50 protein-coding genes, 1 pseudogene and 1 riboswitch (1 of these 52 running past the window's edge) are annotated in these 56,528 nt (G+C 72.8%); of the genes and pseudogenes, 27 read left to right on the top strand and 24 right to left on the bottom strand.

Annotation, left to right across the window (positions count from 1 at the left end; translation table 11 throughout):
- The 10 genes from ACFWNV_RS18710 to ACFWNV_RS18665 all read left to right on the top strand — a co-directional run.
- Positions 1-1,001, top strand: the 3' portion of a protein-coding gene (locus ACFWNV_RS18710) for an MFS transporter (RefSeq protein WP_383947845.1). The gene continues 256 nt to the left of window position 1, outside the view; 1,001 of the gene's 1,257 nt are visible here — the last part of the coding sequence; its start codon lies off the left edge, out of view; it ends in the stop codon at positions 999-1,001.
- A complete protein-coding gene (locus ACFWNV_RS18705; RefSeq protein WP_383947842.1) occupies positions 998-2,518 on the top strand; it encodes an ATP-binding protein in 1,521 nt (506 codons plus the stop codon). The genes ACFWNV_RS18710 and ACFWNV_RS18705 overlap by 4 nt, the downstream gene beginning before the upstream one ends.
- 54 nt (positions 2,519-2,572) lie before the next feature.
- A complete protein-coding gene (locus ACFWNV_RS18700) occupies positions 2,573-2,914 on the top strand; it encodes a nuclear transport factor 2 family protein (RefSeq protein ID WP_243334431.1) in 342 nt (113 codons plus the stop codon).
- A gap of 101 nt (positions 2,915-3,015) precedes the next feature.
- The gene (locus tag ACFWNV_RS18695) at positions 3,016-3,663 is read left to right on the top strand and encodes a TMEM175 family protein (protein ID WP_383947839.1); all 648 of its coding nucleotides are present in this window, start codon (positions 3,016-3,018) and stop codon (positions 3,661-3,663) included.
- A gap of 72 nt (positions 3,664-3,735) precedes the next feature.
- Complete coding sequence (locus ACFWNV_RS18690) at positions 3,736-5,049, top strand: IS701 family transposase (RefSeq protein ID WP_383947836.1); 1,314 nt, start codon at positions 3,736-3,738, stop codon at positions 5,047-5,049.
- Positions 5,049-6,215 carry an XdhC family protein gene (locus ACFWNV_RS18685; RefSeq protein WP_383947834.1) on the top strand — a complete coding sequence of 389 codons (1,167 nt, stop codon included), beginning with the start codon at positions 5,049-5,051 and terminating at the stop codon, positions 6,213-6,215. The genes ACFWNV_RS18690 and ACFWNV_RS18685 overlap by 1 nt, the downstream gene beginning before the upstream one ends.
- A gap of 160 nt (positions 6,216-6,375) precedes the next feature.
- Complete coding sequence (locus ACFWNV_RS18680; RefSeq protein WP_383947831.1) at positions 6,376-7,818, top strand: GuaB1 family IMP dehydrogenase-related protein; 1,443 nt, start codon at positions 6,376-6,378, stop codon at positions 7,816-7,818.
- A 195-nt stretch (positions 7,819-8,013) separates the two neighbouring features.
- Positions 8,014-9,270: an FAD-binding protein gene (locus ACFWNV_RS18675; RefSeq protein ID WP_383947828.1), complete on the top strand. Its 1,257-nt coding sequence runs from the start codon at positions 8,014-8,016 to the stop codon at positions 9,268-9,270.
- Between the two features lie 116 nt (positions 9,271-9,386).
- On the top strand, positions 9,387-10,184 hold the full coding sequence (locus ACFWNV_RS18670; RefSeq protein ID WP_383947826.1) for a VOC family protein: 798 nt from the start codon (positions 9,387-9,389) through the stop codon (positions 10,182-10,184).
- 274 nt (positions 10,185-10,458) lie between these two features.
- Complete coding sequence (locus tag ACFWNV_RS18665) at positions 10,459-11,028, top strand: sigma-70 family RNA polymerase sigma factor (RefSeq protein WP_383947823.1); 570 nt, start codon at positions 10,459-10,461, stop codon at positions 11,026-11,028.
- Between the two features lie 36 nt (positions 11,029-11,064).
- Here ACFWNV_RS18665 and ACFWNV_RS18660 read toward each other — a convergent pair.
- The 9 genes and pseudogenes from ACFWNV_RS18660 to ACFWNV_RS18620 form a co-directional block, all read right to left on the bottom strand.
- A pseudogene (locus tag ACFWNV_RS18660) lies at positions 11,065-13,917 on the bottom strand (ATP-binding protein); the annotation flags it as partial.
- Positions 13,918-13,973: 56 nt separating this feature from the next.
- Positions 13,974-15,209: a histidine kinase gene (locus ACFWNV_RS18655; protein WP_383947820.1), complete on the bottom strand. Its 1,236-nt coding sequence runs from the start codon at positions 15,207-15,209 to the stop codon at positions 13,974-13,976.
- Positions 15,210-15,390: 181 nt separating this feature from the next.
- Entirely contained in the window at positions 15,391-17,250 is a 1,860-nt protein-coding gene (locus ACFWNV_RS18650) for a cation acetate symporter (RefSeq protein WP_383947817.1), read from the bottom strand.
- Between the two features lie 133 nt (positions 17,251-17,383).
- Entirely contained in the window at positions 17,384-17,659 is a 276-nt protein-coding gene (locus ACFWNV_RS18645; RefSeq protein WP_250741408.1) for a hypothetical protein, read from the bottom strand.
- Between the two features lie 263 nt (positions 17,660-17,922).
- Positions 17,923-18,777, bottom strand: coding sequence for a LytR/AlgR family response regulator transcription factor (locus tag ACFWNV_RS18640; RefSeq protein WP_383947813.1), 855 nt, complete (start codon positions 18,775-18,777; stop codon positions 17,923-17,925).
- A gap of 147 nt (positions 18,778-18,924) precedes the next feature.
- Positions 18,925-19,887, bottom strand: coding sequence for an SCO0930 family lipoprotein (locus ACFWNV_RS18635; protein ID WP_383947863.1), 963 nt, complete (start codon positions 19,885-19,887; stop codon positions 18,925-18,927).
- Positions 19,888-20,026: 139 nt separating this feature from the next.
- Entirely contained in the window at positions 20,027-21,064 is a 1,038-nt protein-coding gene (locus ACFWNV_RS18630) for a GDSL-type esterase/lipase family protein (RefSeq protein WP_383947861.1), read from the bottom strand.
- Positions 21,065-21,135: 71 nt separating this feature from the next.
- The gene (locus tag ACFWNV_RS18625) at positions 21,136-22,011 is read right to left on the bottom strand and encodes an SDR family NAD(P)-dependent oxidoreductase (protein WP_383947810.1); all 876 of its coding nucleotides are present in this window, start codon (positions 22,009-22,011) and stop codon (positions 21,136-21,138) included.
- Complete coding sequence (locus ACFWNV_RS18620; protein WP_383947807.1) at positions 22,008-23,132, bottom strand: LLM class flavin-dependent oxidoreductase; 1,125 nt, start codon at positions 23,130-23,132, stop codon at positions 22,008-22,010. Before ACFWNV_RS18620 ends, ACFWNV_RS18625 begins: the two co-directional genes overlap by 4 nt.
- A gap of 310 nt (positions 23,133-23,442) precedes the next feature.
- On the opposite strand from ACFWNV_RS18620, the gene ACFWNV_RS18615 reads away from it, so the two are divergent.
- Together ACFWNV_RS18615 and ACFWNV_RS18610 are read left to right on the top strand one after the other, a co-directional pair.
- Positions 23,443-24,927, top strand: a complete 1,485-nt coding sequence (locus tag ACFWNV_RS18615) for an amino acid transporter (RefSeq protein WP_383947805.1) — start codon at positions 23,443-23,445, stop codon at positions 24,925-24,927.
- Positions 24,928-24,937: 10 nt separating this feature from the next.
- The gene (locus ACFWNV_RS18610; protein ID WP_243334460.1) at positions 24,938-25,393 is read left to right on the top strand and encodes an Lrp/AsnC family transcriptional regulator; all 456 of its coding nucleotides are present in this window, start codon (positions 24,938-24,940) and stop codon (positions 25,391-25,393) included.
- Here ACFWNV_RS18610 and ACFWNV_RS18605 read toward each other — a convergent pair.
- From ACFWNV_RS18605 to ACFWNV_RS18580, 6 genes are all read right to left on the bottom strand, one after another.
- Positions 25,371-25,823: a WhiB family transcriptional regulator gene (locus ACFWNV_RS18605; protein WP_383947801.1), complete on the bottom strand. Its 453-nt coding sequence runs from the start codon at positions 25,821-25,823 to the stop codon at positions 25,371-25,373. The two genes, ACFWNV_RS18610 and ACFWNV_RS18605, sit on opposite strands and share 23 nt — an antisense overlap.
- A gap of 102 nt (positions 25,824-25,925) precedes the next feature.
- Positions 25,926-27,071 (bottom strand): LLM class flavin-dependent oxidoreductase, encoded by a 1,146-nt coding sequence (locus ACFWNV_RS18600; protein ID WP_383947798.1) that lies wholly within the window; start codon positions 27,069-27,071, stop codon positions 25,926-25,928.
- Between the two features lie 69 nt (positions 27,072-27,140).
- Complete coding sequence (locus ACFWNV_RS18595; RefSeq protein WP_383947796.1) at positions 27,141-28,508, bottom strand: NtaA/DmoA family FMN-dependent monooxygenase; 1,368 nt, start codon at positions 28,506-28,508, stop codon at positions 27,141-27,143.
- Between the two features lie 25 nt (positions 28,509-28,533).
- Positions 28,534-29,736: an LLM class flavin-dependent oxidoreductase gene (locus ACFWNV_RS18590; protein ID WP_383947794.1), complete on the bottom strand. Its 1,203-nt coding sequence runs from the start codon at positions 29,734-29,736 to the stop codon at positions 28,534-28,536.
- A 72-nt stretch (positions 29,737-29,808) separates the two neighbouring features.
- Positions 29,809-29,919, bottom strand: a complete 111-nt coding sequence (locus ACFWNV_RS18585; RefSeq protein ID WP_383947792.1) for a putative leader peptide — start codon at positions 29,917-29,919, stop codon at positions 29,809-29,811.
- Between the two features lie 133 nt (positions 29,920-30,052).
- Complete coding sequence (locus ACFWNV_RS18580) at positions 30,053-30,760, bottom strand: GNAT family N-acetyltransferase (protein WP_383947789.1); 708 nt, start codon at positions 30,758-30,760, stop codon at positions 30,053-30,055.
- 132 nt (positions 30,761-30,892) lie between these two features.
- Between ACFWNV_RS18580 and ACFWNV_RS18575 the strand changes: the two genes are divergently transcribed.
- The 4 genes from ACFWNV_RS18575 (at position 30,893) to ACFWNV_RS18560 (ending at position 34,396) form a co-directional block, all read left to right on the top strand.
- A complete protein-coding gene (locus ACFWNV_RS18575; RefSeq protein ID WP_383947786.1) occupies positions 30,893-31,015 on the top strand; it encodes a hypothetical protein in 123 nt (40 codons plus the stop codon).
- A 52-nt stretch (positions 31,016-31,067) separates the two neighbouring features.
- A complete protein-coding gene (locus ACFWNV_RS18570; protein ID WP_383947784.1) occupies positions 31,068-31,598 on the top strand; it encodes a hypothetical protein in 531 nt (176 codons plus the stop codon).
- A gap of 205 nt (positions 31,599-31,803) precedes the next feature.
- Positions 31,804-32,604, top strand: a complete 801-nt coding sequence (locus ACFWNV_RS18565; protein WP_383947781.1) for a carbon-nitrogen hydrolase family protein — start codon at positions 31,804-31,806, stop codon at positions 32,602-32,604.
- A gap of 79 nt (positions 32,605-32,683) precedes the next feature.
- Positions 32,684-34,396, top strand: coding sequence for a flavin monoamine oxidase family protein (locus tag ACFWNV_RS18560; RefSeq protein WP_383947778.1), 1,713 nt, complete (start codon positions 32,684-32,686; stop codon positions 34,394-34,396).
- A 68-nt stretch (positions 34,397-34,464) separates the two neighbouring features.
- Here ACFWNV_RS18560 and ACFWNV_RS18555 read toward each other — a convergent pair whose 3' ends face one another.
- The 5 genes from ACFWNV_RS18555 to ACFWNV_RS18535 all read right to left on the bottom strand — a co-directional run bounded on the left by ACFWNV_RS18555 (position 34,465) and on the right by ACFWNV_RS18535 (position 39,064).
- Positions 34,465-35,076 carry a hypothetical protein gene (locus ACFWNV_RS18555; protein ID WP_383947776.1) on the bottom strand — a complete coding sequence of 204 codons (612 nt, stop codon included), beginning with the start codon at positions 35,074-35,076 and terminating at the stop codon, positions 34,465-34,467.
- Between the two features lie 63 nt (positions 35,077-35,139).
- Positions 35,140-35,520: a hypothetical protein gene (locus ACFWNV_RS18550; RefSeq protein WP_383947773.1), complete on the bottom strand. Its 381-nt coding sequence runs from the start codon at positions 35,518-35,520 to the stop codon at positions 35,140-35,142.
- 70 nt (positions 35,521-35,590) lie between these two features.
- Positions 35,591-36,241, bottom strand: a complete 651-nt coding sequence (locus ACFWNV_RS18545; RefSeq protein ID WP_383947770.1) for a DUF5995 family protein — start codon at positions 36,239-36,241, stop codon at positions 35,591-35,593.
- A 76-nt stretch (positions 36,242-36,317) separates the two neighbouring features.
- Complete coding sequence (locus ACFWNV_RS18540) at positions 36,318-37,742, bottom strand: uracil-xanthine permease family protein (RefSeq protein ID WP_383947767.1); 1,425 nt, start codon at positions 37,740-37,742, stop codon at positions 36,318-36,320.
- Between the two features lie 104 nt (positions 37,743-37,846).
- Entirely contained in the window at positions 37,847-39,064 is a 1,218-nt protein-coding gene (locus ACFWNV_RS18535) for an MFS transporter (RefSeq protein ID WP_383947764.1), read from the bottom strand.
- 54 nt (positions 39,065-39,118) lie between these two features.
- On the opposite strand from ACFWNV_RS18535, the gene ACFWNV_RS18530 reads away from it, so the two are divergent.
- A complete protein-coding gene (locus tag ACFWNV_RS18530) occupies positions 39,119-40,309 on the top strand; it encodes an ROK family transcriptional regulator (protein WP_383947762.1) in 1,191 nt (396 codons plus the stop codon).
- A gap of 71 nt (positions 40,310-40,380) precedes the next feature.
- On the opposite strand, the gene ACFWNV_RS18525 is transcribed toward ACFWNV_RS18530, so the two are convergent.
- Positions 40,381-41,127 carry an SDR family oxidoreductase gene (locus ACFWNV_RS18525; protein WP_383947759.1) on the bottom strand — a complete coding sequence of 249 codons (747 nt, stop codon included), beginning with the start codon at positions 41,125-41,127 and terminating at the stop codon, positions 40,381-40,383.
- Positions 41,128-41,344: 217 nt separating this feature from the next.
- The gene (locus tag ACFWNV_RS18520; protein ID WP_383947756.1) at positions 41,345-43,714 is read right to left on the bottom strand and encodes a chitinase C-terminal domain-containing protein; all 2,370 of its coding nucleotides are present in this window, start codon (positions 43,712-43,714) and stop codon (positions 41,345-41,347) included.
- A 342-nt stretch (positions 43,715-44,056) separates the two neighbouring features.
- Positions 44,057-44,187, top strand: a riboswitch (FMN riboswitch).
- Between the two features lie 217 nt (positions 44,188-44,404).
- Between ACFWNV_RS18520 and ribD the strand changes: the two genes are divergently transcribed.
- From ribD to ACFWNV_RS18470, 10 genes are all read left to right on the top strand, one after another.
- Entirely contained in the window at positions 44,405-45,496 is a 1,092-nt protein-coding gene (gene ribD, locus ACFWNV_RS18515; RefSeq protein ID WP_383947858.1) for a bifunctional diaminohydroxyphosphoribosylaminopyrimidine deaminase/5-amino-6-(5-phosphoribosylamino)uracil reductase RibD, read from the top strand.
- Positions 45,497-46,111 carry a riboflavin synthase gene (locus ACFWNV_RS18510; protein ID WP_383947753.1) on the top strand — a complete coding sequence of 205 codons (615 nt, stop codon included), beginning with the start codon at positions 45,497-45,499 and terminating at the stop codon, positions 46,109-46,111. It abuts the gene before it with no gap.
- A complete protein-coding gene (locus ACFWNV_RS18505; protein WP_383947750.1) occupies positions 46,108-46,761 on the top strand; it encodes a nicotinamide riboside transporter PnuC in 654 nt (217 codons plus the stop codon). The genes ACFWNV_RS18510 and ACFWNV_RS18505 overlap by 4 nt, the downstream gene beginning before the upstream one ends.
- Complete coding sequence (locus ACFWNV_RS18500) at positions 46,758-48,059, top strand: bifunctional 3,4-dihydroxy-2-butanone-4-phosphate synthase/GTP cyclohydrolase II (RefSeq protein ID WP_383947748.1); 1,302 nt, start codon at positions 46,758-46,760, stop codon at positions 48,057-48,059. Before ACFWNV_RS18505 ends, ACFWNV_RS18500 begins: the two co-directional genes overlap by 4 nt.
- A gap of 79 nt (positions 48,060-48,138) precedes the next feature.
- On the top strand, positions 48,139-48,630 hold the full coding sequence (gene ribH / locus ACFWNV_RS18495) for a 6,7-dimethyl-8-ribityllumazine synthase (protein ID WP_383947745.1): 492 nt from the start codon (positions 48,139-48,141) through the stop codon (positions 48,628-48,630).
- 28 nt (positions 48,631-48,658) lie between these two features.
- The gene (locus ACFWNV_RS18490; RefSeq protein WP_327251701.1) at positions 48,659-48,937 is read left to right on the top strand and encodes a phosphoribosyl-ATP diphosphatase; all 279 of its coding nucleotides are present in this window, start codon (positions 48,659-48,661) and stop codon (positions 48,935-48,937) included.
- 122 nt (positions 48,938-49,059) lie between these two features.
- Positions 49,060-49,908 carry an ATP phosphoribosyltransferase gene (gene hisG / locus ACFWNV_RS18485; protein WP_266876436.1) on the top strand — a complete coding sequence of 283 codons (849 nt, stop codon included), beginning with the start codon at positions 49,060-49,062 and terminating at the stop codon, positions 49,906-49,908.
- Between the two features lie 67 nt (positions 49,909-49,975).
- The gene (locus ACFWNV_RS18480; RefSeq protein ID WP_266910576.1) at positions 49,976-50,440 is read left to right on the top strand and encodes a PH domain-containing protein; all 465 of its coding nucleotides are present in this window, start codon (positions 49,976-49,978) and stop codon (positions 50,438-50,440) included.
- 203 nt (positions 50,441-50,643) lie between these two features.
- Positions 50,644-52,053, top strand: coding sequence for a hemolysin family protein (locus ACFWNV_RS18475; protein WP_383947740.1), 1,410 nt, complete (start codon positions 50,644-50,646; stop codon positions 52,051-52,053).
- Positions 52,050-53,093: a hemolysin family protein gene (locus ACFWNV_RS18470; RefSeq protein WP_383947737.1), complete on the top strand. Its 1,044-nt coding sequence runs from the start codon at positions 52,050-52,052 to the stop codon at positions 53,091-53,093. The genes ACFWNV_RS18475 and ACFWNV_RS18470 overlap by 4 nt, the downstream gene beginning before the upstream one ends.
- Positions 53,094-53,220: 127 nt before the next feature.
- Here the strand turns inward: ACFWNV_RS18470 and ACFWNV_RS18465 are convergent, their stop codons facing one another.
- Positions 53,221-55,170: an AAA family ATPase gene (locus ACFWNV_RS18465; protein ID WP_383947734.1), complete on the bottom strand. Its 1,950-nt coding sequence runs from the start codon at positions 55,168-55,170 to the stop codon at positions 53,221-53,223.
- A gap of 414 nt (positions 55,171-55,584) precedes the next feature.
- A complete protein-coding gene (locus tag ACFWNV_RS18460) occupies positions 55,585-56,223 on the bottom strand; it encodes a uridine kinase (protein WP_383947731.1) in 639 nt (212 codons plus the stop codon).
- Between the last annotated feature and the right edge of the window lie 305 nt (positions 56,224-56,528).

The following is a 56,528-nucleotide window of genomic DNA, read 5'->3' as shown; positions in this document are numbered from 1 at the left end:
TGGTCCTCGCGATCGTCTCCATGGGGCTGTTCGCCTCGGCCCAGGGGCTCGGCCTGCTCCTCGCCGCCCGCGCCGTGCAGGGGCTCGCGGTGGGCCTGGCCACCGGGGCCATGGGCGCCGCCCTGCTGGAACTCAGCCCAGGCTCCCGGCCCGCGCTCGGCGCCCAGGTCAACAGCGCCGGGCCGACCGTGGGCATCGGCCTCGGCGGCCTCGGGGCGGGGCTGCTGGTGCAGTACGCGCCCGCCCCGACCGTCCTGACCTACCTCCTGCTGGTCGCGGCCTTCGCCGGCTGCCTGGTCGGCGTGGCCCGGATGGCGGAGAGCGCCCCGGGGCGGGCGGCCGGCGGCGGGCCGGGGGCGGGGGCAGCCGGTGGCAGCCGGTTCAAGATCACCCCGCACCGGATCCACATCCCCGCCGCCGCGCGCGGCCGCTTCGCCGTGCTGATCCTGACCATCGTCGCCGTCTGGTCGGTCGGCGGCTTCTACCTCTCGCTCGGCCCGCACCTGGCCCTCTCCCTCATCCAGAGCACCAACTACCTCGTCGGCGGAGCCACCGTGGCCCTCCTCGCCGGAGCCGCCACCGCCGCGCAGCTCCTGCTCGGCCGCACCGAGGCGCTGCGCACCGCCGTCCTCGGACTGCTCGGACTGCTCGGCGGGCTGGCCCTGGTGCTCCTCGCGCTCGGACTCGGCTCGGCCCCCGTGTTCCTGGTGGCCACCGCCGTGCTCGGAGCCGGCTGGGGCGCCGCCTTCCTCGGCTCCTTCCGCGCCCTGAGCGCCCTGGCCGAGCCCGCACACCGGGGCGAACTGACCGCCGCCGTCTACGTGTTCGCGTACCTCGCGATGAGCGTGCCGGCGGTGCTGGCCGGACTGCTCACCAACATCCACGGACTGCACCGCACCTCGGTCGGCTTCATGGCCAGCGTCGCCGCGGTGTGCGTGCTGGCCCTGCTCGCCACCCTGCGGCTGGCCGCCCGCAACCGCACGGAACGGAGCACCGGATGAGCGGGGCCCCGGACACCGCCGCGCTGCGCACCGCCCTGCGCGGGCTGGAGATCTTCGAGGGCCTCACCGGGGAACAGCTGGACTGGCTGGTCTCGGTCTCCGAGCCCCGGGTGCTCGCCGACGGCGAGGTCCTCTTCCGGGACGGGGAGGAGGCCACCGGCTTCCACGTCCTGCTCTCCGGGGGTCTGGTGGTGACCAAGGTCGTCGACGGCCGCGAGGAGGTCCTGACCCGGCACTCCACCGAGGAGGAGAGCGCGGCAGCCGAGGAGCACGACGGCAAACCCTCCGCCGCACACCGGTTCACCGGCGAACTGCCGCTGCTGACGGACGGGGCGTACGTGGCCACGGCCGCGGCGAGCGGCCCGGCCACCACCGTGGTGGCGTACGCGAAGCCGGTCTTCTTCGAGATGCTGACCCGCTGCCACGGGGTGGCCGCCGTACTGATCCCCGTACTGGCCTGGCGCATCAAGTCCTCCGAGGTCCAGGCCCGCAAACGGGCCACCGTCGAAGCGCTGGGCACCCTGGCGGCCGGCCTCGCGCACGAGCTGAACAATCCCGCCGCCGCCGTGGCCCGGGCCGCGCAGGAACTGGCCCCCGCCCTGGACCAGCTCACGCGCACCGCCCAGGCCTGGGGCGCGGCCGCCACGGACGCCGAGCGCTCGGTGTTCGACCAGCTCGCCGAGGAGCTGGACAAGGCGGCGCCGCCGGTGGTCACCGATCCGCTGGCCCAGGCGGACGCGGAGGAGGAGATCGCCGACTGGGCCGAGGAAGCGGGTGCGGAGCGGGCGGGGCTGCTCGGCTCGGGGGTCTCCGACCTCGGACTGGACCTGGGCGGGCTGCTGGAGCGCCTGGAGGGGATCGGCGAGCCGGCCCTGCCCGCGGCCCTGGACCATCTGGCGGCCCTCCTGGAGATCCGCTCGCTCGCCGCGGAGCTGCGGGCGGCCGGTCCGCGGATCTCCCAACTCGTTTCGGCGACCCGGGATTACGCCAATCTCGACCGGGCTCCCGAGCAGCGCTTCGCGGTGACCGACGGACTGGAGAACACCCTGGTCGTGCTGCGTTCCAAGCTCGGGGGGATCGGGATCGTGCGCGCGTACGACCCGGACCTGCCCGAACTGACGGGCTATCCGAGCGAGCTGAACCAGGTGTGGACCAACCTGGTCGACAATGCCGCGGCCGCCATGGAAGGGGCCGGCACCCTCACCCTGCGCGCCCGGGTCGAAGGCGTCTGCATGGTGGTGGAGATCGCCGACACCGGCTCGGGCATCCCGGAGGAATCCCTGCCGAGGATCTTCGAACCCTTCTACACGACCAAGGACGTGGGGAAGGGCACGGGCCTCGGCCTGCACCTCAGCTACCGCATCGTGACCCAGCGCCACCACGGCTCGATCACGGCCCGCTCGCGTCCGGGGGAGACCCGGATGACCGTCCGGCTGCCGCTGTCCGGGACCGATCCGTCCTGCGCCGTGCCGGCCGTACCCATGGTTCCCACCGCTCCGACCCCATCGAAGAGCTGAAACCGAAGAGCCGAAACCGAAGAGCTGAAACCGAAGAGTTGAAAGGGAGTCGACATGCCCAAGTACGACATCTCCACGCTGCACCCGGTGTTCGTCCGGCAGATGGACGCGCTCGCCGCCCTGGACATCGAGGCGGTCATGAAGAACTACACCGACGACGCGGTGCTGTTGCGCTTCGAGGGCGTCTCCGTCGGCATCGACGCGGTGCGCGAGACCTTCACCGGGTACCTGACGGTGAAGCCCACCCTGGTGGAGCTTCAGGAGTACGTCGAGACCGACGACACGATCTTCTACCGGGCGATCATGAACCTGAACGGGGAACCGGAGCACGCGTTCGGGACGCTCGTGGTCCGCGATGGCCGGATCTGGCGCCAGACCGCGGGATTCGGCGGCTGATTGCGGAAATCTGGGTAGCGTGTGCGGGGAGGGTGGGGATCTGCACCCTCCCCGTATGTGCGACAGCCGTAGATATATGCAAGAAGCGTGAAGGGGAGGTCATGGAATCGGAAACCGGCCGGGTCGAGGCATTCAGTGACGGCGTATTCGCGGTCATCATCACCATCCTTGTCCTGGAATTGAAAGTTCCGGAAGAAACCGGATCCGACTTCTGGCACGGAGTCCGCGAGCAGTGGCCGCACTACGCCGCCTATGTGGTGAGTTTCCTCATCATCGGCGTGATGTGGGTGAACCACCACACCATCTTCAGTCACATCAAACGGGTCGACCGCCCCTTGCTGTTCCTGAACCTCCTGGTGCTGATGGTCGTGTCGGTGGTCCCCTACACGACCAATGTGCTCGCCGAACACCTCATGGAGGAAGGCGGATCGGCCAACGCGGCGGCCGTCCTCTACAGCCTGCTCACCGTGGCCTACGCCCTGGCCTTCCTGGCCTTCTGGTGGTACGTCACCCGGGTCGGACACCTCTTCCACGACCAGGTGGACAAGGAGGGCGCCCGAGCCACCAGGGTCCGCTTCGGTCTGGGTGCCATCGCCTACCCATTGACCGTCGTCCTGGCCTTCGTCTCCGCTCCGCTCACTCTCGTCGCCCACTTCCTGATCGCGCTCTACTATGCGGCGAACCAGATCCCCATCCCCCTCGTGGTAGAGGAAGAGCGGCTCGAAACTGCCAGCGACCTCAGGAAGTAGCCGCAGGGACCTACGGCCGTTCTCCGCGGTCAAGTAGGGTAATGGATCTAGCTGGTCGCGGGGGAGGCCCAGATGGCTCGCGTAAGCCTGCCGGAGGAATCCACGAAGGAAATCTCCGAATTGATCGACGTACTGATCTCGCTCTTCTTCGAGTCCTTACCCCGGCGGGACCAGCGAAACTGGGCCCGCGTTTACCTGAACGGCCTGGTGCGGACCAACGGCAAGAAAACAATTCGTAACATTGCCGGAACCGGGGCCAGTTCCGTCGAGCAGAGCCTCCAGCAGTTCATCAGCAAGTCCCCCTGGGACTGGACCCCCGTCCGCCGCTCCCTCGCCCAGCACCTCGAACGCACCGCGCAGCGCCCGCTGGCCTGGGTGGTGCAGCCCATGGTCATCGAGAAGGCCGGCGACCGATCGGTGGGCGTGGGGCGGCAGTTCGTCCCGCAGCTGGGCCGCACCGCCAACTGTCAGCAGGCCAGCGGAATCTGGCTCACCTCCAGCGATGCCGGCTTCCCCGTCGAATGGACCCTCACCCTCCCCGGGCCCTGGACGGCGGAACTCCTGCGGCGCCGACGGGCCGGGATCCCCGACACGGCCCGCTCGCTCACCCCCGCCCAGGACGCGGTACACGCGGTCCAGCGGATGGCCGCCACCTGGCAACTCCAGCGCAGGCCCGTGGTGATGGAAGTCTCCAACAGCGAACTGCCCCAGTGCATCGAATCGTTCGCCATGCAGGACATCCCCTTCGTATTCAAAGTGGACGGCACCCTGCCCGTCTCCTTCGGCGGGGCCGGCCGGCACAAACCCGGCCCGCACACCGCGCCGGCCCGCGAGCTCATCGACTCCCTGCGCTCCCAGCGGCGCGTCGTCGAATGGACCCGGCACGGCCGCGCCGAAGGAGCGGTCACCCTGCTCACCTCGGCCGCCATCTTCGCCACCCCCGGCGAGGACCGCCTCGTACCGGCCCCGCCCACCCCGCTGCTGCTCGTCGGGGCCTGGACCGAGGCGGCCATGCTGCCCTCGGAGTTCTGGATCACCAACATAGGAGACCGGCCGCTCGCGCAGCTGTTCCTCCTCGCCAAACTCACCGACCGGGTCGCGCTCGACTTCACCGAGGTCTGCGAACCCGCCGGGATCCGCGATTTCGAGGGCCGCTCCTTCCGCGGCTGGCACCACCACGCCACCCTCGCCAGCGTCGCCCACGCCGCGATGCTGCTCGGCGCCCGCGGACGGGGCCCGAACGCGTCGCTGCCCGAGCCGTACCCCGGCCAGGCCCGCACCGCCCCCGCCCGTGCGGTCGCCGCCGCACACGCCGCCGGACCCACCGTCCTGCCTCCCAGACCGGTCATCCCCGGGCAGAGCCCGCGCCGCGAGTACATCCGCTGATGCTCGACATCGCCGAAGAGCTACGCGCGTGGTGCGCCGCCGGCCAGGACTTCGCGGTGGCCACGGTGGTCGCCGTCAGCGGCAGCGCCCCGCGCGGTCCGGGGGCCTCGCTGGCCGTCGACACCGGGGGCACCGCGCTCGGCTCCCTCTCCGGGGGCTGCGTGGAATCCGCGGTGCACGAGCTGTGCCTGGAGGCGATCACGTCCGGGCAGAGCAGCGTGCACCGCTTCGGATACAGCGACGACGACGCCTTCGCGGTAGGGCTGACCTGCGGGGGAGTCCTCGACGTCCTGATCACCCCGGTGCGCTCGCAGGACCCCGTGCGGCCCGTCATCGCAGCCGTGCTCGACGCGGCCTGCGGCGGCGCCCGCTCCGCGCTGGGCCGGGTCGTCCGCGGGGCGCCGGAGCAGCTGGGCCGGGCCATCGCCGTGCACGCCGACGGCTCCTACGAGGGCCGCCTCGGCGGGGGCGCCGAACTGGACCGGGCCGCCGCCGAGCGGGTCCGGGGCTGGCTCGCGGCCGGCCGCACCGGCACCGCCGAGCTGGGCACGGCGGGCGGGCTCTGCGGGCAGCCGCTGACCCTGCTCGTCGAATCGGCCGCCGAACCGCCCCGGCTGCTGGTCTACGGGGCCATCGACTTCGCCGCCGCCCTCACCCGGATCGGCGCCTTCCTGGGCTACCGGGTCACGGTGTGCGACGCCCGGCCCGTCTTCGTCACGGCCGCCCGGTTCCCCGACGCCGACGAGGTGGTCGTGGACTGGCCGCACCGGCACCTGGCCGCGGAATGGGAGGGGGGCCGCCTGGATTCCCGTACGGCGGTCTGCGTCCTGACCCACGACGCCAAGTTCGACGTCCCGCTCCTGAGCCTCGCCCTGCGGCTGCCCCTCGCGTACGTGGGAGCCATGGGCTCGCGCCGCACCCACGAGGAGCGGTCCCGGCGGCTGCGGGCCCAGGGAGTGCCGCCGGCCGCGCTGGCCCGGCTGCGCTCACCGATCGGCCTGGACCTCGGCGGGGCGACCCCCGAGGAGACCGCGCTCGCCATCGCCGCCGAGTTCACGGCCGTACGGTACGAGGGAACGATTCTCCCGCTGGCCTGGAGCCAGGGCGCCGTCCACGGCCGGGCGACGGACCCGCCGGCGCCCGCCCCGCGGGCCAAGGTCCCGTAGAAGATCCCGCAGAAGGTCCCGTAGGAACCGACCATCCGGCCCCAAATGTCCTGGACGATCGGCCGGGGCGGTGTGAACTCCAGGTCGTGTGAGAATGAAGTACGTGCGTTCCTCGACTGCCCTGTCGGGGTCACCTCCGAACGACTGGGATGTTCAGCACGTGCGTTTTCTCAATGACCTGAAGCCGCCGTACGACCTGACGTACGACGATGTGTTCATGGTGCCGAGCCGCTCCGCGGTGGGTTCCCGCCAGGGCGTCGACCTTTCCGCGCCCGACGGCACCGGCACCACCATTCCGCTGGTCGTGGCCAACATGACCGCCATCGCCGGCCGCCGGATGGCCGAGACGGTCGCCCGCCGCGGCGGCATCGTCGTCATCCCGCAGGACATCCCGATCGACGTCGTCACCGACGTGATCTCCTGGGTGAAGACCCGCCACCTCGTGCTCGACACCCCGATCACGCTGGCCCCCACCCAGACCGTCGCCGACGCGCTGTCCCTGCTGCCCAAGCGCGCACACGGCGCCGGCGTCGTCGTCGACGCGGACGGCCGCCCGGTGGGCGTCGTCACCGACCACGACCTGACCGGTGTGGACCGCTTCACCCAGCTCTCCGAGGTCATGTCCAAGGAGCTCCTGCTCCTCGACGCCGACATCGACCCCCGCGAGGCCTTCACCAAGCTCGACTCCGGCCACCGCAAGCTGGCCCCCGCCGTCGACAAGGACGGCAAGCTCGTCGGCATCCTCACCCGCAAGGCCGCGCTGCGCGCGACCCTGTACACCCCGGCGACCGACGCCAACGGCAAGCTGCGCATCGCCGCCGCCGTCGGCATCAACGGCGACTTCGTGGCCAAGGCCAAGCAGCTGCTCGACGCGGGCGTGGACACGCTCGTCATCGACACCGCGCACGGCCACCAGGAATCGATGATCAGCGCGATCAAGGCCGTCCGCGCCCTCGACCCGCAGGTCCCGATCGTGGCCGGCAACATCGTCGCCGCCGAGGGCGTCAAGGACCTGATCGACGCCGGCGCCGACATCATCAAGGTCGGTGTGGGCCCCGGCGCCATGTGCACCACCCGCATGATGACCGGCGTGGGCCGCCCGCAGTTCTCCGCGGTGCTGGAATGCGCCGCCGAGGCGAAGAAGCACGGCAAGCACGTCTGGGCCGACGGCGGCGTCCGTCACCCGCGCGACGTGGCGATGGCGCTGGCCGCCGGCGCCTCGAACGTCATGATCGGCTCCTGGTTCGCCGGTACGTACGAGTCCCCGGGCGACCTCCAGCAGTCGGCCGACGGCCGCCTGTACAAGGAGTCCTTCGGCATGGCCTCCGCCCGCGCGGTCCAGAACCGCACCTCGGAGGAGTCCTCCTACGACCGCGCCCGCAAGGGCCTCTTCGAGGAGGGCATCTCCACCTCGCGGATGTTCCTGGACCCGGCCCGCCCGGGCGTCGAGGACCTGATCGACTCGATCATCGCGGGCGTCCGCTCCTCCTGCACCTACGCCGGTGCGGCCTCCCTCGCGGAGTTCGAGGAGAAGGCCGTCGTCGGCATCCAGTCCGCGTCGGGCTACGCCGAGGGCAAGCCGCTGCACGCCAGCTGGAGCTAGTCCCCTTCACCACCACTGCGCCGGGGTCCCCATGGGCCCCGGCGCAGTGCTGTCCGCCGCCCGTCCGAGTGCCGCCCCTCCGAGTGCCGCCCGTCCGTGTGCGGCCCGTACGAGTGCTGCGCTAGCGCCCCGGCCCAGACTGTCGACCGCCGACGACGCGTCGCGCTGCCCCAGGCCGTGGAAAGGTGGAGACAGGTGGACACATTCAGCCGAGACTTCGGGCGGACCTCCGTCGTTCCTCCCGGGGCGGTGGTGCGGGAGGACGAGGGCGAGACCGTGGCGCGGGCGATGCGCGAGGCGGCCGAGGCGGGCCGGGACATGACCGTGCGCGGAGCCGGCCGCTCGACCAACGGCCAGACGCTTTCCCCCGGGGTGGTCATCGACAACTACCGGCCCGACGCCACGCCGCGGTTCGTCGGCAACGGGCACCTCGTAGAGGCCCCGAGCGGGATCACCTGGCTCGAACTGGAGAAATGGCTGAACCGGCACGGCCGCTCCAATCCCGTCCTCCCCAGCTACCTCGACATCACGGTGGGCGGAAACCTCTCCATCGGCGGATTCGGCCTCGCGTCCTGCCGTTCCGGCATCCAGAGCGACCAGGTGCACGAGATCGAGCTCGTCGACGGGACGGGCCGCTCGCGCCGGTGCTCCGACCGCGAGAACCCCGAACTGTTCCGCTACGCCCTCGGCGGCCTGGGCCAGGTGGGGTTCATCAAGAAGGTGATCCTCAAGACGGTTCCGTACCGGCCCGTCACCCGTGCGGCCAGGATCGAGCACACCGGACTGGCCGACCTCACGGAGTTCATGAGGAACGGCGTGCAGGAGCCGTGGGTGTCGAGCTTCTTCGGCATGTACGACCGGGCCGCCTGGTACTCGCACGTGTCGCTCACCGACGACGCACCCGCGCCCGCGGACCCGGCGCAGGAGTTCCAGGTCCCGGACTACATGCTCTTCAGCCACGGCGAGACCGCGAAGCACCTCGACCACCTGCTCGAAGGGGACTCCCACGCGAACATGTGGGTGGACCACATCTTCGACGAGGAGGGCTTCGGGCTCTTCACCAAGAAGGTGGAGGGCCTGCTCGACGAGTATCCGCTCTCCGAAACCCTGGTCGCCCTGTACTTCCTGGTGATCCGGCGCCCCCAAGGGGCCACGCCCTTCGTCCTGGCGCCCGTGGTCGACGCCCCCGTCCAGTACCTGATCGGCATCTTCACGGCCGCCGGGACCGATGACGACCGCGGGATCTCCGAGACCAGGCGCGTCCTGCGGGAACTGCTCGAAGCCTGCGCGGAGGCGGGCGGCCGCCCGTACCTCTACGGCACCCACGACTTCGACACGGACCTGCTGGAGCGCATCTACGGAGCCCCGGCCCTCCAGCGCCTGCGGGAACTGCGCGAGGAGCACGCGCTGACCCACTTCGCCCGCCGCGCCTTCGGCGACGTACGGCCGTAGGACCTCGCCGTCCCCGCCGCTCCCGCTGTCCCCGCCGCTCCCGCCCGTGGACCGACGGGCGGGGGCAGGGGTCCGGTGCCACGCTGGTCGTACTCGATCCGCGAAAGGCACTCGTCATGATCACCACTGACTTCGTCCCCGGCTCCCCCTGCTGGCTCGACCTCGGCGTACCCGACGTCCCCGCGGCCTCGGCCTTCTACGGAGCCGTCCTCGGGTGGGACTACGAGTCCATGGGCGAGGGGGAGGACATGGAAGGCGGCATGTTCCGGAAGGACGGGAAGATCGTCGCCGGGCTGGGCAAGCTCACCGAGGAGGGCGCCCGCCCGGCCTGGATGATCTACTACAGCGTCCCCGACGCCGAGGCCGCGACCCGGGCCGTCGAAAGCGCCGGCGGCACCGTCCGGGTGGCGCCGAGGCAGCTCGACGCCTGGGGCACGATGGCGCAGTACAGCGACCCGCTGGGGGGCCAGTTCGCCGTCTGGCAGCCCGGGGACAACAAGGGCGTCGACCTCGTGGACCAGCCGGGATCCCTGTCCTGGACCGAGCTGTACACGAGCGACGCCACGGCCGCCCGGGAGTTCTACGGGACCGTCTTCGGCTGGCAGTTCAGCGATATGCAGATGCCGGGAGGCGGGGGCACGTACACCCTGATCACCCCCGCCGGGCAGCCCGAGGGCAGCATGCAGGGCGGCCTCATGGAACTCTCCGCCGAGGACCTCGCCGTGGCGGGCGGACGGCCGTACTGGCACCCGGTCTTCCACGTCACCGACTGCGACGCGGCCGTCGCCGAGGTCACCGCGCGCGGCGGCAGCGTGCAGATGGGACCCGCGGACGCCGAGGGCGTCGGCCGCCTCGCCGTCTGCCTCGACCCGTCGAACGCCGACTTCGTGGTGCTGACCCCGTCCCAGGGCTGAGCTCCCGGCCCTTATTCTCCGCGGCCCCGCCCGCCGTCCTGCCGGACGGTGGGCGGGGCCGTTCGCGTACCGCCCTGCCCGACGTCGCCGTTCGCGTACCGCCGCGCCCGCCGTCGCGCCCCGCGGGCGACCGTTCACCGACGGGGGACGACCGGTGGGCGCAGGGTGCGCAGGGATACGTCAGACGGCGGATAACTCCGCGCGCGCGATCCGGCACGCTCGGTGCACACCGAGCCGCACACCGAGCCGCACCCCCACCCGGAAGGGGCAGCCCATGTCGCCCATGTTCGCGACCGCCGGCACCGTCACGGTCAGCCGCCGCCGCACCGACTCCCACGCCCTCGCCCGGCTGGAGCGGGAACACGGCAAGGCGCTCCACGGATTCCTCCTCGGCCTCACCTTCGGTGACCGCCACCGGGCCGAGGACCTCGTCCAGGAGACCCTGTTCCGAGCCTGGAAGCACCCCGAAGCCCTGGAGAGCGGCGCCCACTCCTCCATGCGGCCCTGGCTCTACACCGTCGCCCGCCGCGTGGCCATCGACGCCCGCCGGGCCCGCCTGTCGCGCCCGGCCGAGGTCGGGCCCGACGGGCTGGAGCAGTCGCCCGCCGACGAGGACCGCACCGAGCGGTCCGTCGCCGTCCTCGACGTCCGCGAGGCCCTGCGATTACTCAGCCCCGATCACCGGGCCGTGCTCCTGCTCATCTACTTCCGCGGAGCCAGCGTCTGCGAGGCCGCCGAAGCGCTCGGGATACCCGCCGGCACGGTCAAATCCCGTACCTACTACGCCCTGCGGGCCCTGCGCGCCCTCCTGCCCGGCTACGATGACGGCCACTTCGGCCCGTGAACGGACCTCCAGCTTCCCCAGGATGTGCGAGACGTGGGTCTGCACGGTCCGGCGGGACAGGAACAGCGCCGAGGCGATCTCCGGATTCGTACGGCCCCGCGCGACCAGCAGCGCCACCTTCAGCTCCGCCGGAGTCAGCGCCTCCCACCCCCGCGCCGGCCGCCGCCGGGACGCCCGGCTGCCCCGCCGCACCCCCAGGCTCCGCAGCCGTGCGTCGGCCCGGGCGATGTCCCACCGGGCGCCGAGCAGCTCGTACGAGGCCACCGCGCCGGTCAGCGCCGACCGCGCGCCCGGCAGGTCCCCGTGCCAGGCCCGGGCCACCGCCAGATCCTCCAGCGTCTGGCCCGCCACCAGCCCGCCCCGCGCCAGCGCCGCCGTCTCCGCCAGCAGCTCCGGGTCCTGCGCGAACAGCCCCCGGCAGCGCAGCAGCGCCAGCGCCGGACCCGGCTGCTCCGGCAGGGCCGCCGCCGTGCGGGCGCAGGCCGCCACCGCCGACCGGGCCGCCTCGGTGTCCCGGCCCTCCAGCGCGAGCCGGACGGCCTCCGACAGCGCCCAGGGACGGTCGAAGGCCACCGCCTCGTCCACCCCGTCCTCCAGCGCGGGCAGCAGTGCCTCCAGTGCCTCGCGGGGGCTCCCGTCGCGCTCCGCCAGCAGGGCGCGGGCCAGCAGCACGTGCGCGAGGTGCCGGCGGGCCGCGGGCGGCTCGTACGCCTCCGGGCCCAGTACGGCCAACTGTGCCCGAGCCGCCTCCTGTTCGCCCCGGTGGCCCAGGATCAGGGCGCGCAGCCCGCCGGTCAGCACCGGCAGCCAGCCGTCCGAGACGGGCATGCCCTGCGCCCGGGCCAGACCGGCCAGCGCGGAGTCCCAGTCGCCGAGCCGGTAGCGGAGATCGGCCAGCAGTGCCTCCGTGACCACGAGCCGGCCCGTGGAACCGGTCCGGGCCGCCAGCTGCCGGGCCTCGCGCAGCGCCGCCGCGGCGGCGTGCGGCTCGTCGAACCGCAGATGGCCCTCGGCCTGGTTGGCGAGCAGCAGCAGCCGCATGTCGTTGGCGGCCGGGCTGCGGCGGGCGTGCGCGATCCCGGCCGCCACGTGGCGCAGCGACTCCCGGCCCCGGTTCAGGTGGAACAGCGCGAAGGACATGGCGTGTTCGGCCTCCGCGCCGCACAGCGGATCGCCGAGCAGCCGCGCCCGCGCGACCAGCGGCCCGGCCAGCGCGTACGCCTCCTCCGGCCGGTGCAGATCGGCCAGCGCCAGGACCCGGCACGCCTCCAGCCGCAACCGCAGCCCCGCGCCCGGGACTTCTTCGGCCAGCGCCTCCTCCGTGACCTCCAGGGAGCGGGCCATGTCCCCCTGGATCATCAGCGCCGACACCAGCTTGAAGGAGAGCCCGGCCCGCCGCCCGGGATCCTGCGCCCGCTCCCGCAGCGTGCGGAGCAGCTCCACCGACTCGGGCCGCCGCAGCATCAGCGCCGCGTCGGCGAGCCCGTCCTCCAGGGCCTCCCGGTAGGGACTCCCGGTCCGGCCGGGCGGCTGCTCCGCGACCTGTTCCACGGCCTGGCCCAGCAGCGCGGCCGCCGCCTCGGGCGCCACCGCGACCAGGGCCTGCGCCGACTCCGCGGCCCACCGCACCGCCCACGGATCCAGCACCCCGCCGGCCAGCAACTGCCCCGCGGTGCGGGCGGGATCGAGCCCGGCCTCGGCGAAGGCCCGCGCGGCGTCCTGGTGCAGCACGCCGCGGGCGGCCCGCGGCAGCTCCGCGTACAGGGCCAGCCGCACGGCCGGCTGCCGGAACCGCAGGGCCTCGCCGTCGGTCTGGCCGCCGGTCTGGCCGCCGGGTGCGGGCGGGCCGGGTGCGGGCGGGCTCGGCGGGAGCCCGGTGGGCAGGGGGCCGGGGTGTAGGGGACCGGGGTGGAGGGGGCCGGGGTGCAGTGGGCCGGCCTCCAGTACCCCGGTGAGGAGGGGGGTCTCCAGGTCCGCGAGCAGGTCCCGGACGGGGAGCGTGCGTACGAGGGCCAGCTCGCGCGCCGTGAAGGCCGGTCCGAGCAGCGCCGCGTGCCGGAGCGTGGCCAGGGCCCCCGCGGGAAGCCCGCCCAGCTCCCGGGTCACCGCCTCCGGAGGATCCGGTAACTCCCCGACGGGGAGGGTAAGTTCCGCGGAGCCCGGCCGGACCTCGATGATCCCGGACCAGTGGGCGAGCAGCTCCCGCAGCAGCCGGGGATTGCCGCCCGCGTGCCCGGCGGCCTCCCGCAGCCGGGGGCCGGGCTCCGCGCCCAGCACCTCGCGCACCAGCGCGGCCGACTCCGCCCCCGTCAGCGGCTCCAGCCGGAGCGTCCGCCCGCCCGGCCCGCCGCCCAGGGAGGCGCACAGCTCCTCCACCTCCGCCCGCCGGGGCAGCCGCCGCCGGGCCGCCACGAGCAGCAGCGGCAGCCGCTGCGCAGCGCGCGCGAGGTGGCGCCACAGCAGCAGGGAGGCCGGATCCGCCCACTGGAGGTCGTCCAGGGCCAGGAGCAGCGGCCGCCGCGCACACCACTCCTCCACATCGGCCGCCAGCAGGTCCACGGCCGCCAGCAGCGCCCCGCCCGGCTCGGCCGACCGGGCCGCCTCCCGGAGCAGGGCCAGCGCCCGGGCCCGCCCGGGGCCGGAAGGATGCAGGCAGTCCAGGGCGGCGCGCAGCGGAAGTCCGGTGCCCAGCGCCTCGGCGGCCCCGTACCGGACCCGGCAGCCGAGCGCGGCCGCCTCGGTCAGCGCCTCGCGCAGGAAGAAGGTGCGGCCCGCGCCGGGCTCCCCCTCCACGAGCAGGCAGGCTCCGCCGCCCTCCGCACCCGCCCGCACCCATGTCCGCAACGCGTCACGGCAGTCCTCGCGGTGCTGTTCTCGCCCGACCCGCACGTCGGCGATCCCTCCGGTCGTTCGCGCCCCCTCCAGGATGGCAGCTCACGGCCCGCTCAGCGCCGGGGAATTCGGCCAGGTGGGGCCGAACTGTGCACCCCCGCACGGTATTTGGGAATCCGCACCGTTATCTTCATGCCCGCGCCCACACCCGTTTCGATCACGAGCCCGTGACCGTCCCCGTAGACCTGGCGCAGCCGCTCGTCCACATTGGGCAGCCCGATGCCGGAGGAGGAGCCCGGCTGCTCCCCGGCCAGGATCCGGCGCAGCAGGGAAGGATCCATCCCGACGCCGTTGTCCTCGATGGTGATCAGCGCCTCCGCGCCCGCGTCCCGGGCCGCGATGGTGATCCGGCACTCCTCGGTGGAGTCCTCCAGCCCGTGCTTGACCGCGTTCTCCACCAGCGGCTGCAGGCACAGGAAGGGCAGCGCCACCGGCAGCACCTCCGGCGCCACCTGCAAGGTCAGCTTGAGCCGCTCCCCGAACCGGGCCCCGGCCAGGGCCAGGTACTGCTCGATGGACCGCAGCTCCTCGGCCAGCGTGGTGAACTCCCCGTGCCGCCGGAAGGAGTAGCGGGTGAAGTCCGCGAACTCCAGCAGCAGGTCCCGGGCCCGCTCCGGATCGGTGCGCACGAACGAGGCGATCGCCGCCAGGGAGTTGAAGATGAAGTGCGGGGAGATCTGCGCGCGCAGCGCCTTGATCTCGGCCTCCATCAGCCGGGTCCGCGAACGGTCCAGCTCGGACAGCTCCAGCTGCACGGACACCCACCGCGCGACCTCGGTCGCGGCCCGCACCAGCACCGCCGACTCCCGTGACCCGTACGCCACCAGCGCGCCCAGCATCCCGTCCTCGCCGGTCAGCGGGGCGACCACGGCCCACTTGAGGGGGCAGTCGGGCCGCTCGCACTCGGTGCGCACGCTCTGGCTGCGCCCCGATTCGAGCATCACCGCGACCCGGGCCATCGCACGGCGCTCGTGGTGGTCGGCGCCGGGGCCGTCCCAGGCGAGGACGTGTGCGCGGTCCGTCAGGCACAGGGCCTCGGTGCCGAGGAGGGAGCGCAGGCGTTTGGCGGCCTTGCGGGCGGCGTCCTCGGTGAGGCCGGCGCGCAGCGGGGGAGCGGCGAGGGAGGCGGTGTGCAGGGTGTGGAAGGTGGCCCGCTCCACGGGGGTGCCGAGGTCGAGGCCGAGGGCGCGCTCGCCCCGCCGGGCCTGCAGGCGGCCACCGATCCAGCCGAGCCCGAGCAGCAGCGCCCCGCCGGCCGCGCCGAGCACCGAGAGCAGTGCTCCGGTCATGGTGTGCCGCCCTTCGTCGAGAGCAGTGCTCCGGTCGGAGTGCGCCGGGCTCGGCTGTGAGCGGTGCTCCGGGGTGACGCTCCGCCGGCTGCCGTGAGCTGTGCTGCCGTGAGCTGCGCTCCGTCCCTGGAGCAGCGCGCCGAGATCAGAGCGGCGCTCTCGTTCCGGTGTGCCGCTCCGGTCACAGAGCATCGCCCTTTCCGGAGCCGGAGCCGGAGCCCGAGCCCGCGCCCGCGCCCGAGCCGGAGGGCGCGGCGGAGCCGGTCCAGCCCGCTCCCGTGCCCGCTCCTGTGCCCGCAGGCGTGCTCCCGGCCGCGCCGGCCGCGGGGGCCAAGTCCGCCACGTCCTCCGGCAGGTGCAGCCGCGCCAGCGTCGCCGCCGTGCCCGGCGGGATCCGCCCGCGCGTTCCCAGCGACACCAGCACCATCGTCAGGAAACCCAGCGGCACCGACCACACCGCCGGCCAGGCCAGCAGCGTGTTCGCCCACCCCGCCGGAGCCAGCCCGGCCCGCGTCGCCAGCACCGCGCTCAGCGCCGCCCCGCCCCCCGTCACCAGCCCGGCCACCGCCCCCGGCGGCGTCAGCCCGCGCCACCAGATACCGAGCACCAGCAGCGGGCAGAACGACGACGCCGACACCGCGAAGGCCAGCCCCACCGCGTCCGCCACCGGCACCTCCGTCACCGCCACGCTCCCGGCCAGCGGCACCAGGATCGCCACCAGCACCGCGACCCGGAAGCTCCGTACCCCGCGCGAAGGCAGCACGTCCTGGTGCAGCACCCCGGCCACCGCCATCGTCAGTCCCGAAGCCGTGGACAGGAACGCCGCGAACGCGCCCCCCGCCAGCAGCGCCCCCAGCAGCTCCCCGGCGAGCCCGCCCACCACCCGGGCCGGCAGCACTAGGACCGCCGCGTCCGCCTCCCCGGTCAGGGCCAGCTCCGGGGCGTAGATGCGGCCCAGGGCCCCGTAGACCGGCGGCAGCAGGTAGAACGCGCCGACCAGGCCGAGCACCACCAGCGTGGTGCGCCGCGCCGCCCGGCCGTTCGGGCTCGTGTAGAAGCGCACCGCCACGTGCGGCAGCCCCATGGTCCCGAGGAAGGTGGCCAGGATCAGCCCGTACGTGGCGTACAGCCGCAGCTCGGGCCGGTCCCCGGACAGCGGCTCCGACCAGCTCGACACGCCGGGTGCGGCCTCTGCCCGGCTCTGCGGCACCGCGGAGTCCGGGGCGAACTCCAGCCGCGCGTGAGCTCGTACGGAATGCTGCCCGGCGCCGAGGGTCACGGGCTGACCCGCGTACGCCCGCCCGTCCACCTGCCCGGTCACCGTCACCGTCAGCGGCGCGTCCAGGGACAGCCGTACGTCCTCGGCCAGCGTGACGGCGGTGTGCTCGCGGAACACCGCCGGGGCGTCGAAGGAGGCACGCGGGGCGCCGTCCCCCGCCCAGGCGGCCAGCAGGAAGAACGCGGGCACCAGCAGGGCGGTGAGCTTCAGCCAGTACTGGAAGGCCTGCACGAAGGTGATGGACCGCATCCCGCCGGCCGCCACCGCCGCCGTCACCACGCAGGCGACGACCACCCCGCCCACCCAGTGCGGGGCCCCGGTCAGGATCTCCAGGGTCAGGCCCGCGCCCTGGAGCTGCGGCAGCAGGTACAGCCAGCCGACGCCGAGCACGAACAGCACCGCGATCCGGCGCACCGCCTGCGATTCGAGCCGGGCCTCGGCGAAGTCGGGCAGGGTGTACGCGCCCGAGCGGCGCAGCGGGGCCGCGACCAGCACCAGCAGCACCAGGTACCCGGCGGTGTAGCCCACCGGGTACCAGAGCATCTGGGGCCCCTGGAGCAGCACCAGCCCGGCCACGCCGAGGAAGGAGGCCGCCGAGAGGTACTCGCCGCCGATGGCCGCCGCGTTGAGGCGCGGGCCGACCGTGCGCGAGGCCACGTAGAAGTCCGAGGTGGTCCGCGAGATCCGCAGGCCCAGCGCGCCGACCAGCACCGTGACCAGGACGACGACGGTGACCGCGGTCAGCGCGTACGTCTGGTTCACCGGCGGGTCCTTCGGCTGGCGCGCCGCGGCGGGGCGGGGCTGTCGGATCCCGGCCGTCTGCCGGGGCTCCGGGAGTCTACGCACGCCCCCGGACCAGGCGACAGGCCCTCTCGCAGGTCAGGCCGGATATGACTCAGCGGGCGGGATCGCGGTGCTCCGCGCAGTCCCGCAGGGCGATCTCCAGCTCCACGTACGATTCCTCGGCGCGCCGGAAGGCCAGCGTGAGGGCCGCCTCGGCCCGCGGCGGCAGGTGCCCGTACGCGCCCTCGTGGGCCTCGTACAGTACGTCGGCCCAGCGTGCGGCCGCGCTCCGCAGGCGGGCCAGCAGTACCTCGGCCTCCGCGGGGCCGGCCGGGCGGGTGCGGGGCAATCCGGTCAATGCGTCGAGCAGCGCCTGGATTTCGGACATCTGACACCTCCCAGGGCCGAAGATCCACGATACCCGCGGGGGGTCCGCGCGGGTGGCCGGTCCGGCCGGTGCTGCGGCCGACGGCCCGGGCGGATCGCCGTACGTCCCTGCCCGCACGGTGAACGGTCCGCCGCCGCGCCGGACGGTCGGCGCGGGCCTCCGCCGGGGCGGGCCCTGCGGGGCTGTCCCCTACCCACCCTTCGCCCGTTCCCTGGGGCTGCGCCCCCGGATCCCCTGGGGCTGCGCCCCCGGACGGGGTCGGTTCAGCTCATCGCCTGGCGCATCAGCAGGTCCCGCAGTTCCCGCGTGTGCCTGCGGCTCACCTGGAGTTCGGCCGTGCCGACGCGGACCGTGGTGGTGCCCGCGTCCAGGCGCAGTTCGTCGATGCGGGCCAGCGCGACCAGGTGGCGGCGGTGGATGCGGACAAAACCGCGTGCCGCCCACCGTTCCTCCAGGGTGGCCAGCGGGATCCGCACCAGATGGCTGGTGCCCTCGTCCGTGTGCAGCCGGGCGTAGTCGCCCTGGGCCTCCACGTACGTGATGTCGGCGATCGCCACGAAGCGGGTGACGCCGCCCAGTTCGACGGCGATCTGGTCGGGCGCCCGATCGGGCGCGCGGTCGGGGACCGCCGCCACGGGGACTCCGGGGCCCTCGGGGACGGCCGCGCGGGCCGCCGGTACGCCGGGCACGGGCTCGGGGGTGGCCGCCGGGGGCTGCTCCCCGGACCGGCCGGACTGCGCCCAGGCCCGCCGCACGGCCTCGGCCAACCGCTCCGGCCGGACGGGCTTGAGCACGTAGTCCACGGCCTTGAGGTCGAAGGCCTGTACGGCGAACCCCTCGTGCGCGGTGACGAACACGATCAGCGGCGGCCGCGCGAACCCGGCCAGCAGCCGGGCGATGTCCAGTCCGGTGAGCCCCGCCATGTGGATGTCGAGGAAGACCACGTCGATGACGTCGGCCCCGTCCGGGCCGCTCTCCAGCGCCCGGGTGATCCGGCGCAGCGCCTCGGTGGCGTCCGAGGCGCCCTCGGCGCTCAGCACCCGGGGGTCCGAGCGCAGCAGGTAGAGGAGCTCTTCCAGCAGGGGCTTCTCGTCGTCGACGGCCAGTACGCGCAGCATGATGCGGAGTCTAGGTTCCGCCCGGCCGGGGCGGAACGGTGCGCGGCCCCCGCCCCGGGGGGAGGGGAGGCGGGGGCCGCGCGGTCAGGTGGTCTGCGAACCGGTCTCAGCGATCCGGTCTCGGCGATCCGGTCTCGGCGATCCGGTCTACTGGGCGGTGATGAGCTTGCCGTCGGGGGCCACCGCGTACCAGGTGCCGCCGACGCCCTGCCCGTTGGTGTCGCCGGCCTTCTTGTCACCGGTGAAGGTGTAGACGGGCCAGCAGTTCACCGTCTGCTGCTTCTTGCCGTCGGGGCGGTCGAGCACCAGGTAGTTCTTCTCGATGATCCCCTTGGTATTGGCCCGGTCCACCGGCGGCACGACCGGCCACTTGGCCACGCAGTCGCCCTCGCACTTGGAGACCATGGGCCACGCGGTGTCGGGCTTGAAGCGGTAGACCGTCATCCCGTTGCCGTCGACGATGTGCTCGCCGAGCTTCGGGTCCTTGGCCACGGTGAGCGCGCCGGAGGCCTGGCCGGCGCCCGCGCCCGCGGGTGCGGGAGCCGCCTTGGCCGCCTTCTTGCCGTCGGGCGCCGCCGCGAACCAGGTCCCGCCGACGCCCTGCCCGTTGGTGTCGCCCGCCTTGGTGTCCTTGCTGTACCGGTACACGGGCCAGCCCGCCACCGTCAGCTGCTTGCTGCCGTCGGTACGGACCACCTCGCCCAGCAGCGCCGGGTCCATGCCCGCCGCGGCGGTGGCGTCGCCGGCCGCGACCACCGGCCAGACCTTCGCGCAGTCCCCGTCGCAGGAGGATTTGGACGGCTTCGCGGTGTCCTTGTCGAAGCGGTACAGGGTGAAGCCCGCGCTGTCGGCGAGGACGGAGCCGAGCTTCTCGTCCTGGGCGATGGCCAGCTGACCGCCGGGCTGCGCGGCGCCTGCCGCGTCGGCGCCGGATCCCGAGCCGTAGCCGTCGCCGTAGCCGTCTCCCGAGGAGGGGTCCTGGGAGGGAGCGGCGACGGCTCCGGCCGGCTTGGCCACGTCGCCCGCCGAGTCGCTCCCGCCGCACGCGGTCGCGGTGAGTGCGACGACGACCGCCACGGCCGCCAGGGTGGTTCCGCGCTTGATGCCCATCTTGATCTCTCCCACGTGTGTGTCCCTGCCTGCGCCGCCGCGTCCGCCCGGTCGAGCGGAGCGGAGCGGCGGCAACTGTGTGCAGGACACGCCCTGTCGGAGCCGATCTGTTCAATTCCCCCGATGTGGGCTGTTTCACTCACCCCAGGTCGAACCCGGCCCGTCTCATGGCCGTGGCCACAGCGAGGCCGAGCGTGCGGTGTCCGGCGTCGTTGGGGTGCAGCCCGTCCGCCAGGTGCTCGGGGCCCAGCACCTCCCGCCCCGGCAGCAGTACCAGCCGCTCGTCCCCGGCGGCGATCCGCTCCCGGGTGGCGCGCTCCATCGCATCGCGCAGGGCGCCCAGGGTGGCGCCCAGCTTGTTCGGGGTGCGCTCCGCGTCGGGGCGCAGCAGGGGGGAGAGGAGGAGCAGCGGGGTCCGGGGGTGGCCCTGGCGGACCAGTTCGAGGAACGCGCGGGTGGTCTCGTACAGCAGTGGGGCCGAAAAGGGCACGCGGGACCAGCAGTTGGTGCCGAAGGCGAGGGTGAGGACGTCGGCGGGGAGTCCGGCGATCTGCTCGGCGCAGGCCAGCTCGCCGCGCGCGGCGCCCGCGTAGCCGAGGTTGACGGTGTCCCAGCCGAGCGCCCGCCCGGCCACCGAGGGCCAGCCGTGCGCGGGCCGGGTGGACCACCAGCCCTCGGTGATGGAGTCGCCGTGCACCACCCAGCGGGTGGCGGGCGGTGCGGGGGCGAGCGGGCCGCCGATCCCGCGCAGGCCGAGGATCAGCGGGGACTGCGTCTCGGGCGGGTGGATGGTGAACGGGCCGGAGCCGCCCGGCAGTTCGAGGCGTACGACGGCCTCGGCGGCGGGCTCGGTGTACAGCTCGCAGACCACCCCGTGCCGGTCCCACAGGGCGAACCCGTGCGCGAGGTCGCGCAGCGCGTCGGTGGGGCCGGGCACGGTGGCCCGGTAGTGGATCTCCACCGCCCGGGCGCCGGGCGCGGTGAACTCCAGGCGCACCCCGATGGGCAGGGTGGCCCGCTCGCCGGTGTCCCACGGCAGCCGCATGGTGTCGGCCGGGTCGGCCCGCACGGGGCGGCCCCCGTCCAGCCAGGCCACACCGCGCAGGAAGGGCCCCGGGTCCAGCCACGGCCCGGCCTCGGCGTCGGCGTGCGCGGACGCGGACGCCCGCGCGGCCATGCCCGCCTCTGGGTCCGGGCCCGTGCCCAGGCCTGTGTCCGGCCCTGCGGCCGGTCCGGCTTCCCGTGTGCTCATCGTGCATCTCCGACCGTCGGGTACGGGAACTTCACGCCGACGCCGCCGTCCACGACCAGCGTCTGGCCCGTCATGTACGAGGACTGCGGCGAAGCCAGGAAGTACAGCGCGGCCGCGATGTCCCGGGTCTCCGCGACCCGGCCCAGCGGGGCGTTCTCCGCGTTCAGCCTGCGCCCCTCCGGGCCCAGCAGGGCGGCTACCCGTGGGGTCCACACCACACCCGGTGCCACCGCGTTGACCCGTACCCCGCGCGGGCCCAGCTCTACCGCCGCCGAGCGCACCAAGGACATCAGGCCGGCCTTCGCGGCCCCGTACGCGGCGTGCAGCGGGGCCGCGGTGAGCCCGGAGACGGAGGCGACGAAGACCAGCGGGCCGCCGCCGGCCGCCGCGACGGCCTCGCCCCCGTACTGGACGGCCAGCCAGGCGTGCCGCAGCACCAGGTCGAAGTGCCAGTCCCAGCCGGCGTCGTCCAGCTCGGGCAGCGCGGCGTACCGGGCCATGCCCACGATGTCGACGACCCCGCCGACCGGCCGGCCGCCGAGCAGCTCCGGGGCCGCGGCGAAGAGCTCCCGTACGGCGCCCCGCCGTGTGACGTCGGCGGCGTACGGGACGCCGCCGGTCTCGGCGGCGACCGCCCGGGCCCGTTCCTCGTCCACGTCCACGCAGAGCACGCGGGCGCCGCCCGCGGCCAGTGCGTGCGCGGTCTGCCGGCCGATGCCGTTGCCCGCGCCGAGCAGCACGAGGGCGCGGCCGTCGAGGCGGTGCAGGGCGGCGTAGTCGGGGACGGGGGAGGTGTCGGGCGCGCTGTCGGGGACGGGGGGAGCGTCGGGCGCGCCGCCGGACCCGGGGCGGGTGTCGGGGCCGTCGCTCATGCGGAACCCTTGCGGGGTGTGTAGCGGGCCAGCTCCGGGATGACTTCCTTGCCCAGGATCTCCAGGGTCCGCAGGATCTCCCGGTGCTCCAGGTACCCCCACTGGACGTAGCAGATGAGCTGGTCGACGCCGAGGTCCGCGTACCGCTTGGCCTTGGCGACGATCGTCTCCGCGTCCCCGATGAGGATCATGTCCCCGTCGCTGAACTCCCGTACGGGCACGTTCCCTTCGAGGATCGGTGTGAGCAGCGGGAAGGTCCGCTCCCGCTCCTCGGGGCTCAGGTGGGGCAGCTCCCACTCCAGGGTGAACTGCGCCAGGTTGGAGTACCACCAGGCGACCGAGTCCCAGACCCGGGGACCGGGGTCGGTGCGCGGCGGGGTGGCGTGGACCAGGGTGTAGGCGGCGACCCGGTCCGTGGTGACGTCGGTGAGGGGGCTCGGGGCGGCGGCCGCGGCCCGGTAGGCGGCCACCTGGGCGGCCATCGCCTCCAGCGGCTGCATGATCGAGAAGGAGAGCAGTCCGAGGCCGTGCGCGCCCGCGACCTCCGCGGAACCGGGGGAGGTGGCCGCCATCCAGGCCGGCGGGTGGGGATCCTGGACCGGCTTGGGGGTGACCATGCGGCGCGGGAAGCTGAAACGCTCGGACTCGTACGCGAAGTACTCCTCGCGCCACATTCCGGTCACGATCCCGATGGCCTCGCGCCAGTCCTCGCGGGACTTCTCCCGGTCCACCCCGAAGGCCGCCTGCTCCATGGGCGTGGACCGGCCCGTGCCCCATTCCACCCGCCCGCCGGAGAGCACGTCGACGGTGGCGACCTTCTCCGCGATGCGCTGCGGCGGGGTGAAGGCGAAGGGGGTCAGGGTCACGCCGAAGCCCAGCCGGATCCGCTCGGTGAGCCCCGCCAGGTGCCCGAGGAGCACCTCGGGGGCCGGGCAGTGCGAGCGGCCCTCGCGGAAGTGGTGCTCGACCGCCCAGACGGTACGGAAGCCCATGCGGTCGGCGAGCCGGATCTGTTCCACCGCCTCCCGGTAAGCGCGCTGCTCAGCGGCCCGCTGGCCGTGCGGGTGGGCTCCCCGCCAGGGCCGCGGCACGTCGATCTCGTAGAGCACGTCCAGGTCCATGGCGGCACGCTGCGGCAGATCTGACGAAGTGTCAAGAATGTGGGTCGGGATCGGTCGCGCACTGATCGATCATCCCCGCGCAACAAAGGACCATCCAGGACAGATCCGCGCAACGATCAGTCGCCAATGTGCAAGGATGGTGCATTACGGGCGGTATCACTCAGCTCGTAGGCTCACTCGCTGTACGTGGAGTGGCGTGGACCGCCTGCTCGGCGGTCCCCCATGCCCAGGCCTCCCCGGCCTGCTCCTGCTCCGGACCGCTGCGGTCGACGCCTGACAACCCCACCCGCAGTGACAAAGGAGTCCCCTCGTGCTCGATCACGGCCAGGCGCCACCGCTCACCCCCGCGCGCCCCAAGGCGGTCCACCCCCTGCTGCGCCGCAAGCCCGTCGAGCAGCTGGTCGCCGAGGGCGGCCAGGGCGAAGGCGGCTCCCTGCGCCGCTCGCTCACCATGTGGCAGCTGACGATGATCAGCATCGGCGCGACGCTCGGCACCGGCATCTTCGTCGTCCTCGGCACCGCGGCCCCCAAGGCCGGCCCCGCCGTCACGATCTCCTTCGTCATCGCGGGCCTGACCGCCCTGTTCTCCGCCCTCTCCTACGCGGAGCTGGCCGGATCGGTGCCGGTCTCCGGCTCCTCGTACTCCTACTCCTACGCGACCATGGGCGAGCTCGTCGCCTGGGTCTGCGGCTGGTGCCTGATCCTGGAGTACGGGGTCTCCGTCGCGGCCGTCGCCGTCGGCTGGGGCGAGTACCTCAACGAGCTCCTCGACGGGACCATAGGCGTCACCATCCCCGACGCCGTCTCGGCCCCGCTGGGTGACGGCGGCTTCATCAACCTGCCGGCCCTGGTCGTCGTCCTGCTCGCCATGGTCTTCCTGATGCGCGGCGCCAAGGAGAGCGCCCGGATCAACTCGATCATGGTCGGCGTGAAGATCGTCACCCTGCTGCTCTTCATCGGCATCGGCTTCATGGGCATCAAGGCCGGCAACTACGCCCCGCTCGCACCGCTCGGCATCACCGGCATCAGCGCCGGCGCCGCCACGCTCTTCTTCTCCTACATCGGCTTCGACGCCGCCTCCACCGCCGGTGAAGAGGCGAAGAACCCCAAGCGCGACCTGCCCCGCGCGATCATGCTCTCGCTGCTCATCGTCACCGTGCTCTACGTCCTCGTCGCCTTCGTCGCCGTCGGCGCCATGCCGTGGCAGGACTTCGAGGGCACCGAGGCCGCGCTCGCCCAGATCATGACCGACGTCTCCGGCCACACCTTCTGGGGCGTCGTCCTGGCCGCCGGCGCCGTCGTGGCCATCGCCTCCGTCGTCTTCGCCGTCCTCTACGGCCAGACCCGCATCCTCTTCGCCATGTCCCGCGACGGCCTCGTACCCAAGGTCTTCGCCCGGGTCGACCCGAAGAGCGGCGCGCCCCGCGCCAACGTGGTGATCGTCTCCCTCTTCTGCGGATCGCTCGCGGCCTTCATCCCGCTCGGCAAGCTGGCGGACGCCACCAGCATCGGCACCCTCTTCGCCTTCGGCCTCGTCAACGTCGCCGTCGTGATCCTGCGCAGGACCCGCCCGGACATGCCGCGCACCTTCAAGGTGGCGCTCTTCCCCGTCACGCCGATCCTGGGCCTGCTCGCCTGCGCCTACATGATGTTCAGTCTGGACACCGCCACCTGGATCGTCTTCGGTGGCTGGATGGCCGTTGGCCTCGTGGTCTACTTCCAGTACGGCATCCGCCGCTCCCGACTGGCCACAGCCGAGCCGACCGCTACGCAGCCGGCCGCAGTAGAGAAGTGATCCACCCGTAGTGCGACTGAACGATCTCGACGAACGCATCGTGCACGCCCTGGCCAAGGACGCCCGCCGCTCCTTCGCGGACATCGGCTCCGAGGTCGGACTCTCGGCCCCCGCCGTCAAACGGCGTGTGGACCGGCTGCGCGCCGAAGGAGCCATCACCGGCTTCACCGTCCGCGTGGACCCCGCCTCCATGGGCTGGGAGACCGAGGGCTTCATCGAGATGTACTGCCGCCACAACACCTCGCCGGACGACATCCGGCGGGGCCTGGAGCGCTACCCCGAGGTGGTGTCCGCGTCGACCGTCACCGGCGACGCGGACGCCCTCGTCCAGATCTTCGCCTCCGACATGCGGCACTTCGAGCGGGTCCTGGAGCGCATCGCGGGCGAACCCTTCGTGGAGCGCACCAAGTCCGTGCTCGTCCTCTCCCCGCTGCTGCGCCGCTTCACTTCCGGCGCGCCCGCGTAGCGGGTCCGCTCGACCCGGTCCGTCCGTCCGGCGCGGTGGCCGGCGCGGAAGCCGTACCGGTCGCCGGGCCCCTGCCGGTCCGGGAGCGCATCAGCGTGCGGCGCTCCTCCTCGGTCAGGCCGCCCCACACGCCGTACGGCTCCCGGGTGCGCAGGGCGTGCTCCAGGCACGCCGCGCGCACCGGGCAGTCGGCGCAGACCCGCTTCGCGGCCGCGTCACGCTGCTCCCGGTCCTCGCCCCGCTCGTCCGCGGGATGGAAGAACTGGTTCCAGCCGAGGTCGCGGCAGGCCGCACGCGTCTGCCACTGCCAGTGGTGTCCGGCGGAGCCGGGCAGCCGGGCCACGCGGGCCGCGGGGATGCGCGGAGTCGCCTGGGGCGCGGAGGTGGTGGACGTGGTGGACGTGGTCGCCCTGGAGGGGCTGCGGGTCATGACGGTTCCCTTCACGATGCGGTCACGGGCTGTCCTCCACGCGTGTGACCGCATCGCTCCGTACCAAACCCGGGCCCGCGGGATTCCCCGCAACAGCCCGCCCTACCAGCGCAGATGACCCCGGCGGGCCCACTCCCCGGCCAGCAGCCGGTACGAGCGCACCCGGTCCTCGTGCCCGTGCGTGATCGTGGTGATCAGCAGCTCGTCCGCGCCCGTCGCCTCCCACAGCCGCTCCAGCGCGTCGGCGACGGTGGCCGGGGAACCGGCGAACTGGGTCTCCACCCGGTCCGCGACCAGCTCGTGGTCGGCCGCCGACCAGTCCCGGGTCAGCGCACGGGCCTCCCCGGGCGAGGGGAAGGGGATCGCGCCGTCGCCCGACCTGATGCTGTGCACCCAGGGCGCGTACCCGGCGGCCAGTTCCAGGGCCTCGTCGTCGTCCGGAGCCACCACCACGTCGGCGGACACGCTCAGGTGCGGCCGGTCCAGCCCACCCGGTCCCGCCGAGGGCTTGAAGGCCGCCCGGTAGGCCTCGGCCGCTTCCAGCACGCTCGCCGGGCTCACGTGGTAGTTCGCCGTGAAGCGCAGTCCGCCCGCTCCGGCCGTCTCCGCGCTCACCCCCGCGCTGCTGCCCAGGATCCACACCTGCACCTCGGCGCCCTCGCCGGGCACGGCATGCCCCTCCACCCCCTCCGGGGAGCGGTACTCCCCGCGCAACAGGGCCAGTACGTCGCCCACTTGCTCGGAGTACTCCTGCGGCGTGGCGCCCGGCAGCTGCAGCAGCCGGTGCTGGAGCGCGATGCGCGGGTGATCGCGCAGGTGGGCGAAGGAGAACGGCTTCGGTATGCGCAGCCCGTTCGCCGTGGTGTACGCCACCGGCGGCTCGGCGCCGGCGCGGCGCACCGGCGGAGCACCCGCCGAGCGGCCCAGACCGAGGTCGATCCGCCCCGGGTGCACGGCGTCCAGCAGGCCGAACTCCTCGACCGTGGACAGCGCCGTGCGGTGCCCGAGCTGGACCGCCCCCGAGCCGACCCGGATCGTGGAGGTGGCCGAGGCGGTCAGCGCCAGCACGACGGCGGGCGAGGTGCCCGCGACCCCCGGATTCAGGTGGTGCTCGGCGAACCAGTAGCGGGTGTAGCCGAACCGCTCGGCCTGCCGGGCCAGGTCGACGCTGGAGCGCAGGGCCTCGGCCGCCGTGGAGCCGGACGGGATCGGGATGAGGTCGAGGACCCCGAGCGGGATGCCGGGCATGGTGTGGCCCCTTCTCTGTGACGGGATTCGGATGTGGTCCTGCGGCGCGGCCCTGTGGGTCCGCCTGCTTCAGCCGCGGACCGGGGCGAGCGCGCGGGGCGCGGCCAGCCCGAGGTGGTCGCGCAGCGTCGTGCCCTCGTACTCGCGGCGGAACACCCCGCGCTCCTGGAGCAGCGGGACGACGGTGTCCGCGAAGGTGTCGAGCCCGCCGGGCGTCAGGTGCGGGACCAGGATGAAGCCGTCGGCCGCGTCCGCCTGGACCAGGGCGTCGATGGCCTGGGCGACGGTGAGCGGCGAGCCGACGAAGGACTGCCGGGCGGTCGTCTCGATGACCAGCTCCCGGATCGACAGGTTCCGGGCGGCCGCCCGCTCCCGCCACTCCCGCGCGACGGCCAGCGGGTCGCGGTTCATGCGCACGCTCGCCCGCCCCAGCGCGATGGTGTTCTCCCCGGGCTCGGGATCCACGTCGGGCAGCGGCCCGTCAGGGTCGTAGGCGGACAGGTCCCGGTTCCACACGTGTTCCAGGTACTTGATCGCGGTCGCCCCGCTGACCTGCAGGCTCCGTACCTCGCGGGCCAGCTCCCGGGCCTCGGCGTCGGTGTCGCCGAGCACGAAGGTCGCCGCCGGGAGGATCTTGAGCTCGTCGGGGGTGCGCCCGTACCGGGGCAGGCGCCCCTTGACGTCCGCGTAGAAGGCGCGGCCCTCCTCCAGCGTGCCGTACCGGCCGAAGATGGCGTCCGCGGAGGCCGCGGCGAACTCCCGGCCCTCGTCCGAATCTCCCGCCTGGAAGATCACCGGCCGCCCCTGGGGGCTGCGCGGCACGTTGAAGTGCCCGGAGATGTCGAACTGCCCGCCCCGGTGGGCGAAGGCGCCGGGGCCCGCGTCCCGCAGGAACTCCCCGGAAACCGGGTCGGCGAGGATCTCGCCGCCGTCCCAGGAGTCGAACAGCTCGTGCGCGGTGTCCAGGAACTCCCGTGCCCGCTCGTAGCGTTGCTCGCGCGGCAGGAACCCGCCGCGCCGGAAGTTCTCCCCGGTGAAGGCGTCCCAGGAGGTGACCACGTTCCAGGCGGCCCGGCCCCCCGACAGATGGTCGAGGGAGGCGAACTGGCGGGCCACCTCATACGGTTCGTTGAAGGTGGAGTTGATGGTGCCGGTCAGCCCGAGGTGCTCGGTGACGGCGGCGAGCGCCGCCAGCACCGTGAAGGTGTCCGGGCGGCCCACCACGTCCAGATCGTAGATCTCGCCGCCCTGTTCGCGCAGGCGCAGGCCTTCGGCGAGGAAGAGGAAGTCGAACTTCGCGCGCTCGGCGGTCCGCGCGAAATGGACGAAGGAATCGAAGTCGATCTGGCTCCCGGCGGCCGGGTCGCTCCACACGGTGGTGCTGTTGACCCCGGGGAAGTGGGCGGCGAGATGGATCTGCTTGAGCGGCTTGCTCATGGTGCTGTCGGTCCTTCCTGGGGAATCAGGCTGCGGGGGAAGCAGTGGCGGCGGGGGCCGTCTGCGGGGCGGCGGCGTACCGGTTCGCCGGGCGCGCCAGCCCCAGCAGGCCGCGCAGCGAGGAGGACTCGTAGGACCGCCGGAACACCCCGCGCCGCTGGAGCTCCGGGACCAGGCCGCGGGTGATCGCCGGCAGGTCGTGGGCGAGCACCCCCGGCCGCAGCCGGAAGCCGGTCAGCCCGGCGTCCTGCCACTCCAGCAGCAGGTCGGCGAGGTCCGCCGGCGTGCCCGCGAAGACGCGGGAATCGCTCGTGTACGCGGCCCCGTGCGCGGCGTCCAGCCGCTGGAGGCGCCGCTCCGCCGTCGCCGGCTGCTCGTCGAGGAAGACCGTCAGCTCGCCGAACAGGTGCGGGGTACCGGGGAGCGCGGCGACGGCCGCGCGGACCTCGCCGGCGTTCCGCGCCGTCACGTAGCCGATGTCGGCCGAGCGGGCGAGGAAGGGGTACGCGGCGGCGTCGGAGGCCAGCGCGCTCACCGGGGGCAGGCCCTGGGGCGGCCGGGGGGTGATGGAGGGGCCCTTCACGCTGAACCGGGGGCCCTCGAAGTCGATGTAGTGCAGCTTGGCGCGGTCGATGAACCGTCCGGTGGCCACGTCGCGGATCTCGGCGTCGTCCTCCCAGCTGTCCCACAGCCGCCGCACCACCTCGACGTGGTCGGTGGCCTCCGCGTACAGCTCGGCCGGGTCCAGGGGCCCCGTACGGCGCCCGAAGTGGCGTACCTCGTCCGGCCGTTCGGAGATCTGGATGCGCAGCCCGGCACGCCCGCGGCTCACGTAGTCCAGGGTGGCGAGCGCCTTGGAGACGTGGAAGGGCTCGGTGTGGGTGGCCACCACGCTCGGCACCAGCCCGATGTGCCGGCTCAGCGGCGCCAGCCGGGCGGCGACCAGCACCGCGTCGAGCCGGCCCCGCACCAGGTCGGTGCGGCCGTCGGGCCCGGCCGGATCGGTGGACTGCAGGCTCAGCGAGTCCTCGAAGGTGACGAAGTCCAGCAGCCCCGCCTCGGCTTCGGCGACGAGCGCCGCCCAGTAGCCGGCGGTGAACAGCCGGTCGGCGTCCGCACCCGGTTCGCGCCAGGCGGCGGGATGCCAGCCCGCCCCGTCGAGGGCGACGGCGAGGTGGAGCGCGGGGGAGGACGCGGGGGAAGAAGAGGGCGAAGGGTGCACGGGCATGGCGGAACTGCCTCCTGATCGGGGGGCGCGGCGGGGAATGGAGCCCGCGGAACGCGGGTCGCGGAACGCTGATCAGGAACGACAGAGGGAGCCTGCGACGCGCAGGAGGTCGATGTGCGCGCGGGAGTGCAGGCGGACGGCGCGGCGCGGGGTGAGGGGGTCACCGGCGGTTCGTACGGTCATGCCGGGCCACCCCCTTCCCTCGTTCGTCGTGCGTCGGTGCTCGTTCATCCGTGCTCGTTCATCCGTGCCCGGTCGTTCTTCCGACGCTAGATCAGAGGAGACCGGGCCACAACGGATGGAATGTCAATCCGTGTTAACGCTTCGTGTCGGGCGTGCGAAGTCCGATGAAGACCGGCTCGCGGCGCAGGGCGAACCCCATCGAGAGGTACAGCCGCACGGCCGCGGTGTTCTCCGCCGCGGCGTGCAGGAAGGGGGAGTCCCCGCGCTCCTCCACGGCGGCCACGACCGCGCGGACCAGCCGCCCGGCGAGCCCCTCGCCGCGGTGACCGGGGTGCGTGCACACGGCGCTGATCTCCGACCAGCCGGGCGGCCGCATCCGCTCGCCCGCCATCGCGATGAGCCGGCCGCCGCGGCGGATCCCGAGGTACGTGCCCAGCTCGACGGTGCGCTCCCCGAACGGGCCGGGCCGGGCCAGCTCGACCAGCTCCAGCATCTCCGGCACGTCGGCCGGCCCCAGCAGGACCGCCTCCGGCTCCTCCTTGCCCCGTACCGCCCGGCCGTCCAGCTGTACCCCCGGTATCGACATCAGGGTCTCCCAGCCCGCGGGCGGGGTCGGCAGCCCGGTCACCCAGACCTCCCGGCCGGGGCCGACGAGCTCGGCCAGGTCCGCCCAGGCCCGCGGATCCTCCGGATCGCAGAGCGCGGCGAAGGGCGACACGACGGCCGGGTAACGGGCGGCGAGCCCCGCCGGACCGCTCTCGGCGAAGCCCCGGTGCGGGCCGTCGAGCGCGGCCCAGACGGGATTGTCGAGGACCGCGCCGGGCCGGGAGTCACGGGACATGGGCGGGAGCTTCCTTCCAGCGGGCACGGGCACTCCTGCGAGCACTCTTGCGGGCGGTCTTGACGGCCCCTGGCGGTGCCATGAGACTGCGAACGCCAGCCTAATGGTGGTCGCGGACAGGAAGGGGGCCCGGTGGACCAGCTCACCACACCCTCCTCCGCCACCACCCCGCTGCGCCGCTCCTGGCTCACCCGCCGGCTGCACATAGATCTCCTCCGCGTCTGCAGTGCCACGGCCTCGGCCCCGGCCTCCTGAGGCCCCGCCGAGCACGTACGCACGTATGCACGCACGCAGACCGAGGAGCACCATGTCCCAGACGCATGTCCAGACCCATGTCCAGACGCCTGTCCCGACCCAGGTCCCGGCCCACGTCCCGACGCCTGTCCCGACCCAGGTCCCGGCCCACGTCCAGGCGGCCACCCAGCCCCCCGTCCAGGCCCCCGCCCAGCCCCCGGTCCAGGCCCCCGCCCAGCGCCGCGTCCAGGCCGCCGTCCTGCGGGGCCGCATCGGGACCGGGTTCTCGCCCGAACCGCACCGGTACCGGCTCTACGTCGCCGCCGACGACTGTCCGAGCTGCCTCGGCGTCACGGCCGCCTTCAAAGACCTGGGCCTCCGGGACACCGTGGCCCTGACCGTCCTGCGGCCCGGGTCCGACCCCGCCGGGCACGAGGCGCTGCGCCGCGCCTACGAGGCCACCGGGCACGACCACGACGGCACGCTCACCGTCCCCGCCCTCTGCGACGGCTGGAGCGGCCGGGTGGTCTCCAACCACACCCCGGACATCCTGGAAGACCTGCGCCGGCTGAGCGTGCACCCGGCCTTCCGCGCAGCCCCGTAGACAGTGGCCCGTGGGCAGCGCCCCGTAGAACGCCCGAAAGGGCCTTTCGGACCCTTCGTACGGCCTCCACGCAACGAATCGCCGCATCCTCCCGCCAATGCGCAACGAATCGATGCGCGGAGCGCAACGGTCACGGCTTGTCCCGGTCGAACGCGCGAACGTACCGTCTAAGGACCCCCACCCCTCCTGCCACAGAGGTACGCCCATGCCCCCGCTGCGCACCGCCCTCCTCCAGAGCTCCGGACGGCTCGGCGACACCGCCGACAACCTGAAGGCGCTCGAAGAGGCCGCGGCCCGCGCCGCACAGGCGGGGGCCGGGCTCCTCGTGACCTCGGAGATGTTCCTGACCGGCTACGCGCTGGAGCTCGAGGACATCGCCCGGCTCGCCGAACCGGCCGACGGCATGTCCGCCCGCGCCATCGGCGAGATCGCCCGCCGCCACGGCCTGGCCGTGCTCTACGGCTACCCGGAGCGGGACGGCGAAGCCGTCTACAACGCGGCGCAGCTCGTCGGCCCCGACGGGGAACGGCTCGCGAACTACCGCAAGACCCACCTCTTCGGCGGCTTCGAGCGGGAGGCCTTCACCCCCGGCGACACCCCGGTCGTCCAGGCGGACCTCGGCGGCCTGCGCGTCGGCGTCATGATCTGCTACGACGTCGAGTTCCCGGAGAACGTCCGGGCGCACGCGCTCGCCGGCACCGACCTCCTCCTGGTGCCGACCGCGCAGATGCACCCGTTCCAGTTCGTCGCCGAACAGCTGGTCCCCGTACGGGCCTTCGAGAACCAGATGTACATCGCGTACGTCAACCGCACCGGCCCGGAAGGCGAGTTCGAGTTCGTCGGCCTCAGCTGCCTGGCCAGTCCCGACGGGGTCACCCGGACCCGGGCCGGCCGCGGCGAGGAGCTGGTGTTCGGCGAGGCCGACCCCGAACTGCTGCGCGTCTCGCGCGAGACCAACCCGTACCTGCGCGACCGCCGCCCCGGCCTGTACGCCTCGCTCGTCTGACCGCGGCCCCGCGGCCCGAGCCCTGCGCAGCCCTCCGCTTGCCCTTCCCCCTGCCCCACCCCGCTAGGAGTCGTACCCCATGACGTCCACGGTGCCCACCACCGCCGTCCCGCACAGCGACGGCCAGCCGCCGATCACGATGTTCGGACCGGACTTCCCCTACGCGTACGACGACTTCCTCGCCCACCCGGCCGGGCTCGGGCAGATACCGGCGACCGAGCACGGCACCGAGGTCGCCGTCATCGGCGGCGGGCTGTCCGGCATCATCTCCGCGTACGAGCTGATGAAGATGGGCCTCAAGCCCGTCGTCTACGAGGCCGACCAGATCGGCGGCCGGCTGCGCACCGTGGGCTTCGAGGGAGCGGGCACCGAGGAGCTGACCGCGGAGATGGGCGCCATGCGCTTCCCGCCGTCCTCCACCGCCCTCCAGCACTACATCGACCTCGTCGGCCTGGTCACCGAGCCCTTCCCGAACCCGCTCGCCGAGGCCACCCCCTCGACGGTGGTCGACCTCAAGGGCGAGACCCACTACGCCGAGACCATCGCCGACCTCCCGCAGGTCTACCGCGACGTGTCCGCCGCGTGGAACGCCTGCCTGGACGAGGGCGCCGACTTCTCCGACATGAACACCGCGATGCGCGAGCGGGACGTCCCGCGCATCCGCGAGATCTGGGCGAAGCTCGTCGAGAAGCTCGACGACGAGACCTTCTACGGGTTCCTCTGCAAGTCCGAGGCCTTCAAGTCCTTCCGCAAGCGCGAGATCTTCGGCCAGGTCGGCTTCGGCACGGGCGGCTGGGACACCGACTTCCCGAACTCGATCCTCGAGATCCTGCGCGTCGTCTACACCGAGGCCGACGACCACCACCGCGGCATCGTGGGCGGCTCCCAGCAGCTCCCGTTGCGCATGTGGGACCGCGAGCCGGAGAAGATCGTGCACTGGGCCCAGGGCACCTCCCTCTCCTCCCTGCACGGCGGCGCCCCGCGTCCGGCGGTCACCCGCCTGCACCGCACGGCGGGCAACCGCATCACGGTCACGGACGCCACCGGCGACATCCGCACCTACCGCGCGGCGATCTTCACGGCCCAGTCCTGGATGCTGCTCTCGAAGATCGCGTGCGACGACACGCTTTTCCCGATCGACCACTGGACGGCGATCGAGCGCACCCACTACATGGAGTCCTCGAAGCTCTTCATTCCGGTCGACCGCCCGTTCTGGCTGGACAAGGCCGTCGACGACGGGGGGAACCCAACGGGCCGCGACGTCATGTCGATGACCCTCACGGACCGCATGACCCGCGGCACGTACCTCCTGGACAACGGCCCCGACAAGCCGGCCGTCATCTGCCTGTCCTACACCTGGTGCGACGACAGCCTGAAGTGGCTGCCGCTGTCCGCGAACGAGCGGATGGAGGTCATGCTGAAGTCCCTCGGCGAGATCTACCCCAAGGTCGACATCCGCCGCCACATCATCGGCAACCCGGTGACCGTGTCCTGGGAGAACGAGCCCTACTTCATGGGCGCGTTCAAGGCCAACCTGCCGGGCCACTACCGCTACCAGCGCCGCCTGTTCACCCACTTCATGCAGGACCGCCTCCCCGAGGACAAGCGCGGCATCTTCCTCGCGGGCGACGACATCTCCTGGACGGCGGGCTGGGCCGAGGGCGCGGTCCAGACGGCCCTCAACGCCGTCTGGGGCGTCATGCACCACCTCGGCGGCGCCACGGACTCCACCAACCCCGGCCCGGGCGACGTCTACGACGAAATATCCCCGGTAGAACTCCCGGAAGACTGACCCACAGCCCCTCCGGCCCCCTACCCACGGGCCGCCCCCGAGCGCGCGAGCCCGGAGGCGGCCCGTGCTCATGCCCGGGGCGGCCGCTCCCATTCCGCGTCGCCGCGCCAGACGGCCCGCCAGCGCGCCTCGCATGCGCTCCAGCGGTTGGCATCGTCGACCGCCTCCACGGCCGGCGCTTCCTGCGCCACCCCGCAGTGCGCACACAGCGCGTACACACGGTGGCCGTCGCTCCACCTCAGGCGGGAGTGATCGGCCTCGCACACCGCGCAGCCCTCGCCCGTGTACTCCCGCGCACGCAGGACCCGGGGCATCACCTCGGCCAGCGGGCCCAACGGATGGAACTCCAGGTTCGGACACGGCACCACGGGCCGGGGCTCGGGCGGGTTCGGCAGGCGCACCCCGGACCGTTTCCGGAGCCGTCTGGCCTCCTGCCAGTCCAGGATGCCCGGGACCCACACCTCCCGGGCGGCCTGCAGCTCTTCCACCGCCCGCACCAGCGAGTCGGGGTCCCGGGCCGGGTCGCGGGGGATGCGCGCACTGCCCCGCAGGTGGTGGAACGTCGCGCGGAGCCCGTACGGGGCGAACTGGGTGAGGCAGGTGCGCAGGGCCGACATGCGCCGGTGGACCGGCAGCGCGGCGTCGTGCACGCGCAGCCGGTGCGTGGCGAAGCTGGTCATGGGCCGAGCCTAAGGGGTGTCCCGCAAGGCTGTTCCTCTCCAACGGGAGACAGCCCGCGGCGGTCAGCAGAAGACGAGCTCGACGTCCTTCTCCAAGCAGTACTTGATGACGGAGACCAGTTGGCGCACGTCGTCGATGCGTCGCCCGAGAACGGGGTCCCCCCTCTCGTACTGCCGTTGGCCGGTGATCGCTTCCAGCCTGGGCAGCATGGCCGCGCATTGAGCGGGCGAGAGGGAGCCCTCGTCGTCTGGATGGTCGAGGAGCGGTGTCAGCGTGGTGGTGACGCTGCTCCACATGCGGTCGCCACCGCATCCGTTCATCTCCGCCAGGGTGAACCCCTCCGTCTGAGCCAGCCACTCCCGGAACATGTTGAAGCCGGTGTAGGACCAGGAGACGTCAGGGCCGGCCACCTCGTCGTCTCCGGGGGCGAGCATGAGCCCCATCGTGTTCCTCCTTGCCTGCGTGGCTCCAGGATCAGTCGCGGAGGGACGTGTCGGCAACTGGAATGGGGCATCACCCCGTAGGCGTCAGGAGGCAGCGGCCGACCAGGCCGACGCCTGCGGCGAGGGACTCGGTGAACTCCTCCGCCAGGTCGGGGGAGCGGCGCAGCGACCACAGCAGGCGGGCCGAGGCCCAGGCCCCCGCCCGGGCCCGTTCCAGGCTCCAGGCGCCGAGCAGGTGGGTGAGCGGGTCCGCGATCTCCAGTAGGTCCGGGCCCGGCATCAGGTCCTCCCGGATGTGCTCCTCCAGGGACACCAGGGTGTCGCCGACCCGGTCGAAGTCCGCTTCGAGCGCGGCCGGTTCGCAGTCGAGGGAACGGCAGGTGGCGACCACCGCCAGCGCCAGGTCGTGGCCGATGTGCGCGTTGATCCCGGCCAGCGCGTGCTGGAGCGGCCGGATCCCGGGGTGGCGCCGGTACTGGAGGAGCGGCCGCCAGCACGCCGGGGCCCGGTCGGCCTCCACCGCCGTCAGGTAGCGCTCGGCGAAGCGGACGCTGAGCGCTTCCGCCCGGCGGGGCGAGGGGAACGCCCCGTGTGCGATCCCCTCGTGGAGGGTCTGCGTCACCGTGAGGTACACCCGGTTGAAGACGGCGACGCCGTCCCGCTCGGGGAGCCGCTCGTCCAGGGCGCGCATCCGCGCCAGCACCGCTTCCATGGGGACCATGGGACGCAGCGTCGCAGCCGCGGCCCCGGATCAGGGGAACTTGGCCGTACGCTTCGCCGGTTCGGGCGAAACTCCGTCAACCCCGCTTGTCACCGGGATCCCCGGCAGGGCCCCCGCCGGCGCCGTCGGCGGTCTCGTCGTACGCCGACGTGCCCGAGTCCAGCAGCGGTTCCTGCTGCTTCATGTGCGCCGGGGCGAAGTAGCGCAGGGCGTGGTAGCCCGTGATCACGACGATCGTGCCGAGCGCGATCCCGCCCAGCTCGAAGCTGTCGCTGATGTTCAGCTTGACCCCGCCGACTCCGATGATGATGCCCGCCGCGGCCGGCACCAGGTTCAGCGGATTGCGCAGGTCCACCCGGCCGTTGATCCAGATCTGTGCGCCGAGGAGGCCGATCATGCCGTACAGGATCACGGTGATCCCGCCCAGCACCCCGCCGGGGATCGCGGCGACGACCGCGCCGAACTTCGGGCACAGGCCGAAGAGGAGGGCGAAGCCGGCCGCGGCCCAGTAGGCGGCCGTGGAGTAGACGCGGGTGGCGGCCATGACGCCGATGTTCTCGGAGTACGTGGTGTTCGGCGGGCCGCCCACCGCCGTGGACAGCATGGAGGCGGCGCCGTCGGCGGCGATGGCCGTGCCGAGCTTGTCGTCGAGCGAGTCTCCGGTCATCTCGCCGACGGCCTTGATGTGGCCGGCGTTCTCCGCGATCAGCGCGATGACCACCGGCAGGGCGATCAGGATCGCCGACCACTCGAAGGCCGGCGCGTGGAAGGTGGGCAGCCCGACCCAGTCGGCCTTGGCGACCCCCGACAGGTCGAGGCGCCAGTGGTCGACGGCATCCGGCCCGCCCACCGTCGAGTGGATCTTGCCGAAGACGAGGTCGAAGATCCAGGAGATGGCGTACCCGAAGACCAGGCCGAGGAAGATCGCGATCCGCGACCAGAAGCCCCGCAGGCAGACCACGGCCAGCCCGGTGAAGGCCATCGTCAGCAGGGCCGTCCACTGGTCCTGCGGCCAGTACGTGGACGCCGTCACGGGCGCCAGGTTGAAGCCGATCAGCATCACGACCGCGCCCGTCACCACCGGCGGCATCGCCGCGTGGATGATCCGGGCCCCGAACCGCTGGACCGCCAGCCCGGCCAGGAACAGCGCCGCGCCGACCACGAAGACCGCGCCGGTGACGACCGCGCTGTCCCCGCCGCTCGCCCGGATCGCCGCCGCGACGCCCACGAAGGAGAGCGAGCAGCCCAGGTAGGAGGGGACCCGGCCGCGGGTGGCGAGCAGGAAGATGACGGTGGCGACACCGGACATCATGATGGCGAGGTTCGGGTCCAGCCCCATCAGGACCGGGGCCACGAAGCTCGCCCCGAACATCGCCACGACGTGCTGGGCACCCAGCCCGGCGGTCCGCGGCCACGACAGCCGCTCGTCCGGCCGCACCACCGCGCCGGGGGCGGGGGTCCGCCCGTCTCCGTGCAGGGTCCAGCGCACGCCGAGGCCCATGTTCCACCGCTTTTCGTTCGTCGTTCTGCGTCGTTCTGCGTCGTTCTGCGTCGCTCGTCAGGAGCGTGGTCACGCTACGAGGCCGTAGGTGACCAGGCGACATATTACGGCCGGATAGGTGCAGGTTCGTCCCGGTTGGCTGCCGGGACCTCCGCCGTGACCGGCCGCTGCCGCAGCACGGTGGCCCCCACGATCAGGGCGAACGACAGCAGCGTGACCAGCCCGAACGACACCACGAGCGAGGTCGCGTCGGCCACCGCGCCGATCGCCGAGGGGGCGATCAGCCCCGAGGTGTACGTGATCGTCGCGACACCTGCGATGGCCTGCGCCGGGGCCGGACCGCTGCGCGCGGCCGCCGCGAAGGCCAGCGGGACCACCACCGCGATGCCGAGCCCGATCAGCCCGAAGCCGGCCAGGGCCGCGGCCGGCTGGTGCACCGTGACCACGAGCAGCCCGCCCGCGGTGGCCAGCGCGCCGCCCACCCGGACCGTGCGCACGGCCCCGAACCGGTCCACGACCTTGTCCCCGACCAGCCGGGCGAGCGCCATCGTCAGCGCGAAGGCGGTGGTCGAGGCGGCGGCGAGACCGGCGTCCGTGTGCAGTACGTCCCGCAGGTACACCGCGGACCAGTCCAGGCTCGCGCCCTCCGCGAAGACGGCGCAGAAGCCGATCGCGCCGATGAACAGCGCGGACTTCGGGGGCAGCGCGAAGTGCGGCGGAGCCTCCTCCCCGGCGGTGTCGGTCCGCAGGTCCAGGACTCCCCGTACGGCGATCAGCCCGGCCAGGGTCAGGGCGAGGGCGGCGATCAGGTGGTGCAGCCGGGCGTCGGCGCCGGAGTGCGCGGCCACCGTGCCGGCGGCCGAGCCGATCAGGGCGCCCACGCTCCACATGCCGTGCAGCGAGGACATGATCGAGCGTCCCAGCCGGTTCTCGGTCTCCACGCCCAGCGCGTTCATCGCCACGTCCGACATGCCGGCGGTGGCCCCGTAGACGAAGAGCACGAAGCAGAGCGTCCACAGGTTCGGGGCGAGGCTCGGCAGGATCAGGGCGAGCGTCCAGAGGGACAGCAGCATCCGCAGGGCGGTGCGCGCGCCGAAGCGGTGGTTGATGCGTCCGGCCAGCGGCATCGTGAGGGCCGCACCGAGCGCGGGGAAGGCGAGGGCCAGGCCCAGGGTGCCCGCGCTGAGCTGCGCGTGCTCCTGGATCCAGGGGATGCGGGTCGCGAAGGAGCCGGTGACCGCGCCGTGTGCGCAGAAGACGCCGGCGATGGCGAAGCGGGCATGGCGCAGTCGCGCCGGGCTGAGGTCGGTTTCCCCGGTCATGACCCGTAAACTATCAGGTACCCTGCCTGATAGTTAGCCCCCGGAACTCCTAGGATGGGCTCCGTGACTCCTGCCAAGGCCCTGACCGCCACCACCCGCGCCACCACCCGCGCCGCGTCCCCGGGTCCGTCCCCCGCCTCGCCGAGCACGGCCCGGGCCATCAACGACCGGCTCGCCCTCCAACTCCTCCAGGAGGAGGGCCCCCTGACGGCACCCCAGCTCAAGGAGCTGACCGGCCTGTCCCGCCCCTCCGTGGCCGACCTGGTGGAACGCCTCACCGGAGCCGGACTGATCGAGGTCGTCGGGGAATCCGGCGAGCAGCGGCGCGGACCCAACGCCAAGCTCTACGGGATCGTCGCCCGGCGGGCCTACCTCGCCGCGCTCGACGTACGCACGGACAGTGCCACGGCGGTCGTCGCCGACCTCCTCGGCCGGCCGCTGGCCCAGGCGGCCCTGCCCGTGGACGCCGTGGAGGAGGCGGTCGACCGGCTGGAGGAGCTCGTCCGGGAGGCGGGCGCCGACCGGCTCCACACCGTGGTCATCGGAGCCCCGGGACTGGTGGCCCCGGGCACCGGGGAGCTCCGCGACACCGCCGGCCTGCCCGCCTGGCACCGGGACCTGGTGGCGGCGGTGCAGCGGCGGCTGCCGGCGGTGGTCGCGGTGGAGAACGAGACCAACCTGGCGGCCCTGGCCGAACAGCGGGTCGGAGCCGCCCGGGACCTGGACTCCTTCGTGCTGCTCTGGCTCGGCGAAGGGGTCGGCGCCGCGGTGGTCCTGGACGGCCGGCTGCGCCGGGGCGCCTCCGGCGGCGCGGGGGAGATCGGCTTCCTGCCGGTGCCCGGTACGGGCGGCCTCCCGTCGGCCACGAACTGCGACGGCGGCTTCCACGAACTGGCCGGGCGGGGCGGGGTGGCCGCCCTCGCCGCGGCCCACGGCTACGACGGGCCGGTCGAGGAGGCCGTCGCGGGCGCGGCCGGACCGGAGTTCCTCGACGCCCTGGCCGAGCGCCTCGCCCTCGGGGCGGCGGCCGTCGCGGCGATCCTGGACCCCGGCTGCGTCGTCCTCGGCGGGGAACTCGGCCGCGCGGGCGGCCCCGCACTGGCGGCCCTGGTGGCCCGCCGCCTCACCGCCCTGAGCCCGATCCCGACCGAGGTCCGGGCCGGCGCCCTCGGTGACACGGCGGTGCTCACGGGCGCGCGGCTCGCCGCCCGCGAGTCGGCGCAGTCCGACCTCTTCACGGGCTGAGTCGCCGGTTCACGGTCTGAGTCGCCGGTTCGCGGGCCGAGGCGCTCGGCCCGCCCGGCGGCCCGTCGCCCTCAGCCGGCCCCGCGGCCGGCCAGGAACTCCGCGAAGGTCTGCTTGCCCACCGCGTGCGCGGGAGCCAGGTTGCCGCCCCGGACGAACCCGGCGTACGCCTTCCCGGCCAGCGGGAGCGGCACCACGCGCCGGTGGACGCCCCGCGCGGCCAGGTACGTGCGGCCCAGATCCGTCAGCAGCAGGGTCTCGGGGCCGCCCATGTCCGGGACCCGGCCCGCCGGCTCCGCCGTCGCCAGCTCCGCGAGCCGGTCCGCGACCTCCTCGGCGGCGATCGGCTGCACCCGGACCCCCTTGGGCAGCAGGACCACCGGCAGTTTCGCGGCCGTGCCGGACACCCGGGCCACCAGATCGTGGAACTGCGTGGTCCGCAGGATCGTCACGCCGAGCCCGGAGGCCTCCAGCAGCCGCTCCACCGCCAGCTTGCTGCGGTAGTAGCCGAGGGGGACCACGTCCACCCCCACGATCGAGATGTAGACGAGGTTCTGGACCGTCCCGGCGCGCCGGGCCGCCTCGATCAGGTGTCCGGCGGCCACCTCGTCACCGCCGCGCGTCGCGGTCGCGCAGTGCACGACCACCTCGGCGCCCGCCATCGCCGCGTCGAGTCCGGTGCCGTCCAGCAGGTCCACGGGGTGTACGGGTGCGTGCCGGCTGAGCACGCGGACGTCCTCGTGGCCCGCCTCCCGCAGCCGGGTGACGACCTGCGCCCCCAGGTTCCCCGTGCCTCCCGTGACCAGGATGCCGCCCATGGTTCCGCTCCCTTCCCAGGTCGGCGCGCCCCCGTGCGAGCCCGCCACGTGGGGACCGTACAGCCCCCGGGATCAAGGAGGTTGGCAGGACCGGCAGGCAGGACCGGCAGGATCGCCGGACCGTCCGGGGAAACGCGAGGACCCGGTGGCCGCCGGGCCACCGGGTCCTCACGTTCCTTCACCTACGAGGTCACCTGTGCGGTCACCGCGCGGGGAGTCAGCAGGCGCCCTGGTCCTTCCAGACGCCCCACTCGCCGGTGGTGCCGGGAGCCTCGTTCTGCGTCCACCACTGGGCCTTCCAGTTGTGGCCCTGGTGCGAGACGACGTTGCCGCTGTTGTAGACCGTGCCCGCCACGTACGCGGGGTTGGTGCACGTGCCGCCCGGAGGGGTCGTGGGCGGGGTGGTCGGCGGCGTGGTCGGGGGAGTCGTCGGCGGGGTGGTCGGCGGGGTCGTGGGCGGGGTGGTGCTGCCCGGCTGGACCACCGTCGTGCCGCGCGCCAGGTCACCGGCGAGCGCGTACGTCGTGCCGGAGATGTTCACCGTCCAGTTGGAAGGCGTGGAGACCGGCAGGTAGTAGTTGAAGGCCAGGTCGACCGAGGCGCCCGGGGCGAGCGTCTGCCACGCCGGGAGCTTCAGCGAGACCCGGTGGAAGTCGCCCTTCAGACCGCCGGCGTTGCCGCCGGTGTGGTCGCTCTTGATCACCTTGGTGCCGAAGCCCGACTGGTCGGAGGCGTTGGCCGGAGCCGCCGTCGAGTAGTCGAACTGGAACTCCGTGCCGCCCGGAAGCGTCGCGTTCGTGTTGTTGGTGATCTTGAGCTTCGGGGTGATCGGGTAGTTGGAGTCGCCGAGCTTGAACTCGTTGAACTCCGTCTTGATGTCCACGGCCTGCGTCGGCAGCGCGGTGTTGGACTTCTTGGCGCCGTACGGGGAGGCCGCCTTGAACTTGTCGTACATGACGGAGGTCAGCGTGTCGCCGATCTCGTACTGGCCCTTCGCGGCGTTCCAGCCGTAGTCGCCGGCCATCTCCCAGACCATGGTGCCGCCGATGCCGCGGTTGACCACGTAGTCGGCCTTGGCCGCCACCGACTGCTCGTCCTCGGTGGAGAGGAAGACCTTCTTCTGCGCGTTCCACAGCCACGGGGCGACCAGGTTCGCGTCGTACTTGCGGACGTAGGTGCCGGTCAGCGTGGTGTTCGCGGGGAAGCCGTACTTGGTGACGTAGTCGCCGACGATCCCCTTCTCGAGGTTCTTGGCGTGCCACATCGGGTTGGAACCGGCGGGGGACTCGACCCCGTTGGTGTCCTTGTCGTGCCACAGGTTGTCGATGCCGACCGCGCCGTCACCGCACTTGGTCAGACCCGCGCCGGCCGGGCAGGTGGTCGCGGACGCCTTGCCCCACAGACCGTCGGTGCCGCCCTGGACGTTCTTGAAGCCGCGGGTGTAGTAGGGCAGGCCGATGTTGATGCGGCCCGCCGGCATGGAGCCGCGGAAGTAGTGGTAGGCCCAGTCGGTGTTGAGGTAGCCGATGCCGCCGTACTGGGAGCTGCCGTAGACGTTGGCGGCCGCCAGCTCGGCGTCCTTGCCGTCGTCGAAGAGCGAGGCGTTGGGACCGACGTACTCGTTCCAGGCGCCGTGCAGGTCGTAGGACATGATGTTGACGTAGTCCAGGTACTTCTGCATCTGGAACGTCTCCATGCCGCGCAGCAGGTAGCCGGAGGAGGGAGCGGCGACGGTCAGCAGGTAGTGCTTGCCGTCGGCGGCGCCGGCCCGGTCGAGCTTCTCGCGCAGGGACTTCATCAGGACGTCGTAGCCCTGGACCAGCCCGGCCCGGCGGGCGTTGGAGAGCTGCCAGTCGAGCGGGTTGCCCGCGTCCTTCATCGTGGTCGGGTACTCGTAGTCGATGTCGACGCCGTTGAACCCGTACTTGCGGATGAACTCGACCGAGGAGTCCGCGAAGGTGTTGATGCCGGCCGTGTTCACCGAGCCGTCGGCGTTGGTGGCCATCGAGTAGAAGCCGCCCGACGCGACGCGGTTGCCGTCGTCGCCGAAGTAGCCGCCGGTCTCCGCCCAGCCGCCGACCGAGATCAGCGTCTTGACGTTCGGGTACTGCTTCTTGAATTTGTTCAGAAGGTTGAAGTTGCCCTTGTAAGGGAGGGCGGGGTCCATCTCGGCACCCGCGACGCCCGGCCAGGTCATCCCGGTGGCGGAGTTGTTCGCGTTGTCCGCGCCGACCGAGATCTTGTTGTTGCCGTCGACGTGGGCGAAGGCGTAGTTCAGGTGGGTGACCTTGGACCACGGGATGTTGTTGGGCAGGTAGGCAGGGGTGCCGTCCTTGCCCGTGCGCCAGCCCGTGAAGTAGCCGATGACGCGGCGCTGGTGGTCGGCGCCCATCTTCTCGCGGCCCTCGGTGTCGTAGACCGAGCAGTACGGGACGTCCACACCCGCGGTCTTGTACAGACCGTCGGGGCGACAGGACTCGTTGTCGGCGGCGTGTGAGACGCCCGCCGAGAGCCCCGCGACCAGCAGACCGGCGATTGCGGCGCCGGACGTCAGGAGCATGGCCCGCGTCTTGGTGGGGGACAGCATTGTGCCTCCTGGGGAGGGGAGGATGGCAGGACACAACAGGCTGAAACGTGGTGCGTGTTGGCCCGTGACGTGCGCACATCTGACGGGCTGTCTCCCGGGGAAGATGAAGGGAACGTTAAGAGGACTAGACCAACCCGTCAATAGGTCTGGACCAAAGTGCGCGATCCGGCAAGGTCCCGCGCGGGTTCCGTCAAGGGGATCTTCCGCGCATGTGAGGGGGCGGGAATCGGCCGAACGGCGCAATCCGCACACCCGGAGGTGACCTAATGTGTGACCCAGGCCACATTGACTCACCTGTATGGCTGCCGATCACCCGTGGCACACTGGCTTCAGTACCAGTAGCAGCGCACTCCGGGGTCGGTGTAATTCCGAACCGGCGGTTATAGTCCGCGACCCGTCCGCAGCCAGCGGCCGGTTGACCAGGTGAAATTCCTGGACCGACGGTTAAAGTCCGGATGGGAGGCAGTGCGCGGCGGGCCAGTCACCGGTACGCCGCCGTCGGCGGTCCATCGGCACATCCCTCGGGACGTGCCGTCGAACGGACCGATTTTCCGGCCCTGGCGTCCCCGCGTGTGCTACCCGCTTCATCTGTCGTATCCCGACAGGCCCCGGAGTCCGTGCCCGATGAGGCAGGAGGACCCGGTGGCGACACACGCCGCGCACGCAGCACCCGACGCGGGCACCCGCGCCATGCGCCGAGCCGTCGAGCTCGCCGCCCGCGGACTCGGCTCCACCAGCCCCAACCCGGTCGTCGGCTGCGTCATCACCGACGCCTCGGGCAGCATCGTGGGCGAAGGCTGGCACGAGCGGGCCGGCGGCCCGCACGCCGAGGTCCACGCCCTGAACGCGGCGGGCGCGGCAGCCCGCGGCGCCACCGCCTACGTCACCCTCGAACCCTGCAACCACACCGGCCGTACGGGACCCTGCGCACAGGCCCTCATCGCCGCCGGGATCGCCCGCGTGGTCTACGCGGTCTCCGACCCGAACCCGCAGGCCAGCGGCGGCGGCGCCACCCTGCGCGCCGCCGGGATCGACACCACGGCCGGACTGCTCGCCGAGGAGGCCGCGGCGGGCAACGCCGCCTGGCTGACCTCCGTACGCCTGGGCCGCCCGTACATCCTGTGGAAGTACGCCGCGACCCTCGACGGCCGCATCGCGGCGGCCGACGGCACCAGCCGCTGGATCAGCTCGCCCGAATCCCGCGCCGACGTCCACCGGCTGCGCGCCGAGTCCGACGCCGTCGTCGTCGGCTCCGGCACCCTGCGCGCCGACGACCCGCACCTCGCGGTACGGGGCATCGACGGCTTCACCTCCGCCGACCAGCCCCTGCGCGTGGTCCTGGACACCCACGCCACCATCCGGCCCACCGCCCGGATCCTGGACGAGGCCGCCCCCACCCTGATCGCCGTCGCCGAGGATGCGGACACCCGCCACCTCGCCGGAGTCGAGCTGGCCCGGCTCCCGTACGACAAGTACGGGATCTCCGTGGACGCCCTGCTGAGCGAGCTGTACGGGCGCGGCATCCGCTCCGTCCTCCTCGAAGGCGGCCCCACCCTGGCCGGCGCCTTCGTCGCCGCGGGAGCCGTCGACAAGGTCGTCGGCTACCTCGCCCCCGTCCTCCTCGGCGCGGGCCCCCTCGCCCTCGCCGACGCCGGCATCGGCACCCTCGCCGACGCGCTCCGGCTCCGGATCACCGAAACCGTCCGCATCGGCACGGACATCCGCGTCACCGCCGTCCCCGAGTCGGCGCCCTCCGCCCCCACTGCCCTCAAGGAGCACTGAGTGTTCACCGGAATCGTCGAAGAACTGGGCGAGGTCGTCGCCGTCGAGGAGCTCGCCGAAGCCTCCCGCTTCCGCCTGCGCGGCCCGGTCGTCACCGAGGACGCCAAGCACGGCGACTCCATCGCCGTGAACGGCGTCTGCCTGACGGTCGTGGAGACCGGTGACGGCGAGTTCACCGCCGACGTCATGCAGGAGACCCTGAACCGCTCCAGCCTCGGCGCCCTCGCCCAGGGCTCCCGGGTCAACCTGGAGCGCCCGATGGCACTCGGCGGACGGCTTGGCGGCCACCTGGTCCAGGGGCACGTGGACGGCACCGGCGAGATCCTCGACCGGACCCCCTCCGAGCACTGGGAGATCGTCAAGGTCGCCCTCCCGGAGAACCTCTCCCGCTACGTGGTCGAGAAGGGCTCCATCACGGTCGACGGCGTCAGCCTCACCGTGGTCGAGGCCGCCGCCGACTGGTTCACGATCAGCCTCATCCCCACCACCCTCGCGCTGACCACCCTGGGCATCAAGAAGCCCGGCGACCCGGTCAACCTGGAGGTCGACGTGCTGGCCAAGTACGTGGAGCGGCTGCTCGGCGCGAACGGCGGGCAGGGGGAGACGGCACGATGAGCGCCCTGAACTGGCTGAACTCGGAGGCGTTCACCGCCTTCGACCAGCACATCAAGTGGTCCGACATGATCGGCAACACGATCGGTCTGATCGCCCTCGCCCTCGGCTGGCGGCGCTCCATATGGACCTGGCCGGCCCAGTTCCTCTCCGGCGCGATCCTCTTCGTGGCCTTTGCCGCCGGTCACCTTTCCGGCAGCGCCGGCAAGCAGGTCGTCGTCATGCTCGTCGCCGCGTGGGGCTATGCCCAGTGGAACCGGGGCCGGAAGCAGGCCCAGGACGGCGGGCTCGCCGTCCGCTTCGCCACCTGGCGCGAACGCGGGGTCCTGGTGGCCGCGGCCGCCGTCGGCACGGTCGCCGTCGCACTCCTCTTCACCGCTTACCCGGCCCTGTCCTGGGACCCCTGGCCCGACGCCTACATCTTCGTCGGCACGGTCGTCGCCATGTACGCCCAGTCGCGCGGCATGGTCGAGTTCTGGTTCGCCTGGCTCCTGGTCGACCTGGTGGGCGTGCCCCTGAACTTCGCCAACGGCTACGCGTTCTCCGGTTTCGTCTACGTCATCTACGGCGCGCTCGTCCTGTGGGGCATGCGCGACTGGTGGCTCCGCTCGCGTACCACCACCGCCCCGGCTCTGGAAGGAGCAACGGCATGACCCCGAACCCCGTCCTGAAGCCCGTGCCCGACGTCGAGCACGAAGAGGTCTTCCGGCTCGACCCCGTCGAGCAGGCCATCCGCGACATCGCGGCCGGCCGGCCGGTGGTCGTCGTCGACGACGAGGACCGCGAGAACGAGGGCGACCTCGTCATCGCCGCCGAGAAGGCCACCCCCGAGATCATCGCCTTCATGATGAGCGAGTGCCGCGGCCTGATCTGCGCCCCGCTGGAGGGCGACGAGCTGGAGCGGCTCGAACTCCCGCAGATGGTCCAGCACAACACCGAGTCGATGCAGACCGCCTTCACCGTCTCCGTCGACGCGAGCGGCGCCCACGGCGTCACCACCGGCATCTCGGCCGCCGACCGCGCCACCACCCTGCGGCTGCTGGCCGACGGGGTCTCGGGCCCCGCGGACTTCGTCCGCCCCGGGCACGTCTTCCCGCTGCGCGCCAAGCCCGGCGGCGTCCTGGTCCGCAACGGCCACACCGAGGCCGCCGTCGACCTCGCCCGCCTCGCGGGCCTGCGCCCGGCCGGCGCCATCGTGGAGATCGCCGGCGAGGACGGCGTCATGCTGCGCCTGCCCGAGCTGATCCCCTTCGCCCGCAAGCACGGACTGACGATCATCTCCATCGAGGACCTGATCGCCTACCGCCGCTCCGCCGAGCCGACCGTGCGCCGCGAGGCCCAGGTCAACCTGCCGACCGCCTTCGGCCACTTCACCGCGTACGGGTACCGCTCCACCGTCGACGGCGTCGAGCACGTCGCCCTCGTCCACGGCGAGATCGGCGACGGCGAGGACGTCCTGGTCCGCATGCACTCCGAGTGCCTGACCGGGGACATCTTCCAGTCGCAGCGCTGCGACTGCGGCCCCCAGCTGCACAGCGCCATGGAGCGGGTCCAGGCGGCCGGCCGCGGTGTGATCGTCTACCTGCGCGGTCACGAGGGCCGCGGCATCGGCCTGCTGTCCAAGCTGCGCGCGTACGAGCTCCAGGAGCGCGGCCGCGACACCCTCGACGCCAACCTGGAACTGGGCCTGCCGGCCGACGCCCGCGACTACGGGGCCGGCGCCCAGATGCTCGCCGACCTCGGTGTCCACAGCGTCCGGCTGCTGACCAACAACCCCGACAAGGCGGAAGCCCTCATCAGCCACGGCATCAAGGTTTCCGACCGGGAGCCGATGCCCATGGAGGCGGGCGAGCACAACCTGCGCTACCTGCGCACCAAGCGGGACCGGATGGGCCACGACCTGCCCTGGCTCGACGGGGCCGTGACCACGTCCGCCTGCGGCAACCAGTAACACCACCCGGCAGCACCACCCCGAGCACCACCCACACCACACGCAGTAACCCCATACGAACGCAACGAGGAGCAGAGCTGTGAGCGGCAAGGGCGCACCCGAACTGAGCGTGAAGAACTGCGGAGACCTGCGCATCGCGGTGATCGCGGCCCAGTGGCACGAGAAGGTCATGGACGGCCTGGTGGACGGCGCCCTGCGGGCCCTGCACGAGCTGGGGATCGACGAGCCCACCCTGCTGCGCGTCCCGGGCAGCTTCGAGCTCCCGGTCGTGGCGAAGGTACTGGCCGGTCGCGGTTACGATGCCATCGTCGCCCTCGGCGTGGTCATCCGCGGCGGCACCCCGCACTTCGAATACGTCTGCCAGGGCGTCACCCAGGGCCTGGTACAGGTGTCGATCGACACCGGAGTCCCCATCGGCTTCGGCGTACTGACCTGCGACAACGACGAGCAGGCGCTGGACCGCGCCGGGCTCGAGGGGTCGAACGAGGACAAGGGGCACGAAGCGGTCACCGCCGCCGTCTCCACCGCCATGATCGTGCGGGCCGTCACGAACCCTGGCGCCAGCAGGTAGTCGCCGACCCCGTATTCTGAGGACCATCATGGCGAACAAAACCCCCAAGAGCTTCGAAGAGCTCTTCACCGAGCTCCAGCTCAAGGCCAACGGTGACCCGAGCACCTCCCGTACCGCCGAGCTGGTCGGCAAGGGCGTCCATGCCATCGGCAAGAAGGTCGTCGAGGAGGCCGCCGAAGTCTGGATGGCCGCCGAGTACGAGGGCAAGGAAGCCGCCGCGGAGGAGATCTCCCAGCTGCTCTACCACGTCCAGGTGATGATGGTGGCGCGCGGGATCTCCCTCGAAGACGTCTACGCGCACCTCTAGGCCGCAGCAGTTCTCAGGCCGCAGCAGTTCCGCGTGAGCCCCGGCACAGGCTGCCGGGGCGTCCGCGCGCCCCGCACACGTACCAGCACACCCTTTCGCACCTACGCACCAAAGGAAGCCCCATGCTGCGCATCGCCGTCCCCAACAAGGGTTCACTCTCCGGACCGGCGTCGGCGATGCTCCATGAGGCCGGCTACCGGATGCGCAAGGAGTCCAAGGAGCTCGTGGTCGTCGACCCCGAGAACGAGGTGGAGTTCTTCTACCTCCGCCCCAAGGACATCGCGATCTACGTGTCCTCCGGCAAGCTCGACATCGGCATCACCGGCCGAGACCTGCTGCTCGACTCCGGCGCCAGCGCCGAGGAGATCCTGCCGCTGAACTTCGGCCGCTCCACCTTCCGCTACGCCACCATCCCCGGCACCGCGAAGGGCCCCGAGGACTTCCACGGGATGACCATCGCGACCTCGTACGAGGGAATCGTCGCGAAGCACCTCGCCGACCAGGGCATCGAAGCCTCCGTCGTCCACCTCGACGGCGCGGTCGAGACCGCCATCCAGCTCGGCGTCGCCCAGATCATCGCCGACGTCGTCGAGACCGGCACCAGCCTGCGCAACGCCGGACTGGAGGTCATCGGCGAGCCGATCATGACCTCCGAGGCCGTCGTCATCCGCGGCAACGGCACCGACCCCGAGGACCCCCGGGCCCAGCAGTTCCTGCGCCGCCTCCAGGGCGTCCTGGTCGCCCGCAGCTACGTGATGATGGACTACGACTGCCGCGCCGAGCACCTGGAGCGCGCGGTCGCCCTCACCCCGGGTCTGGAGTCGCCGACCGTCTCCCCGCTGCACAACGAGGGCTGGGTCGCCGTCCGCGCCATGGTCCCCGCCAAGGAGGCCCAGCGGATCATGGACGACCTGTACGAGCTCGGCGCGCGCGCGATCCTCACCACCTCGATCCACGCCTGCCGCCTCTGACGGCCCCTCGGGTCTCCCTGATTTCCGCGATCCGTCACCCGGCACCACCCGAAGGCACCTGACGAACATGGCCGACGCCACCGCCCAGCCCGCACCGCCCGCCCTGCCGGTCACCTTCCGGCCGACCCGCACCCGGGCCGTCCTGCTGGGCGTGGGCGCCGCCATGTTCGTCACGATCACGGCGATCGCGCTCGTCCTCGAAACCCTGCACCCCGGTGAGCGGATCGCCTTCGTCTTCACCGCGGCCCTGCTCTCCTCCGTCCTCGTGCTGCTCAGCCGCCCCAAGGTGGTCGCCGACGAGACCGGGGTCACGGTCGTCAACCTCACCACCACCCGCCGCCTGGAGTGGGCGCAGATCCTGCGCGTCAACCTCCGCCCCGGCGACGCCTGGGTGTTCCTCGACCTGAGCGACGGCACCAGCCTGCCCGCCCTCGGCATCCAGCCCGGGGTCGCCAAGGCCCAGGCGATCGGCGACGCCCGCGCCCTGCGCGCCCTGGCCGAAGCCCACGGAACCGGCTCAAAGAACGACTGAGCGCGGCCGACCTCGTCGCTGCGTCCCATTGCGGCGGCGGTCCCAATGACTAACCTGGTGGGCGGGGCGCGCACATGCGTGCCCTCCCACACGCCCCGGGACCCCGTGGCCCGTGGGCACCATCGACCTGAGGAGTGACTCCCTCCAGCAATGGACGGATCGTCCGGTAGTACACGCGCCGCCCTCCCCCCGGAGGCGGCGGCATGACCATCCCGCTACTCCTGCTCGTGGCGGCATTCGCCCTGATCCTCGCCAACGGTTTCTTCGTGGCGGCCGAATTCGGCCTCGTCACCGTCGAGAGACCCGAGGCCGAACGCGCCGCGGCCGAGGGCGACCGCCGTGCCCGCACGGTCGTCGCAGCCCTGAGGGAGCTGTCCTTCCAGCTCTCCGGCACCCAGCTCGGCATCACCATCACCTCCCTCGTGGTCGGCATGCTCGCCGAGCCCGCCCTCGCCGCCCTGCTGGCCGGACCGCTCGAAGCGACCGGCCTCCCCAAGGGCGCCGTACCCGGTGCGGCCGTCGTCATCGGCATGCTGCTCGCCTCCGCCGTCCAGATGGTCGTCGGCGAGCTCGTCCCGAAGAACTGGGCCGTCTCCCGGCCGCTCCAGGTGGCCCGTTTCGTGGCCGGCCCGCAGCACGTCTTCTCCCGGGTCTTCCGGCCCGTCATCGCGGGCCTCAACGCCGTCGCCAACCGGCTCGTCCGGGCGCTCGGCGTGGAGCCCACCGAAGAGATGGCCTCCGCCCGCACCCCCGGCGAACTGGTCTCCCTGGTCCGTCATTCGGCCCAGGCCGGAGCCCTGGAACAGGACACCGCCGACCTCTTCGTACGGACCCTCTCGCTCGGCGAGCTCACGGCGCAGCTGGTCATGACCCCCCGGGTCAAGGTCAGCGCCCTCCAGCACACGGCCACCGCGGCCGACGTGCTCAACCTGACCCGCGCCACGGGCCTGTCCCGCTTCCCCGTCTACCGCGAGCGCATCGACGAGATCACCGGGGTCGTCCACCTCAAGGACGCCCTCGCCGTGCCCGAGTCCGAGCGCGCCCGCACCAGCGTCAGCGGGATCTGCGTGGCCCCGCTGCTGGTGCCCGGCTCCCTGCCGGTGCAGCCGCTGCTGGAACGGCTGCGCAGCGAACAGCCCATGGCCGTGGTCGTCGACGAGTACGGCGGCACCGCCGGCGTCGTCACCCTGGAGGACATCGTGGAGGAGCTCGTCGGCGAAGTCCGCGACGAGCACGACCTCGCGGAGGACGGCAGCCCCGAACTGGCCGCCGTACCCGCCGAGGACGGCCGCCCCTCCTGGGAGGCCGACGGGAGCTGCCGCGTGCAGACCCTCCGCCGGATAGGCCTGGAGGTCCCCGAAGGCCCGTACGAGACCGTCGCCGGGCTCGTCGCCGACCTGCTCGGCCGCATCCCCGCCCCCGGGGACCGAGCCGAACTCCCCGGCTGGAAGCTCTCCGTGCGCCAGGTCCGCCGCTACCGCGCCGAGCGGGTCCGCCTCGTGCGCACCGCTCCCGCGGGCCCGGGCGGCCCCGGCTCCTACGGGCTCGCCTCCGACGGGTTCGCCCCGCCGGCCGCCGCGCCCGCGGAGCTGGCACAGGTGGGTGGCCGGTGAACGCGCTCCAACTGCTCTTCGCCCTGCTGCTCGTCCTGGCCAACGGCTTCTTCGTCGGAGCCGAGTTCGCCCTCGTCTCCGTCCGCCGCAGTCAGATCGAACCGCTGGCCGCCGGTTCCAAGCGGGCCCGCCAGGTGCTCCACGGGCTGGAGAACCTGCCGCGCATGATGGCCGCCGCGCAGTTCGGCATCACCATGTGCTCGCTCACCCTCGGCGCCGTGGCCGAACCCACCGTGGCCCGGCTCCTGGAGCCGGTCTTCCACGCCGCCCACGTGCCCGAAGGACTGATCCACCCGCTGGGCTACGCCGTGGCCCTCACCGCGGTGATCTTCCTGCACCTGGTCATCGGCGAGATGGTCCCCAAGAACCTCGCCATGGCCGCCCCCGAGAAGACGGCCCTGTGGTTCAGCCCCGGACTCGTCGCCTTCGCACGGGTCTGCGGACCGGTCACCACGGCGCTGGGCGCCTGCGCCACGCTGATCCTGCGGCTCTTCAAGGTGGAGCCCAAGGACGAGGTCGAGGCCGTCTACACCTCCGCCCAGCTCGGCCGCCTGCTCAAGGACTCCCGGCAGGCAGGCCTGCTGGAGCCGGTCGAGCAGGAGCGCCTGGAGGACGCGCTGGAACTGGGCAGCCGCCCGGTCACCGACGTCCTCCTCGCCCCGGCCCGGCTGGTCACGGTCGGCCCGGCCGTCACCCCGCGCCAGATCGAGCAGCTGACGGTCCGCACCGGGTACTCCCGGTTCCCCGTCCGCGCCGACAGCGGCGCCTTCATGGGCTACCTGCACGTGAAGGACGTCCTGGACCTGGAGGACCGGGAACGGGCCGTGCCCCAGCGGGTCTGGCGCCGGATGACCACGGTCTGCTCCACGCTCCCGCTGGACGACGCCCTGACGGTCATGCGCCGGGACGCCACCCACTTGGCGCAGGTCGCGGACCCCTCGGGCCGGGTCCTGGGCCTGGTCGCCATGGAGGACGTCCTGGAGACGCTGGTCGGGGAGGTACGAGACCCGGCCCACCGGGGGTACGTGCGGAGCGCGTAACCCCGCGCCTCGAACGCCGGCGAGGCTGGACGCATCCAGCCCGTCCGGCGTTCGAGGACCGGGTCCGGGCAGCGCCCGGGGAACGGTGGAACGGCGGGTAGGGGACTCCGCCCCGCGCAGCGGCCCACTACAGCGGCGGCGGATCCGGCCGTTCCTGGGGACCGCGCCCCGACAGGACCTCCCCGTAGGCCTGCATCAGGTCCGCCAGCCGCAGGGTGGAGAGATCCTCCCGGGACGGATCACCGGTGAAGCCCGACAGCCGCAGGTCCCGGTACGCGCAGCTCTTCTCGTACAGCGTGCGCAGGAACCGCCCGTTGCCCAGCTCGTCGATCCACCCCTGCTCCACCACGTGCCCGCTGATGCTCCGCAGCTCCTCCAGCGCCTCCTCGTCCCACCGGTCGCCGTTGGCGTCCGCCAGCACCCCGCCGATCGAGGTGAGTTCCAGCGGCCGGTAGCTGGGGAAGTCCACCCGCGTGGTGAACCGCGAGGACAGTCCCGGATTCGTGGCGAGCAGCCGGTCCATCCCCGCCGGATAGCCCGCGAGGATCACGACCAGGTGGTCGCGGTTGTCCTCCGCCCGCTTCAGGAGCACCTGCAGGGCCTCGTCGCCGTACGCGTCACCCTTGCTGTAGCCGGAGTTGGAGAGGCTGTACGCCTCGTCCACGAACAGCACCCCGCCGATCGCCGAGTCGATCAGCTCGTTCGCCTTCACGGCGGTCTGCCCGAGGAACTCGCCGACCAGGTCGGCGCGCCCGGCCTCCACGAGGTGGTCGCCGCCGAGCAGGCCCAGCGCGTAGAAGACCCGGCCCAGGATCCGCGCCACCGTGGTCTTCCCCGTGCCCGACGGCCCGGAGAAGACGAAGTGCCGTTTCGGCGGCTGCACCGGCAGCCCCTGCCCCGTCCGCAGCCTGGCCATGTGCAGCTGCGCGGAGAGCGCCTTCACCTGCCGTTTGACCGGCTCCAGCCCCACCATCCGCTCCAGCTCCGCGAGCGCCTCGGCCAGCGCCGCCGGATCCGCCGGCCCGGCCGGCAGCCCCGTTGGTCCCGCCTGCGCGGGCAGCGAGGCCTTGTGCCGTACCCCGGCCGGCAGACCCGTGCCGGGCCCGGGCGCCCCGGCGCCGTGCCGCGGCTCCGGCGGGTCGGCCGCCATCGGCGGGTCCGGGTCCGGCTGCCCGTCGGCGGCGACCCCCTGGACCGGACCGCCGCCCAGCGCCACCGCCGCGAAGTCCCCGCCCGACGCGGCCGCTCCGTGCCCGCCGAAGGACTCGTAGCCGGCGCCGCTCGCGTATCCGGCCAGGCCGTCGGCGTCCTCGCTGTCCTCGATCGCCGTCAGCCGGGCCGCCGTGTCCATGAACGCCGGGTCCACCCGGTGCACCGCCCGGTACAGCGGCAGGGCCGCCGCGCTGCGCCCGGTCCCCTCGTGCGCCCGCGCCAGCCAGTACCGCAGCTCCTTGCGCTGGGGCTGCTCGCTGCGGCAGCGCATCAGCGAGGCCGCCAGCAGCGGCTCGGCCTGCCCGTACATCTCCAGGCGGACCCGGGCCATCCCGCCGAACAGGCCCGCCTCGATGCCCAGGAGCGGATCGTCGACCAGCGATTCGGTGGAGCGCACCAACTGCTCCCAGTCCTTGACCAGGTAGGCCCGGCAGGCGTGCAGGAAGCGCACCTGGGGGTCGGTGTCCACGGGCGGCAGAGCGGCCAGCGCCTGGTCCAGCTCGGGGACGTGGCGCCCGTCCAGCCAGTGCGAGGCGTGCGCCAGCAGCAGGTCCCGCCTGGTCTCCAGTACCGGCTGCACCCACCAGCCCAGCCAGTACCAGGAGTTCAGCGTCCGCCGGTGGCGGGCCCGCTGTTCCCCGAAGCGGTCCCGGTGGGCGTACATGCGCAATAACGCGTTGGTGGTGTCGACGCGGAGCGCGTGCAGGCCCAGCCAGGCATCGGCCATCGCCGGATCGAGTCGTACCGCCGTCCGGAACTCCTCCTCGGCCTGCGGGTAGGCGCCCATCGTGCAGGCGTCCACTCCTCGCAGCCAGGCGAGTTCGGCCGGGGCGTGCGCGCTGCTGCCGTGCGCGGCGAAGTCCATCACATCCCCCACAAGCTGCCCCCGTGGTGCTCAGCAACCCCCGCGATGCGTACGCGAGTTGTTCCTGCGCCGATGAAATCAGGGGTGCATCGTACCTGCGGTTACGCACCTTACGTAGGGTGCGTCGAAGACGGGACGGGCGCAGATCGGGGCCGTCCGCGGTGACGCAGGGTGAGAGAAAAGCCGGGATGTGCCCCCTGCGACACGGCGACGGGGGAGTGCCGGGCGGGACGTGGCGGGGGACCGGGGGACAGAACGAAGCCCCCGATCACGGGGGAACAATCGGGGGCTTCGCGTCCGTGGCGGCCGGTGAGAGCCGCTTCCACAGAACGTAAGGCCGTCCCGGTCCCGGGTCAAGCGGCTTGGAGACACCCGCGGAGCGGGCCTTCCCGCCGCCCTTCAGGCCTGGGGGGCCTAGTCACCCTCCGTCACGACGGCACCCGTTCCGGCCGCCCCGGCCGCCCCGGAAGTCCACTCGTATCCCGTACTGCTCTGCCGCACCAGGGTGTCCGCGAAGGGGCGCGAAGGATCATCCGAGAAGTGCGCGAGCTCCGCGCGCTCCCATCCGTCCCAGAAGTCGGAAAGTTCGCGCCCGTCCCGGTTGCGTCCGCGCCCCCAGGACCGCGCACGCGGCGTCTCCATCCACAGCAGCCGCGCCAGGTGCGGGCGCAGGGCGCGCCGTCCGGCACCGACCCCCTCGACGAGCAGCACCGGACCGGGCTCCAGCACCCGCTCCGGCCCGAACCGCCGCTCGATCCAGTCGTACGGGGCCCAGTGCGCGGCCCGCCCCGCGGCGAGCGGCTCCAGCACCTGCACCCGCAGCCGCCCCACCCACCCGAACAGCTCCTCATGGGTGGCCACATCGTCCAGCCGCAACACGGGAACCCCGCCCAGGGCCTCGGCGAGCACCCCCGCGAAGGTGCTCTTCCCGGAGCCGGCGTGCCCGTCGATCCCGACGAGGCGGACGGGTCCGAGGGAGGGGGGCGCGGCGAGGATCTCGCGGGCGAGGGGTCGAAGTGACGGAAGGGACGAAAGCGACGGCTGAGTCTCCACCAACCCAGCGTATGGCCTGTGGGCCACGGCCCCCGAAGCTGCCGAAGACCACCGCCCCGGCGCCAGCCCCCCCCTCGCTGCTGCCGCGGGGCGAACTCCCAGCAGCCCCCTTCGCCGCTGCTGCGGAGCAGGGTTCCCCGCAGCCCCCTGTTCCGCTGCGCGGGACGAAGTCCCCTACCCGCCCTTCGCCCGTTCCCCGGGGCTCCGCCCCGGACCCCCTGGGGCTCCGCCCCGGACCCCCTGGGGCTCCGCCCCGGACCCCCTGGGGCTCAGCCCCCGACCCCCTGGGGCTCAGCCCCGGACCC

It is taken from the genome of Streptomyces sp. NPDC058401 (assembly GCF_042722885.1).
Classification (GTDB): Bacteria; Actinomycetota; Actinomycetes; order Streptomycetales; family Streptomycetaceae; genus Streptomyces.
The sequence above is the reverse complement of the archived record's forward strand: the minus strand, read 5'-3'. Positions and strand labels throughout refer to the sequence as shown.

Coding starts and splice junctions, on each gene's coding strand:
- ACFWNV_RS18705 (WP_383947842.1), top strand. CDS start 998: ATGAGCGGGGCCCCGGACACCGCCGCGCTGCGCACCGCCCTGCGCGGG.
- ACFWNV_RS18700 (WP_243334431.1), top strand. CDS start 2,573: ATGCCCAAGTACGACATCTCCACGCTGCACCCGGTGTTCGTCCGGCAG.
- ACFWNV_RS18695 (WP_383947839.1), top strand. CDS start 3,016: ATGGAATCGGAAACCGGCCGGGTCGAGGCATTCAGTGACGGCGTATTC.
- ACFWNV_RS18690 (WP_383947836.1), top strand. CDS start 3,736: ATGGCTCGCGTAAGCCTGCCGGAGGAATCCACGAAGGAAATCTCCGAA.
- ACFWNV_RS18685 (WP_383947834.1), top strand. CDS start 5,049: ATGCTCGACATCGCCGAAGAGCTACGCGCGTGGTGCGCCGCCGGCCAG.
- ACFWNV_RS18670 (WP_383947826.1), top strand. CDS start 9,387: ATGATCACCACTGACTTCGTCCCCGGCTCCCCCTGCTGGCTCGACCTC.
- ACFWNV_RS18665 (WP_383947823.1), top strand. CDS start 10,459: ATGTCGCCCATGTTCGCGACCGCCGGCACCGTCACGGTCAGCCGCCGC.
- ACFWNV_RS18655 (WP_383947820.1), bottom strand. CDS start 15,209: ATGACCGGAGCACTGCTCTCGGTGCTCGGCGCGGCCGGCGGGGCGCTG.
- ACFWNV_RS18645 (WP_250741408.1), bottom strand. CDS start 17,659: ATGTCCGAAATCCAGGCGCTGCTCGACGCATTGACCGGATTGCCCCGC.
- ACFWNV_RS18640 (WP_383947813.1), bottom strand. CDS start 18,777: ATGCTGCGCGTACTGGCCGTCGACGACGAGAAGCCCCTGCTGGAAGAG.
- ACFWNV_RS18635 (WP_383947863.1), bottom strand. CDS start 19,887: ATGGGCATCAAGCGCGGAACCACCCTGGCGGCCGTGGCGGTCGTCGTC.
- ACFWNV_RS18630 (WP_383947861.1), bottom strand. CDS start 21,064: ATGGCCGCGCGGGCGTCCGCGTCCGCGCACGCCGACGCCGAGGCCGGG.
- ACFWNV_RS18625 (WP_383947810.1), bottom strand. CDS start 22,011: ATGAGCGACGGCCCCGACACCCGCCCCGGGTCCGGCGGCGCGCCCGAC.
- ACFWNV_RS18620 (WP_383947807.1), bottom strand. CDS start 23,132: ATGGACCTGGACGTGCTCTACGAGATCGACGTGCCGCGGCCCTGGCGG.
- ACFWNV_RS18605 (WP_383947801.1), bottom strand. CDS start 25,823: ATGACCCGCAGCCCCTCCAGGGCGACCACGTCCACCACGTCCACCACC.
- ACFWNV_RS18600 (WP_383947798.1), bottom strand. CDS start 27,071: ATGCCCGGCATCCCGCTCGGGGTCCTCGACCTCATCCCGATCCCGTCC.
- ACFWNV_RS18595 (WP_383947796.1), bottom strand. CDS start 28,508: ATGAGCAAGCCGCTCAAGCAGATCCATCTCGCCGCCCACTTCCCCGGG.
- ACFWNV_RS18590 (WP_383947794.1), bottom strand. CDS start 29,736: ATGCCCGTGCACCCTTCGCCCTCTTCTTCCCCCGCGTCCTCCCCCGCG.
- ACFWNV_RS18585 (WP_383947792.1), bottom strand. CDS start 29,919: ATGACCGTACGAACCGCCGGTGACCCCCTCACCCCGCGCCGCGCCGTC.
- ACFWNV_RS18580 (WP_383947789.1), bottom strand. CDS start 30,760: ATGTCCCGTGACTCCCGGCCCGGCGCGGTCCTCGACAATCCCGTCTGG.
- ACFWNV_RS18570 (WP_383947784.1), top strand. CDS start 31,068: ATGTCCCAGACGCATGTCCAGACCCATGTCCAGACGCCTGTCCCGACC.
- ACFWNV_RS18565 (WP_383947781.1), top strand. CDS start 31,804: ATGCCCCCGCTGCGCACCGCCCTCCTCCAGAGCTCCGGACGGCTCGGC.
- ACFWNV_RS18560 (WP_383947778.1), top strand. CDS start 32,684: ATGACGTCCACGGTGCCCACCACCGCCGTCCCGCACAGCGACGGCCAG.
- ACFWNV_RS18555 (WP_383947776.1), bottom strand. CDS start 35,076: ATGACCAGCTTCGCCACGCACCGGCTGCGCGTGCACGACGCCGCGCTG.
- ACFWNV_RS18550 (WP_383947773.1), bottom strand. CDS start 35,520: ATGGGGCTCATGCTCGCCCCCGGAGACGACGAGGTGGCCGGCCCTGAC.
- ACFWNV_RS18545 (WP_383947770.1), bottom strand. CDS start 36,241: ATGGTCCCCATGGAAGCGGTGCTGGCGCGGATGCGCGCCCTGGACGAG.
- ACFWNV_RS18540 (WP_383947767.1), bottom strand. CDS start 37,742: ATGGGCCTCGGCGTGCGCTGGACCCTGCACGGAGACGGGCGGACCCCC.
- ACFWNV_RS18535 (WP_383947764.1), bottom strand. CDS start 39,064: ATGACCGGGGAAACCGACCTCAGCCCGGCGCGACTGCGCCATGCCCGC.
- ACFWNV_RS18530 (WP_383947762.1), top strand. CDS start 39,119: ATGGGCTCCGTGACTCCTGCCAAGGCCCTGACCGCCACCACCCGCGCC.
- ACFWNV_RS18525 (WP_383947759.1), bottom strand. CDS start 41,127: ATGGGCGGCATCCTGGTCACGGGAGGCACGGGGAACCTGGGGGCGCAG.
- ACFWNV_RS18520 (WP_383947756.1), bottom strand. CDS start 43,714: ATGCTGTCCCCCACCAAGACGCGGGCCATGCTCCTGACGTCCGGCGCC.
- ribD (WP_383947858.1), top strand. CDS start 44,405: ATGCGCCGAGCCGTCGAGCTCGCCGCCCGCGGACTCGGCTCCACCAGC.
- ACFWNV_RS18505 (WP_383947750.1), top strand. CDS start 46,108: ATGAGCGCCCTGAACTGGCTGAACTCGGAGGCGTTCACCGCCTTCGAC.
- ACFWNV_RS18500 (WP_383947748.1), top strand. CDS start 46,758: ATGACCCCGAACCCCGTCCTGAAGCCCGTGCCCGACGTCGAGCACGAA.
- ACFWNV_RS18490 (WP_327251701.1), top strand. CDS start 48,659: ATGGCGAACAAAACCCCCAAGAGCTTCGAAGAGCTCTTCACCGAGCTC.
- hisG (WP_266876436.1), top strand. CDS start 49,060: ATGCTGCGCATCGCCGTCCCCAACAAGGGTTCACTCTCCGGACCGGCG.
- ACFWNV_RS18480 (WP_266910576.1), top strand. CDS start 49,976: ATGGCCGACGCCACCGCCCAGCCCGCACCGCCCGCCCTGCCGGTCACC.
- ACFWNV_RS18475 (WP_383947740.1), top strand. CDS start 50,644: ATGACCATCCCGCTACTCCTGCTCGTGGCGGCATTCGCCCTGATCCTC.
- ACFWNV_RS18465 (WP_383947734.1), bottom strand. CDS start 55,170: ATGGACTTCGCCGCGCACGGCAGCAGCGCGCACGCCCCGGCCGAACTC.